Raw genomic sequence first — 53,600 nt, 5'->3', positions numbered from 1 at the left:
AAAAGCGAAGGCGCTGGAATACATGAGCGCGGTTTTGCAGGCGTTTACGCCCGCGCTGACGAAAAAGCAAAGCCAGCAAAAGCTGCAAAAGCTGCTGGCCGCCGGTAAAAACAAGCGATACTACGCCACGACAGAAGGCGCAATTCGCTATGTGGTCGCGGATAACGGCGAAAAAGGGCTGACCTTCGCTGTTGAACCGATTAAGCTGGCACTCTCTGACACCCTCGGCGGGGCGAATTAATGACGAAAAGCAAAGCCTTTCGAGGGAAAATCTCTATACTGATTCACAGACCATGCTGCCCGACAGGGCGGCCATATTCCTTAATTCGCTTATTGAGCGTGGAGAATTGAAATGCGACATCCTTTAGTGATGGGTAACTGGAAACTGAACGGCAGCCGCCACATGGTAAACGAACTGGTTGCGAACCTGCGTAAAGAGCTGGCTGGCGTGACGGGCTGCGCGGTTGCTATCGCTCCGCCGGATATGTATCTGGATCTGGCTAAACGTGCCGCTGACGGCAGCCACATCATTCTGGGCGCGCAGAACGTTGACGTTAACCTGTCTGGCGCATTCACCGGTGAAACCTCCGCTGAAATGCTGAAAGATATCGGCGCGAAATACATCATCATCGGCCACTCCGAGCGTCGCACCTACCACAAAGAATCCGACGAGTTCATCGCGAAGAAATTTGCCGTGCTGAAAGAGCAGGGTCTGGTACCGGTTCTGTGCATCGGTGAAACCGAAGCGGAAAACGAAGCGGGCAAAACCGAAGAAGTGTGCGCTCGTCAGATCGACGCGGTGCTGAAAACCCAGGGCGCGGCAGCGTTCGAAGGCGCGGTTATCGCTTACGAGCCAGTCTGGGCGATCGGTACCGGCAAATCAGCGACCCCTGCGCAGGCTCAGGCGGTTCACAAATTTATCCGTGACCACATTGCGAAAGCCGACGCGAAAGTCGCTGAGCAAGTGATTATCCAGTACGGCGGTTCCGTTAACGCCTCCAACGCTGCCGAGCTGTTCACCCAGCCAGACATCGATGGCGCGCTGGTTGGCGGTGCATCCCTGAAAGCGGACGCTTTCGCGGTGATCGTTAAAGCGGCAGAAGCGGCTAAACAGGCGTAATTGCCCTTATGTTTTGTGGCGGGTGGCGCTTCGCTAACCCGCCCTACGCCCTTCTCCTCCCTCTCCCTTTGGGAGAGGGTTGGGGTGAGGGGAAACCGCGCGCACCGAACTACACTTTCCCCAGCACGCTAAACCACAGATAATCCAGCGGCAGCAGCACCAGATAGGTTGCAATCGCCAGCGCCAGACAGAGCACCATCCCCGCCTTTGCAGGCACCTTTCCTAAGCCCATAGCCACCACAATCGGCGACGCCTGATACGGCAGCAGCGGCGTGGAATAGCCCAGCACCTGAATCATGATCACCGACAGCAGCGGGAAACCGGTCGCATCCGAAAAACTCTGCGCCAGGGTGGTGTATAGCGCCGGAACGCCGTTGGCGGTCATAATGAAGTTAAGCGCGGTGGTAATGCTGGTCAGCGCCAGGAAACTGGTGAAAGGTCTCTCTGCATCCAGCGGCATAATGCGCAGCAGCGCCTCGCCCACCGCCGTTCCGATGCCGGTTTGCGTCACGACGATTGCCAGCCCAAGAATGCCTGCCACATAGATACAGGTGCGCATGTTCACCCCCGCAGAAAACTCCTCTCCGGTGATAAAACCGATACGCGGCAGCATGACGATGACCGACGCCGCCAGCCCCGTCCATGCGGGCCCCACGCCGTGCCAGCTCTCCGTCACCCACATGCCCAGCACCACCGCCAGCAGCCAGGCGAGGCGCTTCTCGTCCCGCCCCATGGGCTCAGACGGCGCCACTTCCTTCGGCGGCTTCGGGCTGCCGGGAAACAGCCAGCAGATGAGGCCAATCAGGATCAGGCCTTTGAGAATGCCCAGCACCGGCGTATGCAGCAGCAGATACGGGACATAGTTGAGGTGGATGCCGTACGATCCTTCCGCCGCGCCGCTCATCACCAGGTTAGGGACGTTAGCGGGCAGAATCGTCGCCGAAAGCTGGAAGGTCCCGAACCCCACCGCCAGCGCCAGGCCAAACCAGGCGCGGGAGCCGTCGGCGATACCGGCGCGTTTCGCCATCGCCGCGACAATCGGCATCAGCAGCGCAATACGCCCCATGTTCGACGGCATCACAAACGCCAGCGCGTAGCTCAGCAGCACCACGCTCGCTACCATCAATACCCAGGAGTCGGTCAGCTTTGCCGACAGCGCCCGGGCGGCCCTGTCCGCCAGGCCGGTTTTGCGGATCGCCACGCCGAGCACGAATCCGCTGAAGACAAGCCAGAATGCCGACGAGGCAAAACCGCCAAAAATCACCTCCGGCGGGGCGATTCTGGCGGTCATCGCCGCCGTGAAGAACAGCAGCGCGGTGATAAATTCCGGTAATAGCGACGTCGCCCACAGCACGATGGTGACGCCAACGATCAGGGAGGGCAGCAGTAGAGGATGCGTTAACCAGAGCGACATACCTGTCTCCTGTAGAATTTTTCAGCAAGTCTACGGTGACAGGCAGGACGAGTAAACGCTATTTATGGTGGGTCACTTCAGGATAGCGCATTGATGATCCTGCAGTTCCTCAGCCGACGCGCGGTTAAGGGTGAGCAGGTTACGCTCGGTCGCCAGCAATACAAACGAACCATCCGACTGCTGCGCCATCGCCAGCGCGAAGCGGCCCATATGGTCGCGCGCTTCCGGCAGCTCTTCTGCCAGCATCATAAACGGGCTGCGCTGAACCAGTTCATTCTCCGTCACGCGGCGAGCAAGATACTCATGCCCTTCCAACCCTCCGGGAAGAGGCAGCCACTGGGTGCTGATTTCTCCCTGCGCCGCGTTGAGCTTCTCGCGTACGTCCGGGCGCAGACAGGAAATATGAATATGAAAATGGTTCTGCGTGCGCCCTGTCGGCGAGTTAATCGTCAGCGAAATGGCGCTGTCAGGCACCTCGGATCCCCGCTTCAGGGTCATAAAACTGCGCGACTGCCAGGCCAGCCAGAAAAAGTTCGGCGTATGCGCGTCGGTCAACAGCGGGCTTTCGGTGCCGTTGATGCGGTATGTTGGCATCAGCAGGTATTGCAGCGGCCCGTTGCGATCCTTAAATACCACATAGCCTGCATCCGTTTTCACCTGCGCACACGGCGCCGGGTTACGATTCTGGATCTGGTTCGGCACGCACTGGTCGAGAACGATATGACGCAACGCATTCGGATTACCCGCCTTCATCCAGTACACGCCGCCCGCGGCAAGGGCGATGACAATAAGGATCAATACGATAATTTTTTTCACAACGCGTTCCCTGTTTTCAATAGAGGCAAAAGAGTAACGCAAAATGATGACCAAATAAAAAACCCGGCGGATTTCTCACGCCGGGTCATCGTGTCGCAGGCTAAGGATTAGCGCTGGCTAATCTGGTCGAAGGTGCCGCCATTAGAGAAGTGCTCTTTCTGCGCTTTCGTCCAGCCGCCGAACACATCATCAATGGTGAAAAGCTTCAGTTTCGGGAATTCCCCTTCGTATTTCTTCGCGACAGCCGCATCGCGTGGGCGATAGAAGTTTTTCGCCGCAATTTCCTGGCCTTCTGGCGAGTAGAGATACTTCAGGTAAGCATCCGCTACCGCTTTGGTGTCTTTCTTCTCAACCACTTTGTCGACCACGGAAACGGTCGGCTCTGCGAGGATGGATTCGCTTGGGGTCACGATCTCGAATTTGTCTTTACCCAGCTCGTGGGTCGCCAGCAGGGCTTCGTTTTCCCAGGCGATCAGCACGTCGCCAATGCCGCGCTCGACGAAGGTGTTGGTTGCACCGCGCGCGCCGGAGTCCAGTACCTCAACGTTCTTATACAGCGCTTTCACGAATTCCTGTGCTTTGGCCTGGTCACCGTTGTTGTGGTGCAGCGCATAGCCCCACGCGCCCAGGTAGTTCCAGCGAGCGCCGCCGGAGCTTTTCGGGTTCGGGGTAATTACAGATACGCCCGGTTTGACCAGGTCGTTCCAGTCTTTAATCTGTTTCGGGTTCCCTTTACGCACCAGGAAGACGATGGTCGAGGTGTATGGCGCGGAGTTATCCGGCAGGCGTTTGATCCAGTTTTTGTCGATGCGGCCACGCTCGGCGATAGCGTCGACATCGTAGGCCAGCGCCAGGGTCACCACGTCGGCTTCAATACCGTTGATGACGGAGGTCGCCTGCTTGCCGGAGCCACCGTGAGACTGGCGAACCACCACGTTATCACCGGTTTCCTGCTTCCAGTGCGCCGCAAACGCCTTGTTGTATTGCTCGTACAGTTCACGCGTCGGGTCGTATGACACGTTCAGTAACTGGATATCCTTAGCCAGAACGCTGGTCGATGCCAGCAATAATGTAAAACCCACGCCCCATTTATTCATCGCCCAGCTCTCTTATGTAGTGTTTTGATGAATGCAGCGTGCCAGAAACAGAATCGATGATTAAAGAATAAAAAAAGATTGGCTATAACGTAGTGGAATAACCGAGTGAATGAGTGGCCTGATGCCCTCACCCCAACCCTCTCCCACGGGAGAGGGAGCAAACATAAAAAAACGGTAACCCAGGGGTTACCGTTTTGCATTTACCTTGCCACCGGGCAACACAGCCGATCAGTACAGTTTTTTCGCGCAGTCCAGCCAGTCACCCTTGAACGGACGCTTCATGTTTTCAATCGCGTCGATGATGTCATGGTGAACCAGTTTTTCGTTCTGAATACCGACGCAGCGACCGCCGTGGCCCTGTAGCAGCAGATCGATAGCGTACGCGCCCATGCGGGACGCCAGTATACGGTCGTAAGGGCCAGGGGAACCGCCACGCTGGATGTGACCCAGTACGGTCGCGCGGGTTTCGCGTTTGGTTTCGGCTTCAATGTACTTCGCCAGCTCGTCAACGTCACAGATGTGCTCGGTAATCGCCACGATCGCGTGTTTTTTACCTTTTGCGATGCCCGCTTTGATTTCAGCCACCAGATCTTCACGGCTAAATTCGACTTCAGGCACGACGATAAATTCGCAACCGCCCGCAATGGCTGCCGCCAGCGTCAGGTCACCGCAGTAACGGCCCATCACTTCAACGATAGAGATACGCTGGTGAGAAGACGAGGTGTCACGCAGACGGTCAATCGCTTCAACAACGGTCCCCAGCGCAGTAAAGAAACCGATAGTGTAATCAGTACCTTTGATGTCGTTGTCGATGGTGCCTGGCAGACCGATGCACGGGAAGCCCATTTCGGTCAGACGTTTTGCACCCATATAAGAACCGTCACCGCCGATAACCACCAGGGCATCCAGGCCACGTTTCTTCATGTTCTCGATAGCCACTTCACGAACGTGTTCATCACGGAATTCCGGGAAGCGCGCAGACCCAAGGAAGGTGCCGCCACGGTTGATCATGTCAGACACGCTGTAACGGTCGAGCTGAACCATACGGTCTTCATACAGACCCAGGTAACCATCATAGATACCAAAAACTTCCAGACCTTCCGTCAGCGCTGCGCGGACAACACCGCGAATTGCCGCGTTCATGCCCGGCGCATCACCGCCGCTTGTCAACACACCGATTTTCTTAATCATGACTACCTCTGAACTTAGGAATGCAAAATTGAAATCTGTTGCCGGAAGAAACTTATCGACCAACGAATACTGCAAATAGTATATCAATCCCTTCCAGCTGAATTGATTCAGGTCAGACCAAATGGCGGTAATTTATACACAAAATGCTGGCCTGGCTCACTTTTTTACAACCAATTACGAAAGTCCAACATGTCCGGGTACAACCGAGCAGGGATCCTGGTGAATGATGACGTCTGAACCAGGAAAACGCTGCAAAATCGCCTGCTCGACCTGCTCAGCAATAACGTGAGCCTGGACCAGCGGCAGGTTGTCTTCCATTTCAATATGAATCTGAATAAAGCGGGTCGGCCCTGACTGCCGCGTTCGAAGATCGTGCGCACCGCTGACGCCGGGCCAGGCGGTCACAATAGAAAAAATTTCATTACGTTCTGAGTCCGGGAGGGCACGGTCAAGCAGTGATTGCACCGCTTCATACCCCATCCGCAGGGCGCTATATAAAATATAGATACCAATCCCTAACGCAAATAACGCATCGGCCCGATGCCAGCCATACCAGGCCAGACCGAGCGCAATAAGAATAGCCCCATTCATCATAACATCAGATTGATAATGAAGCATATCCGCCCGTACGGCCTGGCTTTGCGTTTTGCGAACGACCCAGCGCTGGAACGTTACCAGAACAAGTGTGCATATAAGCGCGACGACAGTCACCACGACGCCAACGCCGGGATCGTTCATTGGGGTCGGCGAAACGAGATGCTGAATGCCGGTGAGGAACAGGAAAAGCGCAGAACCGGAAATGAACATACTTTGCGCCAGCGCGGCCAAAGACTCCGCTTTGCCGTGCCCAAACGTGTGCTCTTCATCCGCTGGCTGCAGCGAGTAACGTACCACCAGCAGGTTGGTTAACGAGGCGGCAATGTCCATCAGCGAATCCACCAGCGCCGCCAGAATACTGACCGAGCCGGTATACCACCAGGCAAAAATTTTAATCAGTAACAGGCTGGAGGCCATGGCGGTCGCCGCAATGGCGGCCCGGCTTACCAGTCTTCCATAGGATTGATTCATAAACGCTCCTGTCATGTCATGCCGCTATTATAACGGAAGCATGGGGAGTCGAAGGATGAATAAACGGTTAGCAAATCAGAATGGCAGGCAAAAAAAACCCCCACATCATGTGGGGGAAGACAGGGATGGTGTCAGAAAACACCACCTAACACAATGATATAAATGGATTTATATCATACGCTGTCCACATAGCGTCCACATTGACTAAAAAGCCCCTGCCCGTCAGGGGCTTTGTTTTTTCATCCAGCAGGAGTTATAAACAACTTTTAACCCAATGTTTAATAAGGATGTTCCATGTTTAACCTCAAATCGGTAGTTGCGGCCGTCGCCATTCTTCTGTCTATCACCGCCCACGCCCAAACGAATAACGTAAAAACCTTGCAAAAGCAGCTAAAATTATGGCAACCGATTGAAATAGAAGAAAGTAATAACATTATCACTGTCGTTTTGGACGCAAACCAAGTTACACCTGAAATTTATGATGCGGTCATAAGCTCAGGAATTTGCATGGATGTTTGGACAAAAGATGTACCGAATTCCTACATGAAAACAACTAAAGAATTGCACGTACTGAATAAACATAAAGCATTTGGTTATGTGCTCGAACAGCCTCTCGCAACTTGTAACGAGATGGGTAAAGAGCCAGATGACAGAGCTAAAGTTGTGATGCTCTCAAAAACGCATATGTTTGGAATGCCAAAGTCAAAATAAACAAAACCCCGCAATCGCGGGGCTTTTTGTTTGTGGTTACATCCACATAGTTTGCTGACCCGATGGCAGCGGATGAGGCCTAACGGCATTAATTTCACCGGGCTTAACAATGTAACGCTGCACCGACTCAAATGTAATGAACGTGGCGCTACAATTCACGTTCTGACACTGGTGATAACGCTCCTTTGTTGTATCGGTCATGTAACGGCTTGTACGTGCATGGGCTGCATGCTGGCATAATGGGCAATGAAACATATTAAGCACCTCAACGATTTGGCTGATGTGTTAATTTTACTCAATAAACCCTTATATAACAAACAGATAAATTAAAATCACCCCTCATCATCTTCCGCTTTATACTCTACGTCAGAGAGCTTAACCTCAAGCTCTAAGCCCGTCGTGAAGCCACTATTATTAAGGCTGTGGGTCACTTTACTGATTAACCATGCCTGCTCGTCTATGACGCGCTTAAAGCCCGACACGCGCACCGGTGTCTCAGGGAATAAATCAGCCCTACCAAGCGCCAGCGTAATTGAAAACTCCGCAACGCCTCGCTGCAGCTTATCCCACTTAGCCTGAGCGGCGCGCATCGCCTGCGCCTTGGAAGCGTAAACCGTCGTCAGCGCCAGCACGTTATCGGCCTCACCGGCCATGTACTCACCCTCACGCGCTTCTGGTTCTTTTTTGGCTTTTGTCTTTTTGCTGACCGGCTTTGCTTTCGGGTGCTCCAGTGCGCGCAGGTGCTTCTCTTTTGGCTTACGTTTCAGCGTTACTTTCTGCTTTTGCGGCTTCGGGTCTTTGGTGTGCAACCATTTTGCCGTTACGCCGGTATAAGCCCCACGGTCAGCAATGGCAAACTGATGACGGTCGCCATCGCTGCGGGTCAGGGTCATTTGCGGGACGGGCTTGCCGCTGACCGTCATTGCACTACCGGCTTTCAGAAACAGGAGTTCCCCCGCTTTCACTGACACCGCCGCCCCGTTGCGGTCAGCCAGGCGGGTCAGAAATACGGCGTCCGACTCCTGCGACTGGTCGATGTGCGGTACCGGGATTTTTTTCAGTGAATCCGCGACACTGGCCGTCAGTTTATTGCGCTTTGCAATGGTGCTGACCAGTTCACCGAGGGTGGTGTCGTGCCATGACTCTTCACGCCGTGAATTGAGCGTTCCGCGAAAGTCTGCACTACGCGCCCGAATGGTCAGGGTATCAGGCGCCCCCCGGTGCTCAATCTCATCGACCGTGAAATCACCCTTATTCAGCAGCGCCGAACCCTGCCAGCCAAGCCACAGCGTCAGCACCGCCCCGCGCAGGGGTAACTCGACTTTGCCGTCGGTGTCGTCGAGCTCAATGTCGAGCTGGTCAGCCTCGAAACCCCGGTTGTCAGTCATGGTGAGGGAAATCAGCCGGTCACTAAAATTGCTGGTAATGTCCTGGCTGTTCAGCGTCAGCATAAATGCTGGTGCAAGGCTGGCACCGGCGTCAATGGTCATGCCCGTAATCATGCGGTCAGCCCTCCGAGCACACCCTGCAGTTTATCCGTCAGATTACCGGCAGAGCCGAGAAGCTCGCTGGCCTGCTTATTCAGGTCGCCAAACATGGCCGTCAGTGATTCGTCGACCCGTTTCAGCGAAAGGGTGAAATCAATCTTTCTGGCCGCGCCGTCGCTGAAAAACTCGGTATGCGTGGTCGACACCGTCTCGACGATATACATCCCGAAGATATTGCCGGTTCCCTCAATCAGCGGCCAAGCTCTACCCTCGTCGGCCATCAGCTCGACAGCCAGCAGAGATATACGACCGCCAGTAATGGCAGGATAAAGCGTGCCGGCAAGCTGGATCGCGTTTTCCCCCTCGCCGAGAAACTGATACGCAGGCGGTTTACCGACCCGGTCATTAGACGCCCAGCGGTAATTCTTCGAGTGCTGCATCGACTGATAAGGCAGGGTGCGACGTTCAAACACAAACATTCCAAGAGCAAGCATCATCATCAGTCTCCTTAATCGTGCATCATGCTAGCGCGGGCTTTGGCTCGCTTGTCGCGTTCATATTTTTCTAACGCATCCTGCAACTGGTTACCCAATTGACCACCCGGCGCGCCACCACCCGGCAGGTTGATTTGATAGGTTGGACTGCTCTGGTCAATGTAGGTACGACCGGCGGGAGCTGTGACAGGCTGATAAGCCTGATACCCACCAAGCGAGCTTGTTGTCGGAATGTAACCTCCACCCTGACCAACCGGCGGCGCTTTTGCTGTCTCCGCATCAATACCGCTCGATTCCTTTTTAACGAGGCCGAGCTTTTCGAGAATTACATCAAGACCACCACGCAGCTTATTGAAAATATTCAGAGGCAACATCAGCGCATCGGCCAGTGCCTGACCAAATATGACGCCGACATTTTTGCAGCTATCGAGCGTCTCCTGCGTGGCCTTGACCGGTGCAATCAGGTCTTTAAACCATTGCCAGACGCCGCGCAGCTTCTCACCAAGTCCGTCAAAAATTGGTGCTAATGGAGCGAACATTTCCCCGACCGGTGCAAAGGCACTCATGATGCCCTCAATCACCCCCGAGAAAAATGCGCTGATGGGCTCCCAATATTTGCGGATGAGTAGCGCCCCGGCCACAATCGCCGCACCGACGGCCACAATCGGCCAGGTAATCGCACCCAGTGCGGTCACAATGGCACCACCGGCAACAGTAAAGACCGTACCCAGCACGCCAGCAGCGGCAATAATGGCGTTTATCCCCATGACAACCGGCCACGCAACGAGACCAATGCCGCCGATGATACCAATCAGAGCAAGTGCGCCACCGGTAATGATGCCGATAGTTTCCGCGAGCCCCTTATTTTTCTGGATCCAGCCGTCGAGCTTTAACACATACTGCGTGGCCGTTTGGGTAAGCTTGCGCAGTGAGCCCTCTTGCTGGTCATAGAGGTCAGTACCGACCGCCTCGTAAGCCGACTGAAACTCTTTAAAATCGCCACCGAGGTTATCCTGCATAACCTTGACCAGTTCCTCGGTTTTTCCGTCGGATGCCTTTATCGTAGCGGTGAGTTTATCGAGCTTTCCGCTTGCCGCTGCGGCCATCAGCACACTTGCAGACTTCATGGCCTCCTCACCGAATATGGTTTTCACATATTCAGCTTTCTGACCAGTTCCGAGCTTGTTGCGCTCAAAACTGGCCTGCATTTCTTTCAGGATGGTAAATAACGGGCGCGTATTGCCTTTGCTGTCCGAGGTTTTAACACCCAACTCTTTTAGGGCATCATATGCTTTGCCTGTTGGTGCCTGTAGCCTTGTTATAACAGCCGCGCCGCCCGTCCCAGCCATTGACCCCCTGATGTTATTATCGTGAAGTGTGCCGGTAATCGCCGCCGCTTGTTCAAGACTCACCCCGGCATTTTTCGCAACAGGGGCAAGGTAACTTAATGAGTCACTTAGCCCCTGAAAATCAGCGGTGGTTTTGTTCATCGTTGTTGAAAGAACATCACCGATATGTGCAGCAGCGTCATTAGAAAGCTGAAAGGCGGCTTTTGTCCCCATCAATAGTTGCGCGTTTTCCTCCATTGTTTTCCTGTTCGCAAGTGACAGGTTGAGAGTCACAGGCGTCATGGCCGCTATAGCTTCAGCATCACCACCACCTTTTGCGATAATAATCTGCGCACTGGCTGCATCATCGGCAGAGGCGGCGGTATTGTCGCCGAGCTGGCGCGCCTGTTTGCGAAGTGCCTGCATTTCTGGCGACTGCTTATCGACCCCGAGCACAGCCTGCAGCTCGGAATTTTTCTGCGCAAAGTCATAACCGGGCATCAGTAATTTTACCCCGGCCATCGTTCCCGCAGCTGCAATGCCAACACCTGCAGCACCAGCCGCCGCCGCATTACCGGCAAGCTCTTTACCTGACTGGTATCGGGCTTTCACCCGGCTTAACTTTGCCTGCTGCGCACTTACGCGCGCCAGCGCCTCACGCTGTCGGTTAAGCTGCGCCGTCGTTTCGCTGATGGAGGTTTTGAGCCGACGTTCATCGGTAGACAGGGTGCGGGTATTAATACCGGCCTGCATCAGCTCGGAGCGCTGACGCTGTACCGACGTTCTCAGGCTGTTGTATTTCGTCTGCAGCTCAGAGGCGGCACGCTTTGCCGCTTCGAGTGCCTGCGCCTGCGCGCGGGTCGGACTGGTGGTGTTTTTAAACTGCACGGCCAGCTCACCGGCCTCGCGTTTCGCCTTATCGAGCGCCTGACTGGTTACGGCCAGTTGCGCGCTTGCCTTACGAAAGCCGTCGATTTTTGACGCCTGACCGTTCAGGTCACGCAGCCCTTTTTGTGTGTTGCGAATATCGCCCGACAGGCTTTTACTCGCGGTCTGGATGGATTTAAGCGGTCGGGTCGCCTGGTCGACCGCTTTCAGCAATACCTCAAGCCTCAGGTTATTACTCATTGTGGTTTCCGCTACGCTGTAGCGCCTTTTCGCGCCATGTGATGAGCTCGGTCAGGCTCAGGGAATAGAGCTCTGATGGCGACCAGTGGAAAATCACTGCGATATCCGCCATCAGGTCATCGGTCGACAGGTCGGGCGGGAAATCTATTCCGCCGAAGCCGGTGACAAAAAACCAATCACCTTAGCGGCCAGCGACAGCATATCGGGCAGGTTCATCGCGGTTAGCTCCTGCGTGGTGAGCGCTGGATAGGTCATGCGGGGCAGCACTTTAATCAGCGCATCGACCTCGGACTGTGCCACCGCCGCCAGACTGACACCGCGCAGGGTACCGGCGTTCGGCTCAATCAGGGTGACCTTATCAATCGTCTGACCGGCGCGCTTAATCGGCTTGTCGAGGGTCACGACATTCGGGTTTACGGTGTCGATTTCGTTGCCAGCCGTATCAACAAATTCAGCGGTTTTACGTGGTGCTTTTGCCATGATGTTTTTCTCTGCTCTGAAAGGGGGTTAATAACCGGCCAGCAGTGCTGACCGGTCAGGGAATTACAGCCCGATTGCGCGGCGGTGCTGTTCCAGACGGTCGACGCCGTTCACCTTCTCGACCATGTTGACGGTGTCGATTTCGATGACGTCGCTACCATCAATCGTGAGGCGGTAGTAGGTGCAGACGGTCGACAGTTTGGTCGAGGTGTTTTCACCCTGCTTATTCTCACCGCCGTCGATTTCTTTATGACGGCCACGCATGACCACCTCGACCGCGATAATTTCGCCGGTGTCGTCGCGCTGGTAAGAGCCAGCAAAACGCAGCGGCACGGCGTCAGCACCCGGCGCGGCGTACTGCGCCCACAGCGCCACATCGGGCAGGCCACCAACAGACCATTCGACGGTGAGCGCATCGTCGTCGAGGCCGAGGTCAATCGCCGCCGCGCCATTCATACCGCCGCCGCGATAGTTTTCGAGCTTGCGGGTCAGCTTTGGCAGCGTCACGGATTCAACGACGCCCATGTAGCTCAGGCCGTCGTTGAACATGTTCAGATATTTGAGTTTGCGGGGTAGTGCCATGTTGTTTCAGGCTCCTTAGCTGTTGACTGATTCAGCCAGATTCACCAGATATTTATCGGTGATACGCTGGCGCAGGGTCAGGCTTTCCAGTGGTGGAACCGGCGTATAGTCGTAGTCGATATACAGTTTCCCGGCCTTGAGGGTTTCCTTGTCGTTCGATTCCTCGTCGAACCAGCACTCACCGTCCACGATGTAGCCATTTGATTTCAGCTCGCGGAATTTGGCGTTAATACCGTCGACAATGTCACGGATAAGCGATGCGGTGATGGGCTTGTCGACCGCCCACATGTGCGCCTCGGCCATCGTGTCGGCCAGCACCTGCGCGGTGCGGGTGTAGTTCTCAAACAGGAAAAGCGGGTCATCAGAGCAGGTGCGGTTACCCCAAAAGCGGAAACCATCCTTGCGCACCAGCGTCGTGACCCCTGCCTCGTTGAGCAGGTCAGCATCGGTGCCGGATGCCTGTAAATCCCAAAACACTGAGGCACTGATGCCGGTGACACCCTGCACGCCGACGTTAGACAGGGTTTTATGCCAGCCGACAGTCTGGTCGATGTAGGCGCGCAGGCCGAGCGCGCGAGCGGTGGCGTAGGCTGTTGCGGTGGCGTTAGTGGTGGTGTCCCATGCGAGGAAGTCAGGCCAGATGACCATCAGCTCGCGCTGACTGAAATTCTCGCGATAGGCCATCGCTTCGGAAATGGTCTTACAGCCCCATGCGCTGACATAGCCAAAGGCGCGCAGGCTGATACAGACCGACGCGAGTGCGGTTGCGACTTCCTGCGTATCGAGACCCGGCACGCCGAGAATACGCGGCTTAACACCAGTGACCGCTTCGGCAGTCAACAGCGCCTTGATACCGGTGTATTTACCGTTCTCATCCGTGCCGCCGATGATGTTAGAAATGGTCTGCGCCTGAGCTGCATCCGGGTCATCGTCGACACCTTCGGCAACGCGCACGACAACGGTGACGGGTTTTGACTGGTCGGCGATAGCCTGCAGGGATGCGGCCAGCGTGCCTTTTTTACCGGCTTTCGCAATGGCGCTCTGCACATTGGTAATCAGTACCGGCTCATTGAGGGGGAATGTTTCGGCATCCGCATCGCTGGCCGTGCAGACCATGCCGACGATTGCGGTTGCTACAGTGGAAATGACGCGGGTGCCGTCGTTAATCTCAAGCACCTGTACGCCGTGGTGAAAATCACTCATCCGGTTAACTCCGTGGTTAGTGGGCGAGTGTTATTGTCCTGGCTGGTCTGGTGAGGAGCTATTTGTCGGCGATGGGTAGCGGATGACACATAAACAAATCATAAAAAAGACGGGCATCAGCCCGCCTTGCGTTATTCCGGTTTAACCGGCCACTCGATATCCGGTGCCGTTGAGGTGTCGACCGCGTTCAGCGCCTGAATGTATTTCATCCACGCAATCAGGCTGGCCTTGTCATCGTCACTGATAATGCCGAGCTGCAGCTCAGTCTGCCACAGGCTGATAGTGCTTTGCGCTTCGGCCAGAAATGCGGATTTTTGCTGCTCCGCTTCCAGCATCTGACCGCTTTTCTGCGCATCCGCATCCGTAACCCATTCGCTACCGTTCCAGCGGTCATAAGGCGTCAGCGGTTCGATGGTGGTCACATTATTAGGGTAATCACCGAGCCCGGTTATCTCGACAGGCTGGCCGGTTTCCGTGTCATACACGGTCTCGCCCCGGTGGTCGATAACATAATCCCACCCGTCAAAGCTGACCGTGCGGCAAATAGCAAACCCTGCCTTTTCATCGACCGGCGCGTCGGTGCAGGAGTTCGCAGGAATCCCCACACCAATCGCCAGAAATTCGACAGAGGACGTAAGATATTCGCGAGTCTTATCATCGTAGTTGTAAACCGTCACATCACCCGCTTTAGTAGCTATGTCGTTTTTATTCAGTGTTGCTTTTGCCATTATGCCGCCCTCACGATGTAGTTAAATGTAACGTTACGAGGTCGGTTTTCACTCGCCGTGGGTACCGTGGTCGATGCGTCAAATTTAACGCCAGTAGGAATATTATTTTGAGTTTCATAAGTCATTGAAGCAGTATTAATAATATTGCGGTTTGGATTCATAAATGCTGCAAAGGCTCCAGCCTGATTTGTTACGCGAAACACTGCAGCTGACGACGTACCAAGCACTTCATTAAATGAACCAACGATGTTACGGATAGCATCCCCTTGCGCACTTAATAAAGCCCTCCCTGCATCAACACCGCGCCCGTCATCCCAGCCACGCAGGAACTCACCGCGTAAATCAGGCAGGCTACCGGACGGATAAGCGACGGCCAGCTTTGGATATTTCGCCTTGTCAAAAGCAGCACCATTGCATTTCAACCAGCCATCGGGCGGCGTTGCCTGCGGCCACGGCAGCGGAAATCCGACGGGAATGTATTTATCAATATCCGCCGTTTTTAGGTATTGCGGGTGCGGGTCAGCAGCGGCGAGGTGCGCAGCCAGCAGGCTATCGGCATAGGCTTTCACCTCGATAACCTTATCGTCGACATACTGGCGCGTTGCCAGCACGACCGACGGGTCGATTTTCAGGGTAATAGCCGACGTACTCGACACGATAAGAATCATGCGAATGGTCTGCGTGCGGCCGCTTCCCTCCTGCAGTTGTGGTTTGTAGGTTTCCGGGCAGTTCGCCACGGCAATAAGCACACCGGCATCATCATAGAGACCAATCTCGCGGATCCAGAAACCACCCTCATTCTCGGGAATAATCTGTTCTGCGATAATCTGGCTGGTATTGGCCGGGTCAACGGTCAGCAGGTTCAGCGGCGCGATGCGCTTCTGGTTGATGAGCTTCGTCTGTGCCGGGTCAGGGGTCGGCAGCGTACCATTCGCATCACCGACGGCCATCTGCGTCAGGTTGAGTTTGGTACCGAGTGCCGCCGCGTTCGCCAGCCGCGCCGCGCCCTGATTGGTCAGAATGGCAAAATATTTTGCGGTCATGCGTTCACTCTCAGGTTATCAATCAAATGGATGGCCGAGGCCGGGTAATATTCACCGCCGACGACAATTTCCTCGGGGGTGTAGGGGTAAACGGTCAGCGCGTCACCGTCGTAACATCCCGCACCGACATACAGCTCACCGGTCGCACTCAGGCTGATAGCCAGCCCCGTCAAATGACGGCTTGCCGGTTTGGCGTCTTCAATCAGGCGCTCAAGCTCCTGATACATTTCGTCAGTAATGCCACTATCGAGCACGCCGACAACGAGGCGGAATGTGCCGGGCTCCTCGTCGAGCTGCCACCACTCGCGCACCTCAATCAGAAAACCGAGCGGCTCAACCACCCGACGCAATGCGCTGATGGTGCCTTTGTGCTGATGGACGAAAAACGAGGAGGCACAGACGCTGCGCTTTGTCGCCTCCGGCCACTTCTCATCCCACCTGTCGACCGACAGCGCCCACGCCAGATACGGCAGCAGCTTTACCGGGCAGGTGCGCCAGTTCCACAGAGTGCGCAGCGGTACCGGCACGCGCTGAATCTCAGAGAGCGCGGCAGCGGCGGCAACTTCCAGCGGCGACGAGCCAACGGGTAACAGCCGGTCACTCATCCGAGCCCCCGATAGTTATCTGGTACTCGGTGCAGTTCGACGCCTGCGACTTACTCAGCACAATGTCGGCCTGCGGTGATGCCAGCTCGACACGCTGCACCCCCTCAACATGCAGCGCCGCGTAAATGGCCGACAGACGGATATCACGCCCGAGGCGGTGCTGCGCGCTGATGTAGCTCTGCAGCTTTTGCTCTGACGCCTGCCTGATGGGTTCAGATTCTGGACCGGGGTAAACGTAGAGCGTCGCGTCAATCTGGTACGGCACAATCTCGGCTGACTGGACGGTCACCCGGTCGGCCACCGGGCGCACATCTTCGGCATTCAGCGCTTTATCAACAATCGCCAGTAAATCAGGGCTGGCGGTGCCGTCACCCTCGCGCGATAGCACGGTAATCGTCACGCAGGCTGGCGACGGACTGGCGACCGAAACGTCAGCGACCCGCCCGTCGGCACTGCGACCGTGATACTCATATGCGCCGACCGGACCCGCCACGCTCAAGCCCTCAAACGCCTGTTGCGTGCGCAGACGCAGGTCGGTATCGGATTCCATAACGGCAGGTGTCGGCGGAATGGTGGTGTCATCCGCCGGGGTGATGGTCAGGCGTTCGGTATTGTTGTTCCCTGCCACGACGTCGAGGTCGTTACCGGCGGAATAGGCCAGCGTCACCGCCTGCGCGGCTTCGTTCACCCGCTGGCGCCAGATAACTTCACGGTAGGCGTTTTCCTGCAGCAGCTTAACAATCGGCTCTGACTCAAGTGTGAGCGTCCGGGCAATGGCCTCCTGCTGGTCTTCGGGATAAAGCGAAATCAGTATCGCTTTGCGCTCCGCAAGGATGGTTTCATAGTCCAGTTCCTCAACCACATCGGGAACGGGTAACTGACTCAGGTCAACGGTTGCCATAGTGATTTAACTCAGTGAAACAGTGGTTGAAACTGACGCACCGGTATCGGTACGCATCCCGGTAATATCGACATACATTTCGCCAGCGTCGCCGGTCTCAAAGTTGATGGCGGTAAGCCTGATGCGCGGCTCCCACTTCTGGATAGCCGAATAGCACGCCACCATAATTTGCAGTCTGAGCGCCGGGTTTTGCGGCATATCAATCAGCGCCGACAGAAGCGAGCCATATTCACGGCGCATCACCCGCGAGCCGACCGGCGTCAGCAGTACGTCGCGCATGCTCTGGCTGATGTGCTCAGTGTCGCTGATGCCGAGGCCGGTATTTCGGTTCATACCCTGATAGCGAGCCGTCATAACGGTGCCCCCGTTTGCCCACCGCTGTCGCCCGGGTGTTTATGGGTGTGGAGTACCTTGCCATTAGACGACAGTGACCCGCCGGTATGTTCGATATTGCCGCTCATCTTGCCGCCTTTCTGCACCTCAAGCGTCGCCGTCGTTAGCTTATTGGTGCAAATCACCTCCGGGGTGTCGAGGGTGATACTGGTCGAGGCTTTCACCAGTACCAGCGGTACGGTTGCGGTGATGGACTCCGATGCCGTCACGTCGGCCGTTTTTATGCCGCTGACCGTCAGCGCGCCGGTTTCGGGCTCATACTCAATGACCGCACCATCAGGGAAAGCCACATGCCACGCATCCGCCGAGGCAGACGGGGCGGGGTTATCGTCGGAGAAAATACCCGGCAGCACGAAAGCGGTATCAAGCTCGCCACCGATTGCCAGCAGCAGAACCTGCTCACCGACCGAGGGAGCCCACCACGTCCGCGAACGACCGGCGCGGGTGGTCAGCCAGTTCAGCCATGTAGTCTGGATCCCGCCGCTTTGTACGCGGCACAGCCCCTGCACGGTATCAACCTCAGTCACCACACCTGAGCGGATGAGGTTGCGAATCGCACGCGCGAGCTCCTGTATCGTGGATAACGTATTCATAGTGCAAGGATGCCTCTGGTCTGGAACCGCGCCAATTCGCGCGCCTCCGGTGGTGGTTCACACAATATTTATTTGCCGAGGTGCCTGATAATGACGTCTTCAATCATCTGCTTATCGTCACGGGTGAAACCGAGCAGCGGGCGTGCCTCGTACTGCACATCCCGGCTATTGCGGTTTGGCCGGTCTTTGAGGCCGTACTGATGCACCCGCGCCATGCGCTGCACCTTGCCGGTAAACTCCACCACCGCCGCACTGTCGCTGCCTTTGGCTTTCATAAAGCGACTGGTGCGCAGTCTGGCGAACATTTCACGTTTAATCCGACCTTTCTTGCTCCGCACCGGCTGGCGCTTTCGTGCCGCATACGTGGTGCCGTCGGGTGCCTGTTGGCGCTTAATGCGCTGTTGCTGACTGGTACGCAGCTTTTTCGCAATCTCAGCCGCCATTTGCCGACGCGCCGCCGGTGACAAGCTGGCAATCAGACCGGCAAGACGTTCCTGCAGCGCGGTTAACTCACTCATCCCACTTACTCACCAGTTCGCCGTTAACGTACAGCTCGACCGGGCGCGCCACCGGCTCAGGCAGTGGCGGCTCAGGGGCATAGCTGACGTGCAGCGCGCCGTCGACCTCTTTGACGAGCGTGCGCTCGGTAAGCCTCAGGCTGATACTGATATCGAGCGAATCGTCGTTATTGATATCAATAATCCAAGTGAATCCTTTTTCCCGCCCGTCGTCGGTGGTCATAATGTCCGGCTGATGTTCACGCAGCCACGCCTGCACCGGCACAAATATCAAATCAAGGTCACCGGTGAAGTCGGTCACCACCACGTTAAGCACGTACACCTTTTCAAACGACAGCGAGCTCGCCAGTCGGGAATCGGTATGGCCGTTGTCGGCAAAAAGTCGCAGCATATCGGGGTTGTTTCGGAGCTGCGGCACGGCGTTAATCAGCGCTTTGCGCAGGCTTTTGTGCTTCTGCATCGAGTTCATCCTGACAGTGTTTGACGGTTTTAACCTGCAGCGCGCAGGCGGTCAGCGCGCCCTCAAGACGGCGGATATCTGCGCTCAGGTCACCATTGGTTTTCGGGTCACTTCCCGGCATCGGGCAAAGGCTCACCCTCGGGCATCCGCTGACCACAATCACCGGCGCTGGCGCAGGCGGTACGGGTGTGCAGCCGACGCACAACATCAGGCAAAGCAGCGTTATACCAGCGGCGAAAGACTTCATTTTCATTAAGTAACCTCGTTATCGTCTGCTCGCGGCGGCTGGCTTCCTCGCTAGCCTTTTCGAGCTGTTCACGCAGTGCCACCTGCGCAGATTCATTACGTCTGGCAAGCTGACCGGCAACACTGAGCTGATTTTTCAGCATGCCAATCGTCGTCTTTTGTTCGCTCGCGACGCGGTTTGCTGTCTCAAAGGAGCGGGATAAATTGCCGTTCTCATGGCGCAACCACAGCAGCCCAAGCACAGCCAGCACCAGCGCAGAGGCCAGAAACATCACAATGACTCTGGACACAGACCAGCCCCCTCAATGCGCTGGCGGTAGGTCTCGCGAACGGCCTTAAAGGTCAGCATACAAATCAGATAAATCAGAGCCGTAAGGATCCAGCCAGCCCCAAGCAGACAGCCCGTGGTAACAGAGAAAATAATGAGAGACCATGCCCGACGGCCCTGAGAGGGCTTACGGCAAAAGACGGCGCGAAATACCTTCATCAGGTCTGGATTGACGGGAATACTTTTGCCCGTATTTCGCAGCCAGTGCTCATAAGCGACCACACCGGCGACGCTCGCCGTAATGCAGATGAAACTGCCAAACAGCGCCCACGCGGCAACAAAGTTGACGGCGGCGCTTTGCGGCGATGCCAGCCCCCAAAGCAGCACCAGTGCCAGCAGGGCATCGAACATCAGGGAACGTAAATATTTTTTCATTGGGTTACTCCTTTCATGCAATACGCCAGTTCCCGCGCGCGGCGGTTTTCCAGCCCTTTGTTTTTAGTGCCATTGACGTACACCCAGCGGGTAAGCTGGTCGCATGCCTGCCACCACTGATGACGCTTGATGTAAGAGACCAGCGTCGAGCGACAGGCCGCACCGGTGCCGACGTTGAAAGAGAAACTGACCAGCGCGTCGTAAACCGGCTGCGGCATGGTGACCGGCACGCAGACCGCGAGACGGCGCTCGGTGTTCAGCACGTCGGCGACCAGATTTGCCGCCGCTTCGCGCTCGGTGATATCGCGTTTCGGTACCACCCCGGCAGTGTGGCCGATACCTGACGTCCACACGCCCGCGCTGCACTGGTAAGGTGTCAGGCGACACCCTTCGAGGTCGGCAATCAGTGCCAGACCATCAGGCGAGGTATTCAGCAGACGAAAATCAGGCATCAGTGCCGCCAGCGCCAGCACTGCGGCCACACTGCAACGTTTAACGATTGAGCTCACGGGTCACCCCCTTGTCGATTCCCATTTCGGTCAGGTAACGAAAGGTTTTGCGCCGGTACCAGAAATTCACCGCCGCCGTAAAAATGGCGCACAGACTCCCCACATACAGCGCCAGTTTTTCGGGCGACATTGCCCCGAAATACGCCAGCCCCACGGCCAGCCAGTAGGCGATAAACGTGGTGATTTTTTCCATACTCAGTCCCATAGGTTCAGGGTCTCCGCCGTGGGTGATGTTTCAACGTCTGGCAGGTTAATCGCCGTGCCATGCGGCAGAATGACGCCCAGCTCAGACAGACCGGGATTAGCCCGCAGCACCGTCTCGACCACGCCCTCAGTACGCCCGTAATACCGGGCGCAAAGTGCGTCGAGGGTGTCGCCCTGCATCGCGTAGACTTTCATCAGAGCTGACCCACGATGCAGCGCGGCTTATCCTGCAGGCGCGAGACCGACCAGCGCATATCCCGCCACAGGTCATCAATGGTGGTTTCGACGCTGTCGGCTTTTTTGTCACCCTTGCCGGTGGCCTCAACCCCGCGATAACGCTCATACAGGGTGGCGGTCGCCATCGCCGTCACGGCGCTGAGGTAGTGGAAAATGCGCACATTCTCGCCGTCGATTTCCTCTGCGTCAGGCACGTCGGCCAGCTGCTTAAACCCGGCGGCAATCTGGCGCAGCCGGTAGTCGTAAAGCTCCGCATTGGTTTCCGCCATGCCAGTCTTGATGGCGTTGCGCAGGCGCGCATCGGAAACCGTCTGCTCAAGGCGCATCAGCTCGCGCACCCGCTTCGGATCCACGTCAGGGAAAAAGAACGTGTTTTTAATCACTGCGTCACCCGTCTCCGGTGCGGGAATCACCACGCCCGGTACGTCCTGCGGTTCGTCGGGCTGATTCAGTATTACTGTCGTCATGACAACCTCATTAGGTTGGGCGGTGGACGCCGGTCGCCGTCAGGGTCAAAACCCGCTTTGACCGGCGTGCCGCCCGGCTCGGGGAGCGTTCAGTTAACCGGCGGTTTTTACCGCCTTTGGTGGACGCCCGCGCTTTGCCGCCGGTTTGGTGGCAGGTTTGCGCGTGCGCGGTTTAGTCGTTTTACGGGGCGCGGCCTCGGGCTTAGGCTTCAATGCCCGCTCCAGTCGCTCAATCTCTTTGCGCACACCGGCATTGCGGTCGAGCTGCATCGCGCGCTGAAACTGCGCCAGCGCGTCGGCGTTCTTACCGGCATCACGCAGGGTCAGGCCAGTCACCTTATGCAGACGGGCGCGCACCATATCGGGAACGTCAGCGCCGTCGGTCAGGCTGAGGGTGGTCAGCAGGAATGCAAGGTCGACAGGCTCACCGGCATCGCGCAGGCGCAGTGCGGCCAGCGCCACCTCCTCAACCAGCATGTAAGGCGTGGTGCGACGATGGTCTGAGGTGAGGCCGTATTTCAGCGCGTAGGGCGCAATCTCCAGCGCGCCAGCGATATCACCGGCATCGAGACGCCACAGCATGACGGTCATCAGAATGTCATCCTGCGCACCACGGCCATCAGCCAGCACACCGGCGACCCACGGCGCATAGAACGGCAGCAGCTCGCGCTTTTTCGCGGCTTTGAGTTCGTTTGAACGGATGTTTTTTAACGTGCGGCGGTCTTCGGCCAGCTTTACCAGCATCTGCTCGTAGGCGGTTGCATGGCGCAGCGGGGCTTGTTCCCGCTGCGCGGCTTGAGAGGCCGAGACCCGCATCATGTGACGCTGTGCGGGGCTCGTCATGGGCTTACTCTCCGCCTTCCGGTACTTCTGGTGCGGTGAAATCGCCCAGGGTGATATTTTCCAGCAGGCACCCGGCGGCATACGCCTCGACCACATAGTCGATGTTCATCGACTCGTAGTTTTCCACGCGGTCTTTTTTCGGGTTCTCATCAATGCTGCGGCGGTGGCTCTCATCCATGAAGTAGATAGAGAGGTTTTCCAGCGTGGTGACGAAAACAGCATTCGCCGGGAAGTACGGCACGCGCACGGCGGGCAGGTTACCGATGCGCTTCTGGCTGATGATGATATCCGCCGCGAGCGACTCGGTGTTTTCCTGCTGCTTGTTGACCAGCGGGAAATATTTGTCGGCCAGCAGCTTACGGCCAACGATGGCAACGAGTTTCGGGTCATCCTGATAAATCTCATCAATCAGGTTATTGGTACCGTCCATCACCAGCGCGTCGAGGTTTTCATAGTCGCCATTTTTACCAACACGAATGACAGCAGAAACGACGTTGCCGTCAGCATCGGTGATTTTGCTCATCACGCGCGCCGGTGCTTCGTTGCGGTACTTCTGCAGCCAGCCGACGGCCACATCCTGCAGCATCGGGTTTTTACTACGGTCTGAGGTATCAGCGCGGGTGATACCGTTGAACCCGGCCATGATGAAATCCAGCGCCTGACGCTGGACAATGGCGTCGCGGATGCGGCGCTGGAAGTCCTGAAAACGCGCCCACAGGTCGAGGCGTTTATAGGTCAGGTGGAAGTCAAAGTTAATCTGATTGCACTCGTACTTGTTGGACTCAAGCGCGGTGAAATCGGCGGTCTGACGCTCTTTGTCGCCCGAGGTGTCGGTCGTGCTGGCGATGGTGCCGGTCACACCGACGCCGATTTTCTCACCCTTCATTTCTGCGACCGGCAGAATGTTAATCGTCTGCAAAAATGCGGATGACGCCTGCACGGTGTTCATCAGCGTTTGCGTGACGGACGGCTCAACGGTGAATTTTTTGCTGACGTCATCAACGCTGATGCCGTTCAGTTTGGCGAGCTGGGTCAGATAGGCATTGAACTTAAAACGGGTTTCCTGACGCATAGTATTTCCTGTTTGAATTAATCGGTTAGTCACAGCATGGGGCGGGGTTACCGCCCTGTTTCGGTCTGCGGTTTATCAGCAGTCGGTCAGCAGCTCATCGCCGCCACCGCCGCTGGCTTTTGTGCGTCGCGGCTGGCTGAAACTCTCGGTTTTGTCGAGGGTGGTTTTCAGGGCGGAAAATGCCTGGCTGGTTTCGTCAACCTTGCCGGTCAGTTCCTGTTTGAAAGTGGCAAACGCGGTTTCCATAGCGGAAAGGCGCTCGTCCTGCTTGGTCAGGTTGGTCTGCACATGCTCGCTGACGGTGGTCACCGCTTCATGCACATCACTCAGACGCGCATCGTCGCTGACCTGCTTACGGCTGAAAATGGCTTTCACCTTATCGGCCAGGCTGTTTAGCACCGTGTCGGGAACGTCTTCAAATTCCAGTTCGGCCAGCGTGGCAGCGGAAAAGACGTTTTCAGGGTTGGCCTTAAAGCGCTGCAGAGGGTTGTGCTTCGCGTTGCGGCAGAATTCGAGGTATTCAGTGCCGAGGCTCGCCGGGTCATCGGTGACCGCAAGGCCGACGAGGTAGCATTTGCCGGTATTGGCAAAATTCGGCTGGATTTCCATTGAGGTGTAGACCTTCTGCGCGGCTTTATTCATCGCAATAAGGTCATCGGTCGGGGTGATTTTAGCGAACAACGCCCATTTGCCGTTAAGCGCAGAATCGTCGTCAATCTTCTCGGCTTTCAGCTCGACCACATCGCCATAACGCTTGAATATGCCATCGGGCAGCAGGCCGCGCAGGTGTTCAAGGTTGATACGGCAACCGTAGACGCGCGGGTCGTAGGTTTCGGCCATTTCCTGAATATCGCTGGCGCTGATAATGCGCCCGTCGCAGGTATCACCCTCTACGCCGATGCGAAAGAACTTTGAGACTTTTTTTGCCATTGTCAGGAGTCCTGAGGTTGGGGTTACTGGTCACCGCCAGTTTCCAGACTCAGGACACGCCAGACCACCAATGACGACTGGACAACCGCCCACACAACAGCACCTTAGCGAATCACTGACGGCCATTAAGTAGCCTTGCCCTGAATCCACTACGGCGAGGCATCAATGACCATTTCCACCGATACAACCTTGTTGCATGACCCGCGACGGCAGGCATCGCTGCTTTACTGGCAGGGTTTTTCCGTGCCACAGATTGCCGAAATGCTGCAGGTCAAGCGCCCGACCGTGCAGAGCTGGAAGCAGCGCGACGGCTGGGACGGCATCGCACCGATTTCCCGCGTCGAAAGCAGCCTTGAGGCCAGGCTGATTCAGCTCATCGCCAAGCCGCAAAAATCAGGCGGCGACTTCAAAGAGATTGACCTGCTCGGGCGGCAGATTGAGCGACTGGCGCGCGTTAACCGCTACAGCCAGACCGGCAACGAGGTCGACCTTAACCCCAATGTCGCTAACCGCAACAAGGGCGAGCGTAAGAAGCCGAAAAAGAACTTTTTCAGCGACGAGGCTATCGAGAAACTGGAGGAACTATTTTTCGACCAGTCTTTCGAGTATCAGTTGCAGTGGTACCGCGCAGGGCTGGCGCACCGTATTCGCGATATTCTCAAATCCCGCCAGATTGGCGCGACGTTCTATTTCTCCCGCGAGGCGCTGCTGCGCGCGCTCAAGACCGGCCATAACCAAATATTTCTGTCGGCCAGTAAAACGCAAGCTTACGTGTTCCGCGAATACATCATTCAGTTTGCGCGACTGGTCGACGTTGACCTGACCGGCGACCCGATTGTCATTGGCAACAACGGCGCAAAGCTGATTTTTCTCGGTACCAATTCCAACACCGCGCAGAGCCATAACGGCGACCTGTATGTCGATGAAATATTCTGGATCCCGAATTTTCAGAAGCTGCGCAAGGTCGCCTCGGGCATGGCCTCGCAGAAGCACCTGCGCTCGACCTACTTTTCGACACCATCAACGCTGGCGCACGGCGCTTACCCCTTCTGGTCTGGCGAGCTGTTCAACAAGGGGCGCAACCGGATTGCCGACCGCATCGAAATCGACATCAGTCACAGTGCGCTCGCCGGTGGTCAGCTCTGCGACGATGGCCAGTGGCGGCAGATTGTCACTATTGAGGACGCGCTTGCCGGTGGCTGTACTCTGTTCGACCTCGACCAGCTCAAACGCGAAAACAGTGACGAGGACTTTAAGAACCTGTTTATGTGCGAGTTTGTCGACGATAAAGCGTCGGTATTCCCGTTCGAGGAGCTGCAGCGCTGCATGGTCGACGTGATGGAAGAATGGGAGGACTTCACCCCGTTCGCCGACCACCCGTTCGGCTCGCGCCCTGTCTGGATTGGCTACGACCCGTCGCACACTGGCGACAGCGCCGGGTGCGTCGTGCTCGCGCCACCGGTGGTCTCGGGTGGCAAGTTCCGCATGTTGGAGCGCCACCAGTGGAAAGGCATGGACTTTGCCGCGCAGGCAGAGGGCATCCGCAAACTGACCGAGAAATACAACGTCGAATACATCGGCATTGACGCAACCGGCCTCGGTCTCGGCGTGTTCCAGTTGGTGCGCTCATTCTACCCGGCGGCACGCGGCATCCGTTACACGCCTGAGATGAAAACCGCGATGGTGCTTAAGGCAAAAGACACCATTCGCCGCGGCTGTCTGGAGTACGACGCCGGGGCGACCGACGTCACGCAGTCGTTTATGTCCATCCGCAAAACCATGACCAGCAGCGGGCGCAGCGCCACCTACGAGGCCAGCCGCACCGAGGAAGCCAGTCACGCAGATATCGCATGGGCGACCATGCACGCCCTGTTAAACGAACCGCTTTCCGCCGGTAGCGGCATGCAGCCTAAATCTATTCTGGAGTTTAATTAATGAAAAATAACGTTTTCTCACAAAGCCAGATTCAGGCAATGGCCGATATTCTGCACAATGACAGCTTTGACTATCAGGCAACATGGTTGCGGGTCGGGAAGCTCAATATCGACCGCAGCATCACCAAATCGCGCCAGATTGGCGCAACGCAAGTCTTTAGCCGTGAGGCGCTGCTCGATGCGCTGACAACAGGCGATAATCAGGTCTGGTTTGCTCACACCATTGAGCATGCGCGCGTGGCGCTGATGTACATGAATAACCTTTCGGCGCGCGTCGGCGTCCGTCTGACGAGCAACGGCCACAGCCTGCAGCTCGACGGCGGTGCGATTATCAGCTTTGTCGGCGAGGAATCTCATTGCGCCGCGCTGGCCGGTAACGTCTACCTTGATGAGTTCGCATGGTTCAATAACCCGTTAAAGGCGGCAAAAGTCGCGGCGGGTATCGCCTGTCATAAACGCCACAGCCTGACGATGTTCACCTCGCCCTCTGATAATCATGACGCTTTCCGGGTATGGAACGGCACAACCCGCTGGCATCGACCGTCACCACTCATCAATACCGGCGACAGCGTATTTTGCACAGATGGTGTCTGGCGTCAGTCGGTCACTCTGGATGCAGCATGCCAGCGCGGGTGCAATCTCTTTGCGCCCGAGGAAATTAAACGCGAATACAGCGACGATGATTATCGGCTGCTGTTTGGCTGCGACTGGTCTTTCGTTGTTGCAGCGGGTGAGGTGGCAGCATGAGCAAGCGCAAGCCACGCAAACAAGTTGCCATGACCGCCAGCGCCCCGCAAAAAATGGAGGCGTTCACCTTTGGCGAGCCGGTGCCGGTACTCGATAAGCGCGACATTCTGGATTACGTCGAGTGCATCAGTAACGGCAAATGGTACGAGCCGCCGGTCAGTTTCTCCGGGCTGGCAAAGAGCCTGCGCTCTGCTGTACATCACAGCTCACCGATTTACGTTAAGCGCAACGTGCTCGCGAGCACCTACATTCCGCACCCGCTGCTGTCCCGTCAGGATTTCAGCCGCTTTGCGCTCGACTATCTGGTATTCGGCAACGCCTTTCTTGAGCAGCGCCACAGCGTCACCGGCCAGTTAATCAAGCTGCTGGCCTCACCAGCCAAATACACCCGGCGCGGGGTCGACGATTCGATTTTCTGGTTTGTGGAAAATTTCACTCTACCGCATGAGTTCGCACCTGACACCGTGTTTCACCTGCTGGAGCCCGATATAAATCAGGAGATTTACGGCCTGCCTGAATATCTCAGCGCGCTTAATTCCGCCTGGCTGAATGAATCCGCAACGCTGTTCCGCCGCAAGTATTACCAGAACGGCGCGCACGCAGGTTACATAATGTATGTGACCGACCCGGCGCAGAGCGCGACCGACGTCGAATCGCTGCGCGAGGCGATGCGTAACTCGAAAGGGCTCGGCAACTTTAAGAACCTGTTTTTCTACGCCCCCGGCGGAAAACCGGACGGCATCAAAATCGTGCCACTGAGCGAGGTCGCCACAAAGGATGACTTTTTCAACATCAAGAAAGCCAGCGCCGCCGACCTGATGGACGCGCACCGCGTGCCGTTCCAGCTTATGGGCGGCAAGCCCGAGAATATCGGCTCACTCGGTGACGTTGAGAAGGTGGCAAAGGTGTTCGTGCGTAATGAGCTATCGCCCCTGCAGGACAGGTTCAGAGAGGTAAACGACTGGCTCGGCATGGAGGTCATCAGGTTCAAAGAGTACACCCTCGACAACCCGGAATAATCCCCCCTCAAGCCGCCAGCATGGCGGCTTTTTCACACCCCGCCACCATCACTCCTCAGACGCACCACACGCGCACAGCCGCACCAGACCACCAACGAGCCGACAGCAACCACGACCGCGCCATCACGACGCGCTCAGACGATAATTTTTATCATTACGCACCACCGCTGGCGCGCAATGCTTTCCCCGCCACGCCTGCCCGCTTCATGGGTCGGTTTTAATGCAGTTGCATGACCACTCTGTATCCGCGCCAGCACTGGCGGCACACGGCCAAGACGGGCAAACCTGACGCATGCAAAACAATGCACCTGTTGCATGCATGGCTAAAAAACGGGAAATTCGCGGAAAAATGGCATAAAAAAGCCGGCTTTAATGGTGCCGGTCTAGGGCGGATACTCAGGGGCAGGCTAACGCCTCGCGGGGCTCGTTGTTCAACCCCGCCAGCACTGAAAGCGAGTTTCAGCACCGGCGGCGTTTGCTCGGGTCAGATAGGTCACCTCCCGTCAAAGCGGCCATACCCCTTCACCATGCACTTATTGTTTATAAAAACAGCCGTGGTTTTCAGCTCTGTTGCTATCCGTTCCTCACAGTCTTTACGGTCTTGCTCACCCGCCCAACCAAGAAGCAGAAAGAAAAGCGACAGCCCAGCAATCCACCCAACAATCACACAGATTTTTCTCACAATTACCCCCATTCAGATATACCAGTAAACCCCGGCCACTCATCAGCGACCGGATATGTGAATTTCTGCCCGTGGTATGTCACGGTCGCACCACGCGCCAGCGCCTCAAGCTCCCAGCGCTTCGGAGTGATGCCTTGCTGCGCAAGGTCAAAGCGGATGCGCGGTATTTGCGCGCGTTCGGATTTAGTCAGCCTGCCTGATGGGGCAACGTCATGCTGTTTTAATGGCTCTCCACTTCTTTGCTGACGATTTTGCTGCGGCGCGTCGTGTTTTAGTGCGCCCTTGAGCGCCGTCACGACTTCGGGGTCATCCCATGCGATAACCCCGTCATCAACAAGATTTAACACCGCTGCGGCATACTCAGACGGTGTAGGGGTCATAACCGAAACGTCACCGCCGGTGAGCTTTCCACAGTTATTGACAGGACTCCGAGGCGCGGCAATGCCGCTTTTTAAGGTCAAAGGCTCAACGGCCAAAACCTTTGGAACGATGCGCCATTCTGATGACCGGGTAATGTGAACGTGACGCGCGCCGAGGTGAGGCGCGTAAATACCGACCACCCTCTCGATATCTTCTTCGTAGTCGTTAACCTCATCACTGACGCTACGGGCGACCCTGACGGTCTGGCCGTCGCGCGGGACATTTGCGCCGCCCTGAGCAGTGATATACAGGTCGAAATCACCGCCATCAGCCGCGGCGCGTGCTGCTTCGACTCGCTCGTCAAACTCATCAGCAATACTGACCCCGCGAGGCAGCTTGCGCAGCTCACGGTAAGCGCCCATCGTCGGCAGGCCAATCGGCTTAAACTGAGGGATTCGCCACGTTGACGCCCACGCAGTAACAGCGGCGGCGGTATCTTTGAGCGGTTTGCCGGTATCTTTATCGAGCTCACCATCTAGCGCGTAACCGTCGATATTTTTGGCGATGTATTTCGCGATGTACCCGGCCGCACCGCCTTTGTTCAGGTGCTTAGCCTGAAAGCGGTTGCGAGCAGCACCGCGCTCGTCGCCATCCTCTTTGAGAGCATAACGACGCATAATTTCGGTGATTTCTTTGCGCTGCCGGGGCTGGCAAAACAGCATCATGTGCCAGTGCGGCGTCCCGTCGTGGTGCGGTTCGACGACGCGCATACCATAAACCTGCAAATCATTATCTTTGAAAGCGGTACGCATCAGGCTCCAGATACGGCAAAGGTAACGCTGCGCATCCTTCGGGGTGTAAGCCTCACCATTCCAGCCATGATTAAGCTGTACAGTCTTATCTTTACCCTTCCCGACCTGACGAGTCGGGTGATACTTCGACGGTGCAGTCAGCGTGATAAACATACCGACATCACCCTCAGCAGCGGCATAACGCTCAATCCCCGCAATGGTGTTCATCAGCTCCATGCGGCGAATTTCAGGATTGGAAATACTCCCCATCACTTTGCTGATAAGGTCGATACGTTCGCCGGTAACTTTGTTTTCCAGCTCGCAGGATTTCAGGTATTCAAGATTTGCCAGGCGGCGTGCATGCACATCACGGATAGCGTTTTTACTGGCATACGGCGAGCGGTCTTTATTCACCTCGCCTGCAGCAATCAGCAGTGCTTCATGCCAGCGCATGCGCTGCGCCTTAAGCTGGTTAGTCCACCATTCATCGTTAATCAGGCGAGCGACGGCGGAAAATGCCTGTCGGATTGTCATCTGGCCTTTGCGGTATTTCTTCCAGAAAAGCGGGGCAACATTAAAAGCACGAGCTGCGCCAGCAACATGACCGTACAGGTGCGCCTGAGCCTCATCGGTAAAAAGCGACTCTTTGCCACCGTGCGCCTCAGCCCATGCGTCGCTTAACTCCTCGTACATGATGAAAAGCTGCGAGGCGATACGAGACGCAAATTTTTTCAGCGCTTTATCGTTCATCCCCGGCAGGCGCGCGTAATTCTCACTTTCAGCAAGAAACAGCAGCGACGCCTCTGTATTCATTTCGTTACGCTGATTAACCCGCTCAATGCGCGGCCACAACCGGCGCAGAAATGTCGACTTGAGGAAATACAGCCCATGCACAGGGCTTTTGTTGCGCCTGATATATTCATAGCGCGAAGTAAACAGAGAACTTAAAAAGTAAGGCAGGCGGTCAATTTTAGATAAAACACCTTGCACCTGACGCAGCTCGTCACGTGTAAGGGGTCTCTCACGCCCAATAGCCTCACGCGGCGCGTTCCATGAGTAAACACCGGCAAACTCTTTGCCGGTGCCTTTTGCAAATGGTGGTGGCGGTGTAGGGGCAGAACGCCCCCGAATTTCAACGGCCATTTGTGTCAAAAGCCCGTAAACACTGCTGACCGAGTAGCTCAACCTGAGCGCTCAATTCCTCAAAAGAGACAGCGCTACCGCTCAAAATATCGTGATGAATCAGACCGGAAACGAGCTGGTTTAATTTGGGGTAATAGCCGACAACATCCAGCCACTCTTTACCGGCATTCTTCCCTGTTTCAGCGGTCTTTTTCTCCTGCAAAATGAACTGAAAACGGTCACTTGTGACGACATAGCGCTCGCCAATCTCGATACGAATGCTCATGCCTGCCCCCGAAAGTGTTTAGCTTTTGATTCAAGCGCTGACTGACAGTAGACACAGCGTGTCGCCGACGGATATGCCGCACGGCGGTCGGCAGGGATTGGTGCGTCACATTCTTCGCAAACCAATGCAGCAGCGCCGCACGGCTTCACCCGAGCGGCGTTAATCTGGCGAGTCAGTGATTCCGTCTGTCGCTCCTGAATGTGATCCATATAATCCGGCATTGATTTAGCTCCTCTCTCTGTTCAGTTTTTTAAACTCACCGGCGCAGTAACCGGTTAGCTCGATAGTTAATTTCGATAATTCATCTACGCTGGTGATTTGCTTATGAAAAACGGCGCGTTTCACAAGCAAATTGACCACATCCGTCAGGAGATTTAATTCACTCGAATAAATAGCGATGGTTGATTCAGTCATCGCTCCGGTTTCTTTATCGCGCTTAATGTCAGCAAGCGATAATTCACCGTTTTTCATAACCGCAATCTTTAGCCAGTTATTAAGTAATACGGAGTGCATCAGAGACATTAAAGAGACTCCCCGCGAGAAAGGCCGATATTATGAAACTTGATGGATTCCTGACTGAGTAACTCGACAATCTCCACGCGCGACAAATCTGCGCCAGCTATATGACGGATTAAACCGTCCAGATGAGAGGAAAAGCGCGTCGCCGCATCGGCCTGCGCTTCGGCTCGCGCCTGTTGCAGCATTAATGAGAAGTTACTGCGCTGCTTTCCTGTTACTGTATGCATGACTTTCTCCAGACAAAAAGAAGCCCCGCACAATTAAGTGCGTAAAAAACTACGGTTGTTTATTTAATGCAGATATTGCTCAGGCTTTACCGAGGTTAATATTGTTGGTGCATATTCAAATAAATTAAAAAGCTCTCGCAATGCACGAAATAAGGCATCACGCCAATAACAGGAATCTTCATTAATACGCCAGTAAGGCTGATTAAATTCTTTTTCAGTTAATCCGGCATGCATAAACAAAGTGCGGCGTTGGCTGACCGTCAAAAAACTAATATACGCATACTCACTCGCGCCAACCTGTCGACGTCTGGAAAATGCAGCACGCAGCTCATCAATAGCGCAAACTAATCGCTCACGGTCTACATCGTTCATTTCTTCAAAACGCATCGTCGCGTGACGCTGCTTTAACTGGGCATGAAAACAAACGGTCAGGCGCTCACGTTCCATCATCTGATTGTAAAAATCGCAACTATCCTGCCAGCGAGGCGCGGCCAGATATTTACCAATCAGACCGCGCAGAGCTGCTGGCTGTTTCTCCACGATACCGAGTGTCATTACAGGCATTTCCAGAACCTCCGGGATTTCAGAAAAGCAAAAACAGCGCTAATAGCGCTCGGTTTTTGGGTGCGGATGATGATGCCCTTGCGCCCCCTGCCGTGGGTGATAGTGAAATCCATCGCCTTCGGGCTCTCGTTACGCAATAACTGAGCAATGCAACGAGGCTCATTCATAATCAAAGCCCCATCCAAAGCAGCCACGCGTCACGCTGTTCTACCGGTCGGTTGTAGAACGCCTCACGAACTGCGCGATTAAATTCCGGGATGAAAACCCACTTTTCACCGGCGCGAGCATTCGGCTTACTTGGATCCCGAAGCTCGATAACTGGCAACTTATTCTCTTTGACCATCTTGGTAACTGCCGATTCTGGCTTACCAAGCAACTCGGCAAACTTCACCGTATGCACCGCGTCAAGCGGGTACTGAATCACATAATCATTGGCTTCCATTAGTTAGACCCTCTTTGCTTTCGTGCTACTCTTGACCGATCCAGTCCTTTCTAAGTCGCCCCTGTCCTTTTAGGGGACTGGTTTTAGCGCCTCAAATGGTTATCAATTGATAACCTTTGAGGGAATATAAGTCACCAATAGGTTACTGTCAAATGCAGACATTTGAAAAATTGAAAGCCATCAGAAAAGCCGAGGGTTTAACGCAGTCAAAATTCAGTGAAATTAGCGGGATAGCGCTTGGTACAGTTAAAAACTATGAAAGCGGGCATAAGGAACCCGGCCTAAGCATCATAATGCGAGTCACCAACACCCCGCAGTTTAAAAAATACACGCTATGGCTGATGACTGGTGAGACAGCCCCGCAAGCTGGTCAGATAGCACCGGCTTTCGCACACATTGGGCGAGAACCAACAGAATCAGACCACTCCGAGAAACAGACTGGTTAACACTATACAAACATTACATTTTCACCATTTGTTACCAAGATGGTGAGTACAGCGCCGGAGGGCTTTCTTATGCCAATTAAGAAGCTCGATGATGGTCGCTATGAAGTGGACATTAGACCTCGCGGCCGCGACGGAAAACGCATCCGCAGGAAGTTTGAAAGAAAAGCTGAGGCTGTAGCATTTGAGCGGTACACAATCGCCAACGCCAGCCAGAAAGAATGGGCAGGTCAGCGAACAGACCGCCGCACCCTGTCAGAGCTGTTAGAGGCGTGGTGGAAGTATCACGGCCAGAATCACGAACACGGAGAAAAAGAGCGAGGGCATTTGCGCAAAACTATCAGCGGATTGGGTGACATTCCGGTCAGCAGATTGAATAAAAAATGCCTTATGGATTACCGCTCTGTTCGTCTACGCGATGGCATCAGCGCAGCGACGATAAATCGTGACATGTACCGTTTATCGGGCATGTTCACCAAGCTAATCCAGTTGGATGAGTATTCCGGGCAACATCCGATTCATGGTCTGCCGCCGCTGGCGGAGGCCAACCCGGAAATGACATTTCTGGATAAGTCAGAAATTGAGAAGCTGTTAAGCGTTTTGGTTGGTGATGACTTGCTGGTCGCGCTTTTGTGCCTGAGCACTGGCGGAAGATGGACGGAAGTTGCCACGCTGAAACCAGCGCAGATAACAAGCTGCAGGGTTACCTTTTTGAAAACCAAAAACGGCAAAAAGCGAACCGTGCCGATTTCCGAGGAACTGGAGAAGAAAGTTAAAGAGGAGGCCAGCGCTAAATTGTTCAAGGTTGACTATGAGAAGTTTTGCGGGATTTTACGCAGAGTGAAACCTGATATTCCACCAAATCAGGCAACACATATCCTGCGCCATACCTTCGCAAGCCATTTCATGATGAACGGGGGCAATATTATTGCGCTGCAGCAGATTCTCGGGCACGCGAGCATTCAGCAGACGATGGCCTATGCGCACCTTGCGCCTGATTACCTGCAAAACGCAGTAGCGTTAAACCCACTAAAGGGAGGTTTAACGGTTTGATAATTAATCAGGCAGCATAGTTCGTTTGCTATCGACCAGGACGATAAGCGCATCTTGCGATGTAACGTCGTCCTGATAGACGTCAAAGCTTAATCCGTCGGCCTGCGCTTTCCCGACAGGCCTGAACTTAAGCGACCAGTTGTAACCACAGAGGATGGTCATAACACCTTTAAAAAGTGGGATGACCAGTTTAATGCGTTTACGCAAAGGGAGTTTTGAAGAAATGACGAACAGTTCCATAAACAAGATCCATTGCAGAGCCAGCGGCAGAAATATTGCCTATTTAGCCAAAGAGCTTGACACCGTAGCCGTTCCTTATCAACGAGGGCCAATGTGTTTCGGTGCTGGCACAACGGAATATATCAACATCCTGCTACCGTTCGGCACTGCTGCCATTGGCGCAGTTGCCGGTGTGTTAGCTGCTTATCTTAAAAAAGATAAAAAGTTGCGGCTTGTTCTCGATGATGGAAAGTTGAAAGAAATTGATGCTTCCAATTACAAGCCAGATGAGCTAATTGCAGCCGTACAAAAAATCAGAGAACTCGACATACTCGATTAGGGAATTAGACCGCCCGAGTGTCCACATAGTGTCCACACCCGGAGAACTTTGTAGCCCTTCCAGTCCCTTGCAGGTTTTTTTAAGTTGCTGTTTTTTATGAAAACTGATGTAAGTGATTGATAAAAAAAACCCCCACATCATGTGGGGGAAGACAGGGATGGTGTCTATGGCAAGGAAAACAGGGTTTACTGGGAACGCTGGGTACTGCTATTGCTACTGAAAAACGTTGTTTCTGAGCTTCGCTGCATCCGTGCAACCTCACGCAGCTGGTCCATTCGCTGCTGATGTCTGGCATTCAAAACCGCTTGCTGCTCCGGCGTTAGCAGGTGGAACATCTGGTTGCGGACCTTCGCCATCTCTACCTGGCGGGCAACCTGTTCCTGTGCCATTTTTTCGGCCTGAGCGCGTACAGCGCTTTCGTCAAAATTTTCTGCGGTGACAAGGCGATGCATTGTCTCCATTTCGCTAACATTAACAGGGGGCTGGTCGTGTCGTGCCCTCTGCATCAGATCTCGCATCTGTTGACGCTGATGTTCGGTTAAACTTATGCCGTCAAACATATGGCTTTGGCTACTGAGCTGCGTTGCGCCCTCTGGTGAGGGACCGTTATCGCCGTTGATAGCTACAGCAGCCTGGCTAAACGCACTGAACGCCAGCGTTGAGGCCATGACGGCAGCGGTAACTTTGCGCATCACTTGCTCCCAAAATCTTTCGTGTCGCGATTCAACGAGAGACAGTCTACGATTCAGGCTGCAAACATGCGTCAGGGGGTGTAAAACAACGTAAAGTCATGGATTAGACAGCCTTGATGTCGTAATTTCTGCCTCGGAGGTATTTAAACAATGAATAAAATCCTGTTAGTTGATGATGACCGAGAGCTCACATCCCTTTTAAAGGAGTTGCTCGACATGGAAGGTTTCAACGTCCTGGTTGCCCACGATGGCGAGCAGGCGCTGAGTCTCCTTGACGACAGCATCGATCTACTTTTGCTCGACGTGATGATGCCGAAGAAAAACGGCATTGATACGTTGAAAGAGCTTCGCCAGACACACCAGACCCCCGTTATCATGCTGACCGCGCGCGGCAGCGAGCTCGACCGCGTACTTGGCCTTGAGCTGGGCGCGGATGACTATTTACCGAAGCCGTTTAACGACCGTGAATTGGTTGCCCGTATTCGCGCGATCCTGCGTCGTTCCCACTGGAGCGAGCAGCAGCAAAATACCGACAACAGCTCACCTACCCTTGAAGTCGACTCCCTGAGCCTGAACCCGGGCCGTCAGGAGGCGAGCTTTGATGGCCAGACGCTCGAACTCACCGGCACGGAGTTCACCCTGCTGTATCTGCTGGCACAGCATCTGGGCCAGGTGGTTTCACGTGAACATCTGAGCCAGGAAGTGCTGGGCAAACGTCTGACCCCGTTTGACCGCGCCATCGACATGCACATCTCTAACCTGCGCCGTAAGCTGCCGGAGCGTAAAGACGGTCACCCATGGTTTAAAACCCTGCGTGGTCGCGGTTATCTGATGGTTTCCGCTTCATGATAGGAAGCTTAACCGCCCGCATCTTCGCCATCTTCTGGCTGACGCTGGCATTAGTTTTAATGCTCGTACTGATGTTGCCAAAACTCGACTCACGCCAGATGACGGAGCTTCTCGACAGCGAGCAACGTCAGGGCGTGATGATCGAGCAGCACGTGGAAGCCGAGCTGGCAAACGATCCGCCGAACGATTTAATGTGGTGGCGCAGGCTGTTTCGCGCTATCGACAAGTGGGCGCCTCCCGGACAACGCCTGCTGCTGGTGACCAGCGAAGGCCGCGTCATTGGGGCCGATCGCAATGAAATGCAGATTATCCGCAACTTCATTGGTCAGGCAGATAACGCCGATCATCCCCAGAAGAAGAAATATGGCCGCGTAGAGATGGTCGGGCCTTTTTCCGTCAGGGACGGCGAGGATAATTATCAGCTCTACCTGATCCGTCCGGCGAGCAGCTCCCAGTCCGATTTTATCAACCTGCTGTTTGACCGCCCTCTCCTGCTGCTGATTGTCACCATGCTGGTCAGCTCGCCGCTGCTGTTATGGCTGGCGTGGAGCCTGGCAAAACCGGCACGCAAGCTGAAGAATGCCGCCGATGAAGTGGCGCAGGGTAACCTGCGACAGCACCCTGAACTGGAAGCCGGACCGCAGGAGTTCCTTGCCGCCGGGACCAGTTTTAACCAGATGGTCAGCGCTCTCGATCGCATGATGACCGCACAGCAGCGTCTGCTGTCGGATATCTCGCACGAGCTGCGTACGCCGCTTACGCGCCTGCAGCTCGGCACCGCCCTGCTGCGCCGCCGCAGCGGTGAGAGCAAAGAGCTGGAGCGTATTGAAACGGAAGCTCAGCGTCTGGACAGCATGATCAACGACCTGCTGGTCATGTCGCGCAATCAGCAGAAAAACGCGCTGGTCAGCGAAACGGTGAAAGCCAATCACCTGTGGCATGAAGTGCTGGATAACGCGGCGTTCGAAGCGGAGCAGATGGGCAAATCCTTCACCGTCAACTTCCCGCCGGGCCCGTGGCCGCTGTACGGTAACCCCAACACGCTGGAAAGCGCGCTGGAGAACATCGTGCGTAACGCCCTGCGCTACTCGCACACGAAGATTGAGGTGGCGTTCTCGGTAGATAAAGACGGGATCACCGTTATTGTCGATGACGACGGCCCTGGCGTCAGCCCGGAAGACCGCGAGCAGATTTTCCGTCCGTTTTACCGTACCGACGAGGCGCGCGACCGCGAATCCGGCGGCACGGGGCTGGGTCTGGCGATTGTTGAAACCGCCATGCAGCAGCACCGCGGCTGGGTGAAGGCCGACGACAGCCCGCTGGGTGGGCTTCGCTTGACGCTGTGGCTGCCGTTGTATAAGCGTTCGTAGTTTTCCCCTCACCCTAACCCTCTCCCCATAGGGGAGAGGGGATTGCTCAGTGCAGTCTTTTCACCCTCGCCCCATAGGGGAGAGGGGACTGCTCAGTGCAGTCTTTTCACCCTCGCCCCTTTGGGGAGAGGGCCGGGGTGAGGGGCAGTTATTTCCCCCATAATCTCCGCGAATTATCCTCGATCTTGCCGCTTAAGCGCCGCTTCTGCATCGTTCTGGTCCAGCTTGTCGAGAGCCCCGCCGCCGACAGCAGGCGGTGATACTGCTCGTCATCAAACGGCATATGCCAGGCAATGGCGCAGGCGTCATAAACCGACACGTCGCTCAGGCGTGAAGCCAGCTCAAGCGGCGCATCCGCCGAAACCTGTCCGGCCAGCACCACGCGATACAGCCAGCCGGTTTTACCCGCGCTTTGCAGCTGGGACGACATGTCATGAATACCGAAGTGGAAGTTGAGCTTGAAGCACGGCGAGCGCGGCTGCGTCACCTGAATCAGGGCATCGCCCCAGCGGTAGATATCGCCGATAAATACGTTCTTTTCGGTGAGCCCTTCAGTGGAGAGATTCTCACCAAACGCGGGGGCTACGAAGAGATCCGCCTGCTCGGGGAATTCGGTTTTCCAGTGCTGATAGTGCTCGCGCGGATAATGGCACAGCGCGCGCTCCGGCCCGCCGTGGATTTTCTTTTCGGCCTGCTCGTCGCCCGCCAGCCCAAGCTCGGTTAACGTCAGTTCGCCGTCGACCTGAATTTTGGCGATGGCGCTCGGGCGGCTGCCGTCGTACTCCCTTACCTTGCCTGTAAACACGTTGACCGGATAGTGGTGCATATCTACTCCTTCAGATACAAAAAAAGCGAGTCATCAGACTCGCTTCTCACAGGCGTCAATGCAACCTTATTTTTTAGCGGCGAAACGCGCTGCTGCTTCGTCCCAGTTCACCACGTCCCAGAAGGCTTTGATGTAGTCCGGGCGACGGTTCTGGAATTTCAGGTAGTAAGCGTGTTCCCACACGTCCAGACCCAGGATTGGGAAACCGGATGCGCCAGAAATCGCTTCACCCATCAGCGGGGAGTCCTGGTTAGCGGTAGACACCACCGCCAGCTTGTCACCCTTCAGTACCAGCCACGCCCAGCCGGAGCCGAAACGGGTAGCAGCGGCTTTTTCAAATTCCGCTTTGAAGTTGTCAACGGAGCCGAAGTCGCGCTCGATAGCCGCTTTCAGGTCGCCCTGCAGGGTGGTACCGGTTTTCAGGCCTTTCCAGAACAGGCTGTGGTTAGCGTGGCCGCCCGCGTTGTTGCGCAGCACGGTTTTCTTATCCGCTGGCAGCTGGTCCAGCTTGGTGATCAGCTCTTCAGCAGACAGATTAGCGAACTCTGGCAGGCTTTCCAGCGCGGCGTTCGCGTTGTTCACGTAGGTCTGGTGGTGTTTAGTGTGATGGATTTCCATCGTCTGCTTGTCGAAATGCGGTTCCAGTGCGTCGTAGGCATACGGCAGGGATGGCAGTGTATAACTCATAATCCTCTCCATTATTGTCGGGCGGCACAGCTGTTAATGCCGCGTAAGCAGTTGGTTCATTATAGTTAATTAAATGATATTGAAAATGATTATCAATGCCGTAGTTTTTCTAAGGTTATTCGTTTTTCAATGAATAGCAGAAATGTGAGTCTGCTCACGTGGTTAACGTGCTGATTGCCATCAAGAACAGAAGGGCGGCAACCTTCTGAAGGTTCCCAAACTGCCTAATTTTTACACTCATCAAGTCGACGGGAAGCCGCCGACGCTAAAAACGACGAGGATGTAAAAATGAATCATGCGATTACGATGGGTATCTTCTGGCATCTGATAGGCGCCGCCAGTGCTGCCTGTTTCTATGCCCCGTTTAAAAAAGTGAAAGGCTGGTCATGGGAAACCATGTGGTCCGTTGGCGGTACCGTGTCATGGCTGATTTTGCCGTGGACCATCAGCGCCATGCTGCTGCCCGATTTCTGGGGCTACTTTGCCTCCTTCAACGCGTCTACCCTGCTGCCGGTGTTCCTGTTTGGCGCGATGTGGGGCATCGGTAATATCAACTACGGCCTCACCATGCGCTATCTCGGTATGTCGATGGGCATCGGCATCGCGATTGGCATTACGCTGATCGTCGGCACCCTAATGACGCCAATACTCAACGGTAATGTCGACGTGCTGATTAACACGCAGGGTGGACGAATGACGCTGCTGGGCGTCCTGGTCGCGGTGATCGGCGTCGGTATTGTCACCCGCGCGGGCCAGCTGAAAGAGCGCAAAATGGGCATCAGGGCCGAAGAGTTCAACCTGAAAAAAGGGCTGCTGCTGGCGGTAATGTGCGGCATCTTCTCGGCGGGGATGTCGTTCGCCATGAATGCCGCCAAGCCGATGCACGAAGCTGCCGCGGCGCTGGGCGTCGACCCGCTGTACGTTGCCCTACCCAGCTACGTGGTGATCATGGGCGGCGGCGCGCTGGTTAACCTCGGCTTCTGCATTGTTCGTCTGGCAAAAGTGAAGGATCTATCGATAAAAAACGACTTCTCGCTGGCAAAACCGCTTATCATCACCAACGTGTTGCTCTCCGCCCTCGGCGGCCTGATGTGGTACCTGCAGTTCTTCTTTTATGCCTGGGGCCACGCCAGCATTCCGGCGCAGTACGACTACATGAGCTGGATGCTGCACATGAGCTTCTACGTGCTGTGCGGTGGACTGGTGGGTCTGGTGCTTAAAGAGTGGAACAACGCCGGACGCCGTCCGGTGGGCGTGCTGAGCCTGGGCTGCGTGGTGATTATTATCGCCGCCAACATCGTCGGCCTCGGCATGGCGAACTGATTACGCTGCCTTTCGACTGCGATGACGCCACTGAACCGGCGTCATCCCCACCTCGCGGTTAAACACCACCGAAAAGTAGTTACTGTCCTCAAAACCGCAGCGCATTGCCACTTCACTCACCAGCAGCTCCGTGTGCTGCAGCAGATACTGGGCGTGGCAGATGCGCAGCTGGCGCAGGTAATGGTTTACCGTCATCCCCGTCTGGGTGCGAAACTGCTGGCGCAGCGCGCGCTCGCTGCACTGTTCCTGCTCGCAGAATTTCTCCAGCCCGAAGCTTTTGTTCAGGCTGCCCGCAAGCGTGGTAATGAGCTTATCCAGCAGCGCTTCCTGCGCCGTGGCGGAAGGATTATCGGTAGCGTAACGATGGCGTTTCAGCGTCATCACCAGCTGGGCAAAAAGCAGCTCCGCCATCTGGTTTGCGACGGGGTCGTTCTTCTGGCTTTCCTGCTCAAGGTGGGAAATGACCTGCCGCACCTGCGCCATGCCGCTGCCGCTCAAGCGCCAGTGCGCTTCGCCTCGGGCATCAAGAAAACCGGGGATGCAGGCCGCCCAGTCCACGTTGAGCCTCAGCCTGTCCGGACAGTAAATGACGTTTTGCAGCACCAGATCGTTAACGGAGGCGTAGGCGTGTTTATCTTCAGCGCGAATGTAAAAAAGATCGCCTCGCGTGATGCGGTAGGGTCGATCGTTGAGGACGTGCAGGCCGTTGCCGCGCCACACCAGCACCAGTTCGCAAAACTCGTGCGTATGCTCGGCAAAGACGTTTTGCGGGTAGCGGTCTGCCACCGCGACGGCCTGACTCGCAGAGGCGAAAAAAACATCTTTGCGAAGAACTAAATGAGCAGCCACAGCACAACCTCTACCGCCAATAACCGAACATTATTAGTCTTTTTACGCCCTGAAAACGGTGATTGCCCTCGCGTTACTGAAGCAACGCGTCTTTCCCCTGTCGAATTTCACGCGGCGACCAGCAAAACTCGCGGCGAAAAAGCGTTGAAAAGTGATTACTGTCGCCGAAACCGCAGCAATAGGCGATATCCGTAACGCTTTCATCCGTATGGCGCAAAAGGTGACGCGCCTTGATTAACCGCAGGCGGTTAAGATAGCGCTGCGGCGTCAGTCCGGTCTGCTGCTTGAGCTGGCGATGCAGCGTGCGCAACGAGAGCGAGAAATCGTCCGCCAGCGTTTCCCAGCAGACATCTTCGGCAAAATGATCTTCCAGCCAGGCCATTAGCTGGTTCAGGCGCGCGTCGTTATTGTCCAGCCCTTCCACCAGGCTGCTGCGGCGCAGCAGCACCAGCAGCTGCATAAACAGCAGCTCACGCGTGGCAATGGCGTGCGTCTCCTGCCCGTCCCCGCTCTGCTCCATCTGACCTACCAGCTGGCGCACCTGCTGCAATATGGACTGATTTACCCGCCAGTGGGACGGATAGTGCCCGTCCTGCTCCTGCGGCAACAGCTGGTCTAAGCCAGAAAGAAACTGGAACGCGTCCGGGGAACGATAGAGCACGTTGGTCAGACATAAATTGTCGGTATGTTCATACAGGTGCCGATCGTGGTCCCGCACAAAGCACACCGTACCGCCGCTGATGGTGTACGGCTGGCCGTTAAATACGTGAATACCCGTTCCATGCTCAACGATCACAATCTCATGAAAATCATGATGATGTTCCGGGAACGCGGCCTGAGGGAGCCGCGGCTCAATCGCGACCGGAGCCGCTCCCGATGGAAAGAAATCGACGCTGTGCAGTACGGTCATAACGGCCCCCACTAATGAGAAATGTTCTCAAAATAGTAATTAAGGCCTTTCATGCTCACCTTAAATTTCCGGCAGCAAACCGCGCAAAAGCGGTTCGATTTTCAAGAAATCAGCGGAAAGATCGGGAAATGCGGTCAGCGTCACACTGCCTGAAAACCCCGCCACGGCTGGAAACTGTGAACTCCCTCACGTTCACCTTTGCTTTCTTGCCAGCGCAGGATTTGACCTGTCAGTGGCGAGAAGGCAGCTTTTTCTTCCCTTTCTTACACTCACCGCTAATGACTTAAGAAAGGACCCGACCATGACTTTTCGCCATTGTGTGGCCGTCGATTTAGGCGCATCAAGCGGCCGCGTAATGCTCGCCACCTGGGATGGCGACGTGCGCACGCTTTCGCTTCGCGAAATGCACCGTTTCGCCAATTGCCTGCAAAAGCAGGACGGTTTTGATACCTGGGATATTGATGCCCTGGAAGCAGAGATCCGCACCGGGCTGAACAACGTCTGCAACGACGGCATTCGCATCGACAGCATTGGCATTGACACCTGGGGCGTGGACTACGTGCTGCTCGATAGCCACGGCGAGCGCGTCGGCCTGCCGATTTCCTATCGCGACAGCCGCACCGACGGCCTGATGGCTCACGCTATCGCCCAGCTTGGCAAAGACAACATCTACGGGCGCAGCGGCATTCAGTTCCTGCCGTTTAACACGCTTTATCAGCTGCGCGCTTTGGTCGAGCAACAGCCGGAGTGGGTCGCGGACGTGGCCCATGCGCTGCTGATCCCGGACTACCTGAGCTACCGCCTGACCGGCAACATGAACTGGGAATACACCAACGCCACCACCACGCAGCTGGTCAACATCAACTCGGATAGCTGGGATGAACGCCTGCTGGCCTGGACGGGGGCATCACCTTCCTGGTTCGGCACGCCGACCCATCCGGGGAATGTGATCGGTCAGTGGATGTGCCCGCAGGGGAACGCAATCCCCGTTGTTGCCGTCGCGAGTCACGACACCGCCAGCGCGGTCATTGCATCCCCGCTGGCGAGCAAAGACGCGGCCTACCTCTCTTCCGGCACCTGGTCACTGATGGGTTTTGAGAGCAAAACGCCGTACACCAGCGACGCCGCTCTCGCAGCAAACATCACCAACGAAGGCGGTGCCGAAGGGCGCTACCGCGTGCTGAAAAATATCATGGGCCTGTGGCTGCTCCAGCGCGTGTTGAAAGAACAGAACATAACCGACCTGACTGCGCTTATCGCACAAACCGACGCGCTGAAGGCCTGCACCTTCCTGATCAACCCTAACGACGACCGCTTTATTAATCCCGTCCACATGAGCGCCGAAATCCAGGCCGCCTGTTTTGAAGCCGGCCAGCCGGTGCCGTCCACGCCTGCCGAGCTGGCGCGCTGCATTTTTGACAGCCTCGCCCTGCTCTATGCCGACATCCTGAGCGAGCTGGCTGAGCTGCGTGGAAAACCCTTCAGCCAGCTGCACATCGTGGGCGGCGGCAGCCAGAACCGGTTGCTTAACCAGCTTTGTGCCGACGCCTGCGGCATCACCGTGATAGCGGGACCCGTTGAGGCCTCCACGCTCGGCAATATTGGCATTCAGCTGATGGCCCTGGACGAACTTTCCAGCGTTGACGATTTCCGTTCGGTGGTGGCCGCGAATACCCGTCTGACCACCTTCGCACCCGATCCCCGACATGAAATTGCCCGCTACCGGGCGCAGTTTCAGCAAAACCGACTGACTAAGGAGCTTTGCGCATGACCACTCAACTTGAACAAGCCTGGGACCTGGCTAAACAGCGTTTCGCCGCCGTCGGCGTGGATGTCGAAGAGGCGCTGCGCCAGCTCGACCGTCTGCCCGTCTCTATGCACTGCTGGCAGGGCGATGACGTCGCCGGCTTCGAAAACCCAGGCGGTTCTCTGACGGGTGGCATTCAGGCAACCGGTAACTATCCGGGTAAAGCGCGTAACGCGAGCGAACTGCGCGCCGATCTGGAGCAGGCGCTGAGCCTGATCCCAGGACCCAAGCGCCTGAACCTGCACGCGATTTATCTCGAATCCGACGAGCCGGTCGCGCGTAACGAAATCAAACCGGAACATTTTAAGCACTGGGTTGAATGGGCGAAAGCCCACCGGCTGGGACTGGATTTTAACCCCTCCTGCTTCTCGCATCCGTTGAGCGCCGACGGGTTTACCCTTGCCCACGCCAACGATGAAATCCGTCAGTTCTGGATCGACCACGTCAAGGCCAGCCGCCGCGTTTCCGCCTGGTTCGGCGAACAGCTCGGCACGCCGTCAGTGATGAACATCTGGATCCCGGACGGCATGAAGGACGTTACCGTTGACCGTCTGGCCCCGCGCCAGCGCCTGCTGGCCGCGCTGGATGACGCCATCAGCGAGAAGCTGGACCCGGCGCATCACATCGACGCCGTGGAGAGCAAGCTGTTCGGCATTGGTGCCGAGAGCTACACCGTCGGTTCGAACGAGTTCTACATGGGGTACGCCACCAGCCGCCAGACCGCCCTGTGTCTGGATGCCGGGCACTTCCACCCGACGGAGGTGATCTCCGACAAAATTTCCGCCGCCATGCTCTACGTGCCGCGCCTGCTGCTGCACGTTAGCCGTCCGGTGCGCTGGGACAGCGACCACGTAGTGCTGCTGGACGACGAAACCCAGGCAATTGCCAGCGAAATCATCCGTCACGACCTGTTTGACCGCGTACACATTGGCCTCGATTTCTTCGATGCCTCCATCAACCGCATCGCGGCGTGGGTCATCGGTACCCGCAACATGAAGAAAGCCCTGCTGCGCGCCCTGCTGGAGCCTGTCGCCGCGCTGAAACAGCTGGAGGCTAACGGCGACTACACCGCGCGTCTGGCGCTGCTGGAAGAGCAGAAATCCCTGCCGTGGCAGGCGGTGTGGGAAATGTACTGCCTGCGCAACGACGTGCCTGCGGGCAGCCAGTGGCTGGACAACGTTCGGGCGTATGAGAGAGACGTGTTGAGTAAGCGCGGGTAACTGCCCCCTCAGCCCTGCCCTCTCCCCAAAGGGGAGAGGGAGCAAACCATCCCCTCTCCCCTCTGGGGAGAGGGTTAGGGTGAGGGGTTCAACCTCACCGCGATAACTGGAAAAATAACTATGCAGACCATCACCACCTCCTGGTTCGTCCAGGGCATGATCAAAGCCACCTCCGACGCCTGGCTGAAGGGCTGGGACGAGCGCAACGGCGGCAACCTGACGCTGCGCCTGGACGATGCGGACATCGAGCCGTTCGCCGCCGACTTCTACCAGCAGCCGCGCTATATTGCGCTGAGCCAGCCGATGCCGCTGCTCGCCAACACGCCGTTTATCGTCACTGGTTCCGGCAAGTTCTTCCGTAACGTCCAGCTTAATCCTCAGGCCAACCTCGGCGTGGTAAAAGTAGACAGCGACGGCGCGGGCTACCACATTCTGTGGGGTCTGACCGATGACGCGGTGCCCACCTCTGAACTGCCGGCGCACTTCCTCTCGCACTGCCAGCGCATCAAGGCAACCCATGGCAAAGACCGCGTGATTATGCACTGCCACGCCACCAACCTGATTGCCCTGACCTATATTCTGGAAAACAACGCCGATCTCATCACCCGCAAGCTGTGGGAAGGCAGCACCGAATGTCTGGTGGTGTTCCCGGACGGCGTCGGCATTCTGCCGTGGATGGTGCCCGGTACCGACGAGATCGGCCAGGCAACCGCCAAAGAGATGCAAAAGCATTCTCTGGTGCTGTGGCCGTTCCACGGCGTCTTCGGCAGCGGCCCAACGCTGGATGAAACTTTCGGCCTGATCGATACCGCTGAAAAATCAGCTGAAGTGCTGGTGAAGGTCTATTCCATGGGCGGCATGAAGCAGACCATCACCCGCGAAGAGCTGATTGCCCTGGGCAAACGCTTTGGCGTCACCCCGATGCAGTCGGCTTTGGATTTAGTCGTGTAACGCCATAGACGATAGTTAAGGAGAATTATCATGAGCTTTATGTTGGCACTTCCCAAAATCAGCCTGCACGGCGCGGGCGCAATCGGCGATATGGTCAACCTGGTCGCGAGCAAGCAGTGGGGAAAAGCGCTGATTGTCACCGACGGCCAGCTGGTGAAGCTGGGCCTGCTCGACAGCCTGTTTACCGCGCTGGACGCCCATCAGATGTCGTATCAGCTGTTCGATGAGGTCTTCCCGAACCCGACGGAAGCCCTGGTGCAGAAAGGATTTGCCGCTTACCGGGACGCGGAGTGTGATTACGTCATCGCCTTTGGCGGCGGCAGCCCGATTGATACCGCCAAGGCGATAAAAATCCTCACCGCCAACCCCGGCCCGTCCACCGATTATTCCGGCGTCGGGAAGGTCAAAAACGCGGGCGTGCCGCTGGTGGCGATCAACACCACCGCAGGCACGGCGGCGGAGATGACCAGCAACGCGGTGATCATCGACTCCGCGCGTCAGGTGAAAGAAGTCATCATTGACCCGAACATCATCCCGGATATCGCCGTTGACGATGCCAGCGTCATGCTTGAGATCCCAGCCTCCGTGACCGCCGCAACAGGTATGGATGCCCTGACCCACGCCATTGAAGCCTACGTGTCCGTCGGCGCGCACCCGCTCACCGACGCCAACGCGCTGGAAGCTATTCGCCTGATCGCTCTGTGGCTCCCGAAAGCGGTCGACGACGGTCATAACCTGGAGGCCCGCGAGCAGATGGCCTTTGGACAGTATCTGGCTGGCATGGCCTTTAACAGTGCGGGACTCGGGCTGGTGCATGCGCTGGCGCACCAGCCGGGCGCGACGCACAACCTGCCGCACGGCGTGTGCAACGCCATCCTGCTGCCGATCGTCGAAAACTTTAACCGGCCGAACGCGGTGGCTCGCTTCGCCCGCGTGGCGCAGGCGATGGGCGTCGACACCCGCGGCATGAGCGATGAGGCCGCAAGCCAGTCGGCTATACAGGCGATTCGCGACCTGAGCGCCCGCGTCGGCATTCCATCAGGCTTCAGCCAGCTCGGCGTAACCCAAGCGGATATTGAAGGCTGGCTGGATAAAGCGCTCGCCGATCCGTGCGCGCCGTGTAACCCGCGTTCCGCCAGCCGGGATGAGGTCCGCGAGCTGTACCTGGAGGGATTATGATCCGCAAAGCGTTTGTGATGCAGGTCAATCCGGACGCGCACGAGGAGTATGCGCGTCGCCACAATCCGATTTGGCCCGAGCTTGAAGCGGTGCTGAAAGACCACGGCGCGCACCATTACGCCATCTATCTCGACAAAGCGCGCCACCTGCTGTTTGCGACCGTTGAGATTGAATCGGAGGAGCGCTGGAACGCGGTGGCAAACACCGATGTCTGCCAGCGCTGGTGGAAACATATGGCCGACGTTATGCCGTCAAACCCGGACAACAGCCCGGTGAGTGCGGAGCTTGCCGACGTGTTTTACCTGGACTGATGCGTTAACGCTGCTGCCCCCGAGGCGGCAGCAATCTCCTGCCTGCTGCTCAACGTAAACGCCGACACCACCGTAATTGCCAGCACGAAGCAGCCCAGCATCAGGTACGTCTCCTGGAAGCCGATCCGGTCATACATATTCCCGGCAAAGGCAGAAAGGAAAATCGCCGCCGACTGTTTCGCGAACTGGAAGCCGATCAAATAGATAGTCGCCGACAGACGGGTATCAAATACCCCGGTGATGTACTTAAAGGCGCCCACCAGCAGGAACGGGACCTCCAGCGCGTGCAGCATCTTCAGGGCAATCACCTCCACGGCGGTAGTGGCAAACGACGAGCCGATAATGCGCGTCGCCATAATCACCCCGGCGATCAGCAGCGTATTTTTCGCGCCGATGCGGTTAATGATCCACGGCGAGCAGAACATGATGATGGCGTTACAGATTTCACCCGCCGTCGTCGCGAAACCAAAGGCGCGAGTGCCTTCCTGCGGCGTGGCGAAGAACGTTTTGAAGAAGGTGGCAAACTGCTGGTCGAAAACGTCATACACGCAGGCTACGCCAATCACGTACAGAATGAACATCCACATTCTGCGCTGGCGGAACAGGTTAACGACGGTTCTGGCGGTGATCTGCGGCTGGTTGGCCCCCAGGGCGTTCATCACCTGCGCCGTCTGGTTGGGCTTCGGCTTCGCGACCACCAGCAGCAGCATCAGCAGCAGTGCCGCTCCCGACCCCATCCAGAAAACATACGACGGATCGATGCCGAACAGGATGCCGCCCGTCGACGCGCAGAGACCCCAGCCGAGACAGCCAAACATGCGCGCCTTGCCGTATTCGAAGAAGCTGTTGCGGCTCACGCGTTCGATGTAGGCCTCGATTGCTCCCGATCCTGCCGAGAAGACAAAGCCAATATATAACCCGCCGCTCAGCGCCCCCAGCCAGATACTGGTCTTCAGCAGCGGCGCGAAGACGTACAGGAAGAACGGTGCGAACAGGAACAGCAGCACCGAGATTATCCACAGCAGGTGTTTTTTCAGCCCCAGCTTGTCCGAAATCACGCCCAGCACCGGCTGAAACGCAATGGCCGACAGCGAGATGCAGGAGAAAACAATCCCGGTGTGGGTTTTATTCAGCCCGATGATGTCCGAGAGCCAGATCGGCAGGAACGGAAAGCAGGTGGCCATGATGAAGAAGTAGAGAAAGAAGAACAGCCCGAAGATCCAGAAATTGGGGTTGTCTTTGTGGGTACAGGTTGTTGTGTTCATTATTTTTATCCTCAACGGAGGGCCAGTTTCCCGGCCCATCACCTTTACACGCGTTCCACGCCAATCAAAATGGCGGTTTCAGGGTCCAGAATCGGCAGCGCAAGGCCCGCCTCCATCAGCCACTCACCGCTCACCGTTTGCGGTGTTTCCATCCACGCCGGCAGCTTGCGCATGGTGTGCCCGCCTTCGCCCGTCACCTGAATATTCGGGTGATCGAGCAGCGCGACGCGGTACTGCGCGCTGGCCTCCAGCCCCGCCATGCGCAGCGGCATCATCAGGCTGTAGTCCGGCATCGCAAGCTGGCTGACCAGAAACAGCCCCTGCGCCTTATCTTCGCTCACTATCCCCTGCGCCAGCGTGGTGGCGTCCGGCATATCAATCCGCCACTGGGTGCCGCGGTGGATCACCTCTCGCCACCGCTTGTGCAGCGCGGCGTAATGCCGATACCCCTCTCGCTCCTTCTCATCAACGGTGAGCGGATCCAGCTCCAGCCCCATATGGCCAAACAGCGCCGTCAGGCCGCGGAATTCAATGCTGTGCTGGCGGAAGGTGGCGTGGCATTTATGATGACCGATATGCGCCCCCATCACCTCCGGCGGGAAGAAATAGCTCATGCCGCGCTGGATGGTGCTGCGCTCCAGCGCGTCGTTGTTGTCGGACGCCCAGAAGCGGTGGCTGCGGGTCAGCACTTCGTAATCAATGCGCCCGCCGCCGGAAGAGCAGGATTCGAATTCAACGTGCGGGAAGCGCTCGCCCAGCACGTCCAGCAGCCGGTAAAACTGACGGGTCTGGGCGTCCGCGGCGGCTTTACCGTTGTGTCCCGGCTGCACCAGCTCGCGGTTCATGTCCCACTTCACGTAGTCGACCGCATGTTCGCCCAGCAGCCAGCTCATGCGTTCTACCAGATAATCAAAGGCCTGCGGGATGTTGAGGTTGAGCACCAGCTGATGACGCCCGGTCGCCTGGGCGTAGCCCGGCAGCGCCAGCACCCAGTCGGGATGGGCGCGATACAGATCGGAGTCCGGGTTGATCATCTCCGGCTCAACCCAGATGCCAAACTCCATGCCGAGCCGTTTGACGCGATCAATCACCGGCGTCAGGCCGTCCGGGTATTTTTTCTCATCCAGATACCAGTCGCCCAGCGCGGCGTGGTCGTCATTGCGGCCTTTGAACCAGCCGTCGTCAATAATAAAGCGCTCCACGCCCAGCGCGGCGGCCTCGTCGGCCATGCGCATGATGTAATTCGGATCGTGGTTGAAGTAGATCCCCTCCCAGGTATTGAGGTGCACCGGACGCGGTTTATTTTCCGGGAAGCGGATGACGTTGTCGCGCAGGTAGCGGTGGAACGGCTGGCTCATGCCGTTCAGGCCGCGCGCGGAGTAGCTGGCGTACAGGCGCGGCGTCCAGAGCGTATCGCCCTCTTCAATCGCCATTTCCCCCGGCAGGTAGAGCGCTTCGGCCTGAATATAACGGCGGCCGTCGGTTTTCGCTTCCGCGCGCAGGCGGTGGTTCCCGCTCCAGCCCAGATGCACGCCCCAGACGTCACCCTGCATTTCGCTGAACGACGGCGTACCGGCTATCAGGGCAGGGAAATGTTCGTGGGAGGTTTTACCCCGGCGGTTTTCAATCACAAAGCTGTCGTGTTCGAGATTAACGCGGTGCGGCTGAAACTCTCTGATCCAGCGTCCGTGGAAGGCCATTACCTCCCGGGCGCGCTCGGCCACCGGCAGCGTAACGGCGAAGCGGTCAACCTGCCAGGGACGTGCTTTCAGGTTCGTTAAACCGTGACGCACCACCAGCACGCCGCTGGCGTCCAGCGCCAGCTCGCTGGTCAGGCGAAGGCCCGCGCAATCATCTTCAGCGGTAATCGTCAGGGCGTTGAGGTCCTGCTGCACCCGCGTCGTGTTGAATACCGGGGAGCCGTCCAGCCCCTGTCGGTGCCCCTCAATGCCCGGCGAGCCAAACAGGCCGTGTCCGAGCTCAGCCATCAGCGTAACCGGGGAGTCAACGTCCAGCCTGCCGTTAGCTACGGGCCGGGAAAGGGTTTCAGCATTCTGCGGCGAAAAGTGCTGAAGATGTGGCCCCCAGTAAATAATTTCGGCGAACGGGCGCGTTTTTATCACCACATCCACCGTCGCGCTTTCAAGTCGTAATATAGAATCTTGCATCAGACATCTCCTGTCATGGGATGCCTTGAGTTTTGATCCGAAACGTTTCGGATACAAACCAAAACGTTTCGGATTTGTGATCGGGTTTAGAAAATGGAGATATTCAGGCCGTCTGCCCGGGGGAGAATTCCGGCTGCCAGAGCACCTGAAGCTGCGCAATATCATCGCCGTTAATCAGCCGGCGGACCATGTCGGCAATCTGTTTTCCGACGCCCTGACGGGTGGACTGGATCACCGACGCCACGTCGATATCGACGATACTGTCCTGCGGCAGTCCGTCGTAGACCACCAGCGAGACGGCGTTGTCGCCGGATAAACGCCCCAGCTGTGCGAGCGCCATCGCCGCCCCGTCGCCGTGGGTGTTGCAGTCGGTGACGATCGCCGTAGGCGGCTGCGGCAGGGCCAGCAGCTCTTTCGTGGTGGCATACCCCACGCGGCGCGACGGCGGCATGGCGCGTAGCCATTCGCTGGAAAGCCCGGCTTCCCGCAGGGCGTCCAGATAGCCCTGACGGCGCTGGGTGATAAATGCCTGATTATTGCTTTCGCCGAGCAGCGCGATACGCTGATGGCCTTTCTCAATCAGCCAGCGGGTAGCATTGTACGTACCGGCATAGTTATCGAAATCAAACCACGCGTAAGGCTGCGGCAGCTGGCTACGCCCGAGCGCCAGGAAAGGGAACCCGGCGGCCTGCAGCTGCTCAAGACGCGGATCGCGATCCAGCGTATGCGCCACAATCAGCGCGTCGACGCGCCGGCTTTGCACCATGCGCATATAGCTGTGCTTATCCGCCAGATCGTCGTCGGCGATGAGCAGCAGGTCAATTTCATGTCGCGCCAGCTCGTGGCTAATTTCGCCGACCATGTCCATAAATACGCTGTTATTGAGCGGAACAGGATGGACGGGAAACACCAGCCCGACGGCGTCTATTTTGCCCATCTTCAGGCGGCGGGCGAAGGTGTTCGGTCGGTAACCACGGCGCTGAGCCTCGGCTTCCACGCGGGCGCGCGTCTCAGCAGAGACGTCGTCATAGCCGTTGAGGGCGCGGCTGACGGTGGTAATGGAGAGTCCCAGCTCTTTGGCAATGGCTTTAAGCGACATGATTTTCCGTATCTACGTTAATTTTGTTCCGCCACCAGCAGCGCGTGCGTGTCTGGCTCCAGCGCCTTAAAGATATGCAGCCGATCGGCGGGATAACAGATGTAATCTCCCGGCCCCAGCTCTTCCGCTGCGTCGGTCAAACCGACCATCGCACGTCCCTGCGTCACAATGATGTGTTCAACTGACCCCGGAGGATGCGGCTGGGAGATACGGTCTGCCCCCGGCTGGGTGAGCAGCAGATAGATGTCGCGCCGGGCGCCGGGTGGACACGCCGCCAGCAATATGGCTTCATAGTTTGCCTGTCCGGCGACCACTTTCGTCCCTTCACCACGGCGGATCACCTGGGTGGTTGGCAGCTGCGGCTCAAGCAAGCGGGCGAAAGGAATATCCAGCGCCACGCAGAGCGACCACAGCGTTTCCAGGCTAGGGTTACCGTTGCCGGACTCCAGCTGTGAAAGCGTCGATTTCGCGATCCCGGCACGGCGGGCAATTTCCGCCAGTGAAAGCCCGGTTCGCAGGCGTTCGCGCACAAGGCTTTTGGCGATCACGCTGATTGGCTGCGTCATATAACGGCCCTTTTGTTCTATAAATCGAACGAATCGTTCGTCTTGAAAAACAGCTCTGTTGCGTTCATTATAATGGATACACGTTCGATATGGCTAAAATTGTATGAAGCATCATCTCTCCTGCCTGAAAGGCGACACCATAAAAGCAATCATTCTTGTCTGCCTCGCGGTCGGCGTGGTCGGCATGTCCTACGGCTCCCTGGCGATGG

General features: G+C 56.4%; 66 protein-coding genes (2 of these 66 cut by a window edge). 18 read left to right on the top strand and 48 right to left on the bottom strand.

From position 1 onward, the window contains the following. Positions 1-241: the 3' end of a DUF1454 family protein gene (locus tag L6R44_RS14380; protein ID WP_237424578.1), read on the top strand. Its footprint begins 356 nt before the window's first position; 241 of the gene's 597 nt are visible here — the last part of the coding sequence; the start codon falls outside the window, past its left edge; its stop codon occupies positions 239-241. Positions 242-352: 111 nt separating this feature from the next. Then, entirely contained in the window at positions 353-1,120 is a 768-nt protein-coding gene (gene tpiA, locus L6R44_RS14375) for a triose-phosphate isomerase (RefSeq protein ID WP_237424577.1), read from the top strand. Between the two features lie 109 nt (positions 1,121-1,229). Here the strand turns inward: tpiA and L6R44_RS14370 are convergent, their stop codons facing one another. The 5 genes from L6R44_RS14370 to fieF all read right to left on the bottom strand — a co-directional run bounded on the left by L6R44_RS14370 (position 1,230) and on the right by fieF (position 6,706). Further along, positions 1,230-2,534 carry an SLC13 family permease gene (locus tag L6R44_RS14370; protein ID WP_237424576.1) on the bottom strand — a complete coding sequence of 435 codons (1,305 nt, stop codon included), beginning with the start codon at positions 2,532-2,534 and terminating at the stop codon, positions 1,230-1,232. A 72-nt stretch (positions 2,535-2,606) separates the two neighbouring features. After that, positions 2,607-3,350 (bottom strand): CDP-diacylglycerol diphosphatase, encoded by a 744-nt coding sequence (locus tag L6R44_RS14365; RefSeq protein WP_237424575.1) that lies wholly within the window; start codon positions 3,348-3,350, stop codon positions 2,607-2,609. Between the two features lie 107 nt (positions 3,351-3,457). Next, on the bottom strand, positions 3,458-4,447 hold the full coding sequence (locus L6R44_RS14360; protein ID WP_045329513.1) for a sulfate ABC transporter substrate-binding protein: 990 nt from the start codon (positions 4,445-4,447) through the stop codon (positions 3,458-3,460). A gap of 228 nt (positions 4,448-4,675) precedes the next feature. Further along, entirely contained in the window at positions 4,676-5,638 is a 963-nt protein-coding gene (gene pfkA / locus L6R44_RS14355; protein ID WP_032644353.1) for a 6-phosphofructokinase, read from the bottom strand. A gap of 174 nt (positions 5,639-5,812) precedes the next feature. Beyond that, the gene (gene fieF / locus L6R44_RS14350) at positions 5,813-6,706 is read right to left on the bottom strand and encodes a CDF family cation-efflux transporter FieF (RefSeq protein WP_237424574.1); all 894 of its coding nucleotides are present in this window, start codon (positions 6,704-6,706) and stop codon (positions 5,813-5,815) included. Between the two features lie 294 nt (positions 6,707-7,000). On the opposite strand from fieF, the gene L6R44_RS14345 reads away from it, so the two are divergent. Further along, positions 7,001-7,417 (top strand): hypothetical protein, encoded by a 417-nt coding sequence (locus L6R44_RS14345; RefSeq protein WP_237424573.1) that lies wholly within the window; start codon positions 7,001-7,003, stop codon positions 7,415-7,417. Between the two features lie 36 nt (positions 7,418-7,453). Here the strand turns inward: L6R44_RS14345 and L6R44_RS14340 are convergent, their stop codons facing one another. The 26 genes from L6R44_RS14340 to L6R44_RS14215 all read right to left on the bottom strand — a co-directional run bounded on the left by L6R44_RS14340 (position 7,454) and on the right by L6R44_RS14215 (position 24,571). Continuing rightward, positions 7,454-7,672 (bottom strand): DNA-binding transcriptional regulator, encoded by a 219-nt coding sequence (locus L6R44_RS14340; RefSeq protein ID WP_200053013.1) that lies wholly within the window; start codon positions 7,670-7,672, stop codon positions 7,454-7,456. 77 nt (positions 7,673-7,749) lie between these two features. Next, entirely contained in the window at positions 7,750-8,919 is a 1,170-nt protein-coding gene (locus L6R44_RS14335; RefSeq protein ID WP_237424572.1) for a phage late control D family protein, read from the bottom strand. Then, positions 8,916-9,401: a phage tail protein gene (locus L6R44_RS14330; RefSeq protein ID WP_237424600.1), complete on the bottom strand. Its 486-nt coding sequence runs from the start codon at positions 9,399-9,401 to the stop codon at positions 8,916-8,918. The genes L6R44_RS14335 and L6R44_RS14330 overlap by 4 nt, the downstream gene beginning before the upstream one ends. Positions 9,402-9,412: 11 nt before the next feature. After that, positions 9,413-11,854 carry a phage tail tape measure protein gene (locus tag L6R44_RS14325; protein ID WP_237424571.1) on the bottom strand — a complete coding sequence of 814 codons (2,442 nt, stop codon included), beginning with the start codon at positions 11,852-11,854 and terminating at the stop codon, positions 9,413-9,415. Continuing rightward, positions 11,847-11,966, bottom strand: coding sequence for a GpE family phage tail protein (locus tag L6R44_RS14320; RefSeq protein ID WP_001630833.1), 120 nt, complete (start codon positions 11,964-11,966; stop codon positions 11,847-11,849). Before L6R44_RS14320 ends, L6R44_RS14325 begins: the two co-directional genes overlap by 8 nt. 32 nt (positions 11,967-11,998) lie before the next feature. Beyond that, positions 11,999-12,334 carry a phage tail assembly protein gene (locus L6R44_RS14315; protein ID WP_001029731.1) on the bottom strand — a complete coding sequence of 112 codons (336 nt, stop codon included), beginning with the start codon at positions 12,332-12,334 and terminating at the stop codon, positions 11,999-12,001. Between the two features lie 63 nt (positions 12,335-12,397). Further along, the gene (locus tag L6R44_RS14310; protein WP_001207674.1) at positions 12,398-12,916 is read right to left on the bottom strand and encodes a phage major tail tube protein; all 519 of its coding nucleotides are present in this window, start codon (positions 12,914-12,916) and stop codon (positions 12,398-12,400) included. A gap of 15 nt (positions 12,917-12,931) precedes the next feature. After that, the gene (locus tag L6R44_RS14305) at positions 12,932-14,119 is read right to left on the bottom strand and encodes a phage tail sheath protein (RefSeq protein WP_016243406.1); all 1,188 of its coding nucleotides are present in this window, start codon (positions 14,117-14,119) and stop codon (positions 12,932-12,934) included. A 131-nt stretch (positions 14,120-14,250) separates the two neighbouring features. Then, complete coding sequence (locus tag L6R44_RS14300) at positions 14,251-14,847, bottom strand: tail fiber assembly protein (protein ID WP_225855613.1); 597 nt, start codon at positions 14,845-14,847, stop codon at positions 14,251-14,253. After that, entirely contained in the window at positions 14,847-15,890 is a 1,044-nt protein-coding gene (locus L6R44_RS14295) for a phage tail-collar fiber domain-containing protein (protein WP_225855612.1), read from the bottom strand. The genes L6R44_RS14300 and L6R44_RS14295 overlap by 1 nt, the downstream gene beginning before the upstream one ends. Continuing rightward, a complete protein-coding gene (locus L6R44_RS14290) occupies positions 15,887-16,495 on the bottom strand; it encodes a phage tail protein I (protein ID WP_105597109.1) in 609 nt (202 codons plus the stop codon). Before L6R44_RS14290 ends, L6R44_RS14295 begins: the two co-directional genes overlap by 4 nt. Further along, positions 16,488-17,396 (bottom strand): baseplate assembly protein, encoded by a 909-nt coding sequence (locus L6R44_RS14285; RefSeq protein WP_225855611.1) that lies wholly within the window; start codon positions 17,394-17,396, stop codon positions 16,488-16,490. Before L6R44_RS14285 ends, L6R44_RS14290 begins: the two co-directional genes overlap by 8 nt. A 6-nt stretch (positions 17,397-17,402) precedes the next feature. Further along, positions 17,403-17,750: a GPW/gp25 family protein gene (locus L6R44_RS14280; protein WP_225855610.1), complete on the bottom strand. Its 348-nt coding sequence runs from the start codon at positions 17,748-17,750 to the stop codon at positions 17,403-17,405. Continuing rightward, positions 17,747-18,382 carry a phage baseplate assembly protein V gene (locus tag L6R44_RS14275; RefSeq protein ID WP_024166915.1) on the bottom strand — a complete coding sequence of 212 codons (636 nt, stop codon included), beginning with the start codon at positions 18,380-18,382 and terminating at the stop codon, positions 17,747-17,749. Before L6R44_RS14275 ends, L6R44_RS14280 begins: the two co-directional genes overlap by 4 nt. 68 nt (positions 18,383-18,450) lie before the next feature. Beyond that, a complete protein-coding gene (locus L6R44_RS14270) occupies positions 18,451-18,900 on the bottom strand; it encodes a phage virion morphogenesis protein (protein ID WP_237424570.1) in 450 nt (149 codons plus the stop codon). Next, positions 18,893-19,360, bottom strand: coding sequence for a phage tail protein (locus L6R44_RS14265; protein WP_225855607.1), 468 nt, complete (start codon positions 19,358-19,360; stop codon positions 18,893-18,895). The genes L6R44_RS14270 and L6R44_RS14265 overlap by 8 nt, the downstream gene beginning before the upstream one ends. Beyond that, on the bottom strand, positions 19,323-19,568 hold the full coding sequence (lysC, locus tag L6R44_RS14260; protein WP_237424569.1) for an Rz1-like lysis system protein LysC: 246 nt from the start codon (positions 19,566-19,568) through the stop codon (positions 19,323-19,325). Before lysC ends, L6R44_RS14265 begins: the two co-directional genes overlap by 38 nt. Continuing rightward, positions 19,468-19,878, bottom strand: coding sequence for an Rz-like lysis system protein LysB (lysB, locus tag L6R44_RS14255; protein WP_225855620.1), 411 nt, complete (start codon positions 19,876-19,878; stop codon positions 19,468-19,470). The genes lysC and lysB overlap by 101 nt, the downstream gene beginning before the upstream one ends. Continuing rightward, complete coding sequence (locus L6R44_RS14250) at positions 19,878-20,309, bottom strand: DNZ54_00345 family protein (protein WP_225855606.1); 432 nt, start codon at positions 20,307-20,309, stop codon at positions 19,878-19,880. Before L6R44_RS14250 ends, lysB begins: the two co-directional genes overlap by 1 nt. After that, complete coding sequence (locus tag L6R44_RS14245; protein ID WP_063408324.1) at positions 20,306-20,818, bottom strand: lysozyme; 513 nt, start codon at positions 20,816-20,818, stop codon at positions 20,306-20,308. Before L6R44_RS14245 ends, L6R44_RS14250 begins: the two co-directional genes overlap by 4 nt. Then, positions 20,802-21,023 carry an HP1 family phage holin gene (locus L6R44_RS14240; RefSeq protein ID WP_001437784.1) on the bottom strand — a complete coding sequence of 74 codons (222 nt, stop codon included), beginning with the start codon at positions 21,021-21,023 and terminating at the stop codon, positions 20,802-20,804. Before L6R44_RS14240 ends, L6R44_RS14245 begins: the two co-directional genes overlap by 17 nt. Next, complete coding sequence (locus L6R44_RS14235; protein ID WP_225855604.1) at positions 21,014-21,217, bottom strand: tail protein X; 204 nt, start codon at positions 21,215-21,217, stop codon at positions 21,014-21,016. The genes L6R44_RS14240 and L6R44_RS14235 overlap by 10 nt, the downstream gene beginning before the upstream one ends. Then, positions 21,217-21,726 (bottom strand): head completion/stabilization protein, encoded by a 510-nt coding sequence (locus L6R44_RS14230; protein WP_016243393.1) that lies wholly within the window; start codon positions 21,724-21,726, stop codon positions 21,217-21,219. The genes L6R44_RS14235 and L6R44_RS14230 overlap by 1 nt, the downstream gene beginning before the upstream one ends. 93 nt (positions 21,727-21,819) lie before the next feature. Continuing rightward, positions 21,820-22,569, bottom strand: coding sequence for a phage terminase small subunit (locus tag L6R44_RS14225; protein ID WP_225855603.1), 750 nt, complete (start codon positions 22,567-22,569; stop codon positions 21,820-21,822). Positions 22,570-22,573: 4 nt separating this feature from the next. Then, positions 22,574-23,641, bottom strand: a complete 1,068-nt coding sequence (locus tag L6R44_RS14220; protein ID WP_225855602.1) for a phage major capsid protein, P2 family — start codon at positions 23,639-23,641, stop codon at positions 22,574-22,576. 75 nt (positions 23,642-23,716) lie between these two features. Next, positions 23,717-24,571 carry a GPO family capsid scaffolding protein gene (locus L6R44_RS14215; protein ID WP_225855601.1) on the bottom strand — a complete coding sequence of 285 codons (855 nt, stop codon included), beginning with the start codon at positions 24,569-24,571 and terminating at the stop codon, positions 23,717-23,719. A gap of 165 nt (positions 24,572-24,736) precedes the next feature. On the opposite strand from L6R44_RS14215, the gene L6R44_RS14210 reads away from it, so the two are divergent. Genes L6R44_RS14210 through L6R44_RS14200 form a run of 3 tightly spaced genes read left to right on the top strand, consistent with a single transcriptional unit; the run spans position 24,737 to position 28,271 of the window. Next, positions 24,737-26,506, top strand: coding sequence for a terminase ATPase subunit family protein (locus L6R44_RS14210; RefSeq protein ID WP_237424568.1), 1,770 nt, complete (start codon positions 24,737-24,739; stop codon positions 26,504-26,506). Continuing rightward, a complete protein-coding gene (locus L6R44_RS14205) occupies positions 26,506-27,252 on the top strand; it encodes a terminase large subunit domain-containing protein (RefSeq protein ID WP_237424567.1) in 747 nt (248 codons plus the stop codon). Before L6R44_RS14210 ends, L6R44_RS14205 begins: the two co-directional genes overlap by 1 nt. Then, positions 27,249-28,271, top strand: a complete 1,023-nt coding sequence (locus L6R44_RS14200) for a phage portal protein (RefSeq protein ID WP_193168440.1) — start codon at positions 27,249-27,251, stop codon at positions 28,269-28,271. The genes L6R44_RS14205 and L6R44_RS14200 overlap by 4 nt, the downstream gene beginning before the upstream one ends. A 684-nt stretch (positions 28,272-28,955) precedes the next feature. On the opposite strand, the gene L6R44_RS14195 is transcribed toward L6R44_RS14200, so the two are convergent. The 7 genes from L6R44_RS14195 to L6R44_RS14165 all read right to left on the bottom strand — a co-directional run bounded on the left by L6R44_RS14195 (position 28,956) and on the right by L6R44_RS14165 (position 33,264). Next, entirely contained in the window at positions 28,956-31,247 is a 2,292-nt protein-coding gene (locus L6R44_RS14195; protein ID WP_237424566.1) for a replication endonuclease, read from the bottom strand. Continuing rightward, positions 31,237-31,512 carry a DUF5405 family protein gene (locus tag L6R44_RS14190; RefSeq protein ID WP_097295575.1) on the bottom strand — a complete coding sequence of 92 codons (276 nt, stop codon included), beginning with the start codon at positions 31,510-31,512 and terminating at the stop codon, positions 31,237-31,239. The genes L6R44_RS14195 and L6R44_RS14190 overlap by 11 nt, the downstream gene beginning before the upstream one ends. Continuing rightward, a complete protein-coding gene (locus tag L6R44_RS14185; protein WP_016243384.1) occupies positions 31,509-31,733 on the bottom strand; it encodes a TraR/DksA C4-type zinc finger protein in 225 nt (74 codons plus the stop codon). Before L6R44_RS14185 ends, L6R44_RS14190 begins: the two co-directional genes overlap by 4 nt. 4 nt (positions 31,734-31,737) lie before the next feature. Next, positions 31,738-32,034 carry a DUF5405 family protein gene (locus tag L6R44_RS14180; RefSeq protein WP_237424565.1) on the bottom strand — a complete coding sequence of 99 codons (297 nt, stop codon included), beginning with the start codon at positions 32,032-32,034 and terminating at the stop codon, positions 31,738-31,740. Then, a complete protein-coding gene (locus L6R44_RS14175) occupies positions 32,034-32,258 on the bottom strand; it encodes a DUF2732 family protein (RefSeq protein ID WP_032237106.1) in 225 nt (74 codons plus the stop codon). Before L6R44_RS14175 ends, L6R44_RS14180 begins: the two co-directional genes overlap by 1 nt. A 63-nt stretch (positions 32,259-32,321) precedes the next feature. Beyond that, positions 32,322-32,822 (bottom strand): hypothetical protein, encoded by a 501-nt coding sequence (locus tag L6R44_RS14170; RefSeq protein ID WP_001670778.1) that lies wholly within the window; start codon positions 32,820-32,822, stop codon positions 32,322-32,324. Between the two features lie 169 nt (positions 32,823-32,991). Next, the gene (locus tag L6R44_RS14165; RefSeq protein ID WP_016243380.1) at positions 32,992-33,264 is read right to left on the bottom strand and encodes a Cox family DNA-binding protein; all 273 of its coding nucleotides are present in this window, start codon (positions 33,262-33,264) and stop codon (positions 32,992-32,994) included. 152 nt (positions 33,265-33,416) lie between these two features. On the opposite strand from L6R44_RS14165, the gene L6R44_RS14160 reads away from it, so the two are divergent. Both L6R44_RS14160 and L6R44_RS14155 read left to right on the top strand, forming a co-directional pair. After that, positions 33,417-33,710, top strand: coding sequence for a helix-turn-helix domain-containing protein (locus L6R44_RS14160; protein WP_237424564.1), 294 nt, complete (start codon positions 33,417-33,419; stop codon positions 33,708-33,710). A 69-nt stretch (positions 33,711-33,779) separates the two neighbouring features. Further along, the gene (locus L6R44_RS14155; RefSeq protein WP_237424563.1) at positions 33,780-34,760 is read left to right on the top strand and encodes a phage integrase; all 981 of its coding nucleotides are present in this window, start codon (positions 33,780-33,782) and stop codon (positions 34,758-34,760) included. Between the two features lie 3 nt (positions 34,761-34,763). Here the strand turns inward: L6R44_RS14155 and L6R44_RS14150 are convergent, their stop codons facing one another. Then, a complete protein-coding gene (locus tag L6R44_RS14150; RefSeq protein WP_016243377.1) occupies positions 34,764-35,000 on the bottom strand; it encodes a hypothetical protein in 237 nt (78 codons plus the stop codon). On the opposite strand from L6R44_RS14150, the gene L6R44_RS14145 reads away from it, so the two are divergent. Beyond that, positions 34,984-35,319, top strand: a complete 336-nt coding sequence (locus L6R44_RS14145; RefSeq protein ID WP_059225171.1) for a hypothetical protein — start codon at positions 34,984-34,986, stop codon at positions 35,317-35,319. The two genes, L6R44_RS14150 and L6R44_RS14145, sit on opposite strands and share 17 nt — an antisense overlap. Before the next feature lie 185 nt (positions 35,320-35,504). Here L6R44_RS14145 and cpxP read toward each other — a convergent pair whose 3' ends face one another. Continuing rightward, entirely contained in the window at positions 35,505-36,011 is a 507-nt protein-coding gene (gene cpxP / locus L6R44_RS14140; protein WP_237424562.1) for a cell-envelope stress modulator CpxP, read from the bottom strand. A 150-nt stretch (positions 36,012-36,161) separates the two neighbouring features. Between cpxP and cpxR the strand changes: the two genes are divergently transcribed. Continuing rightward, positions 36,162-36,860 (top strand): envelope stress response regulator transcription factor CpxR, encoded by a 699-nt coding sequence (cpxR, locus tag L6R44_RS14135; protein WP_006179159.1) that lies wholly within the window; start codon positions 36,162-36,164, stop codon positions 36,858-36,860. Further along, positions 36,857-38,230, top strand: coding sequence for an envelope stress sensor histidine kinase CpxA (gene cpxA, locus L6R44_RS14130; RefSeq protein ID WP_148387406.1), 1,374 nt, complete (start codon positions 36,857-36,859; stop codon positions 38,228-38,230). The genes cpxR and cpxA overlap by 4 nt, the downstream gene beginning before the upstream one ends. A gap of 148 nt (positions 38,231-38,378) precedes the next feature. Here cpxA and yiiM read toward each other — a convergent pair whose 3' ends face one another. Both yiiM and sodA read right to left on the bottom strand, forming a co-directional pair. Continuing rightward, positions 38,379-39,056 (bottom strand): 6-hydroxyaminopurine reductase, encoded by a 678-nt coding sequence (yiiM, locus tag L6R44_RS14125; RefSeq protein WP_032644350.1) that lies wholly within the window; start codon positions 39,054-39,056, stop codon positions 38,379-38,381. Positions 39,057-39,122: 66 nt separating this feature from the next. Continuing rightward, entirely contained in the window at positions 39,123-39,743 is a 621-nt protein-coding gene (gene sodA, locus L6R44_RS14120) for a superoxide dismutase [Mn] (RefSeq protein ID WP_004203668.1), read from the bottom strand. 288 nt (positions 39,744-40,031) lie between these two features. Between sodA and rhaT the strand changes: the two genes are divergently transcribed. Then, entirely contained in the window at positions 40,032-41,066 is a 1,035-nt protein-coding gene (gene rhaT / locus L6R44_RS14115) for an L-rhamnose/proton symporter RhaT (protein WP_032644349.1), read from the top strand. Here rhaT and rhaR read toward each other — a convergent pair whose 3' ends face one another. Together rhaR and rhaS are read right to left on the bottom strand one after the other, a co-directional pair. Then, positions 41,067-41,915 (bottom strand): HTH-type transcriptional activator RhaR, encoded by an 849-nt coding sequence (gene rhaR / locus L6R44_RS14110; protein ID WP_032644348.1) that lies wholly within the window; start codon positions 41,913-41,915, stop codon positions 41,067-41,069. 73 nt (positions 41,916-41,988) lie between these two features. Beyond that, a complete protein-coding gene (gene rhaS / locus L6R44_RS14105; RefSeq protein ID WP_077064420.1) occupies positions 41,989-42,825 on the bottom strand; it encodes an HTH-type transcriptional activator RhaS in 837 nt (278 codons plus the stop codon). Between the two features lie 301 nt (positions 42,826-43,126). Here rhaS and rhaB point away from each other — a divergent pair, with 301 nt between their 5' ends. The 5 genes from rhaB to rhaM all read left to right on the top strand — a co-directional run bounded on the left by rhaB (position 43,127) and on the right by rhaM (position 48,293). Then, positions 43,127-44,596 (top strand): rhamnulokinase, encoded by a 1,470-nt coding sequence (rhaB, locus tag L6R44_RS14100; RefSeq protein ID WP_237424561.1) that lies wholly within the window; start codon positions 43,127-43,129, stop codon positions 44,594-44,596. Continuing rightward, positions 44,593-45,852, top strand: coding sequence for an L-rhamnose isomerase (rhaA, locus tag L6R44_RS14095; protein ID WP_237424560.1), 1,260 nt, complete (start codon positions 44,593-44,595; stop codon positions 45,850-45,852). The genes rhaB and rhaA overlap by 4 nt, the downstream gene beginning before the upstream one ends. A gap of 120 nt (positions 45,853-45,972) precedes the next feature. Further along, positions 45,973-46,803, top strand: a complete 831-nt coding sequence (gene rhaD, locus L6R44_RS14090) for a rhamnulose-1-phosphate aldolase (protein WP_237424559.1) — start codon at positions 45,973-45,975, stop codon at positions 46,801-46,803. A 30-nt stretch (positions 46,804-46,833) separates the two neighbouring features. Then, entirely contained in the window at positions 46,834-47,982 is a 1,149-nt protein-coding gene (gene fucO, locus L6R44_RS14085; protein ID WP_237424558.1) for a lactaldehyde reductase, read from the top strand. Beyond that, a complete protein-coding gene (gene rhaM, locus L6R44_RS14080) occupies positions 47,979-48,293 on the top strand; it encodes an L-rhamnose mutarotase (protein ID WP_032644342.1) in 315 nt (104 codons plus the stop codon). The genes fucO and rhaM overlap by 4 nt, the downstream gene beginning before the upstream one ends. Here rhaM and L6R44_RS14075 read toward each other — a convergent pair. The 4 genes from L6R44_RS14075 to L6R44_RS14060 form a co-directional block, all read right to left on the bottom strand. After that, positions 48,281-49,558: an MFS transporter gene (locus L6R44_RS14075; RefSeq protein ID WP_237424557.1), complete on the bottom strand. Its 1,278-nt coding sequence runs from the start codon at positions 49,556-49,558 to the stop codon at positions 48,281-48,283. The genes rhaM and L6R44_RS14075 overlap by 13 nt on opposite strands. A gap of 44 nt (positions 49,559-49,602) precedes the next feature. Beyond that, positions 49,603-51,726: an alpha-galactosidase gene (locus L6R44_RS14070; protein ID WP_237424556.1), complete on the bottom strand. Its 2,124-nt coding sequence runs from the start codon at positions 51,724-51,726 to the stop codon at positions 49,603-49,605. Between the two features lie 103 nt (positions 51,727-51,829). After that, the gene (locus L6R44_RS14065) at positions 51,830-52,825 is read right to left on the bottom strand and encodes a LacI family DNA-binding transcriptional regulator (protein WP_032644339.1); all 996 of its coding nucleotides are present in this window, start codon (positions 52,823-52,825) and stop codon (positions 51,830-51,832) included. Between the two features lie 17 nt (positions 52,826-52,842). After that, positions 52,843-53,391, bottom strand: a complete 549-nt coding sequence (locus L6R44_RS14060) for a helix-turn-helix domain-containing protein (protein ID WP_237424555.1) — start codon at positions 53,389-53,391, stop codon at positions 52,843-52,845. Positions 53,392-53,494: 103 nt separating this feature from the next. Here L6R44_RS14060 and L6R44_RS14055 point away from each other — a divergent pair, with 103 nt between their 5' ends. Continuing rightward, positions 53,495-53,600 carry the 5' portion of an AzlC family ABC transporter permease gene (locus L6R44_RS14055; RefSeq protein ID WP_032644337.1) on the top strand. Its footprint extends 554 nt past the window's final position, so the window shows 106 of its 660 coding nt (coding positions 1-106); the start codon lies at positions 53,495-53,497; the stop codon falls past the right edge of the window.

The sequence above is a fragment of the Enterobacter cloacae complex sp. ECC445 genome, from assembly GCF_021892025.1.
Classification (GTDB): domain Bacteria; phylum Pseudomonadota; class Gammaproteobacteria; order Enterobacterales; family Enterobacteriaceae; genus Enterobacter; species Enterobacter chengduensis.
This window is presented reverse-complemented; position numbering and strand designations above follow the sequence as displayed.

What these genes read in the sequence shown, in the direction of transcription:
- tpiA (WP_237424577.1), top strand. Translation starts at nt 353, where the DNA reads ATGCGACATCCTTTAGTGATGGGTAACTGGAAACTGAACGGCAGCCGC.
- L6R44_RS14370 (WP_237424576.1), bottom strand. Translation starts at nt 2,534, where the DNA reads ATGTCGCTCTGGTTAACGCATCCTCTACTGCTGCCCTCCCTGATCGTT.
- L6R44_RS14360 (WP_045329513.1), bottom strand. Translation starts at nt 4,447, where the DNA reads ATGAATAAATGGGGCGTGGGTTTTACATTATTGCTGGCATCGACCAGC.
- pfkA (WP_032644353.1), bottom strand. Translation starts at nt 5,638, where the DNA reads ATGATTAAGAAAATCGGTGTGTTGACAAGCGGCGGTGATGCGCCGGGC.
- fieF (WP_237424574.1), bottom strand. Translation starts at nt 6,706, where the DNA reads ATGAATCAATCCTATGGAAGACTGGTAAGCCGGGCCGCCATTGCGGCG.
- L6R44_RS14345 (WP_237424573.1), top strand. Translation starts at nt 7,001, where the DNA reads ATGTTTAACCTCAAATCGGTAGTTGCGGCCGTCGCCATTCTTCTGTCT.
- L6R44_RS14340 (WP_200053013.1), bottom strand. Translation starts at nt 7,672, where the DNA reads ATGTTTCATTGCCCATTATGCCAGCATGCAGCCCATGCACGTACAAGC.
- L6R44_RS14335 (WP_237424572.1), bottom strand. Translation starts at nt 8,919, where the DNA reads ATGATTACGGGCATGACCATTGACGCCGGTGCCAGCCTTGCACCAGCA.
- L6R44_RS14330 (WP_237424600.1), bottom strand. Translation starts at nt 9,401, where the DNA reads ATGATGCTTGCTCTTGGAATGTTTGTGTTTGAACGTCGCACCCTGCCT.
- L6R44_RS14325 (WP_237424571.1), bottom strand. Translation starts at nt 11,854, where the DNA reads ATGAGTAATAACCTGAGGCTTGAGGTATTGCTGAAAGCGGTCGACCAG.
- L6R44_RS14320 (WP_001630833.1), bottom strand. Translation starts at nt 11,966, where the DNA reads ATGGCGGATATCGCAGTGATTTTCCACTGGTCGCCATCAGAGCTCTAT.
- L6R44_RS14315 (WP_001029731.1), bottom strand. Translation starts at nt 12,334, where the DNA reads ATGGCAAAAGCACCACGTAAAACCGCTGAATTTGTTGATACGGCTGGC.
- L6R44_RS14310 (WP_001207674.1), bottom strand. Translation starts at nt 12,916, where the DNA reads ATGGCACTACCCCGCAAACTCAAATATCTGAACATGTTCAACGACGGC.
- L6R44_RS14305 (WP_016243406.1), bottom strand. Translation starts at nt 14,119, where the DNA reads ATGAGTGATTTTCACCACGGCGTACAGGTGCTTGAGATTAACGACGGC.
- L6R44_RS14300 (WP_225855613.1), bottom strand. Translation starts at nt 14,847, where the DNA reads ATGGCAAAAGCAACACTGAATAAAAACGACATAGCTACTAAAGCGGGT.
- L6R44_RS14295 (WP_225855612.1), bottom strand. Translation starts at nt 15,890, where the DNA reads ATGACCGCAAAATATTTTGCCATTCTGACCAATCAGGGCGCGGCGCGG.
- L6R44_RS14290 (WP_105597109.1), bottom strand. Translation starts at nt 16,495, where the DNA reads ATGAGTGACCGGCTGTTACCCGTTGGCTCGTCGCCGCTGGAAGTTGCC.
- L6R44_RS14285 (WP_225855611.1), bottom strand. Translation starts at nt 17,396, where the DNA reads ATGGCAACCGTTGACCTGAGTCAGTTACCCGTTCCCGATGTGGTTGAG.
- L6R44_RS14280 (WP_225855610.1), bottom strand. Translation starts at nt 17,750, where the DNA reads ATGACGGCTCGCTATCAGGGTATGAACCGAAATACCGGCCTCGGCATC.
- L6R44_RS14275 (WP_024166915.1), bottom strand. Translation starts at nt 18,382, where the DNA reads ATGAATACGTTATCCACGATACAGGAGCTCGCGCGTGCGATTCGCAAC.
- L6R44_RS14270 (WP_237424570.1), bottom strand. Translation starts at nt 18,900, where the DNA reads ATGAGTGAGTTAACCGCGCTGCAGGAACGTCTTGCCGGTCTGATTGCC.
- L6R44_RS14265 (WP_225855607.1), bottom strand. Translation starts at nt 19,360, where the DNA reads ATGCAGAAGCACAAAAGCCTGCGCAAAGCGCTGATTAACGCCGTGCCG.
- lysC (WP_237424569.1), bottom strand. Translation starts at nt 19,568, where the DNA reads ATGTTGTGCGTCGGCTGCACACCCGTACCGCCTGCGCCAGCGCCGGTG.
- lysB (WP_225855620.1), bottom strand. Translation starts at nt 19,878, where the DNA reads ATGTTTCTGGCCTCTGCGCTGGTGCTGGCTGTGCTTGGGCTGCTGTGG.
- L6R44_RS14250 (WP_225855606.1), bottom strand. Translation starts at nt 20,309, where the DNA reads ATGAAAAAATATTTACGTTCCCTGATGTTCGATGCCCTGCTGGCACTG.
- L6R44_RS14240 (WP_001437784.1), bottom strand. Translation starts at nt 21,023, where the DNA reads ATGGGACTGAGTATGGAAAAAATCACCACGTTTATCGCCTACTGGCTG.
- L6R44_RS14235 (WP_225855604.1), bottom strand. Translation starts at nt 21,217, where the DNA reads ATGAAAGTCTACGCGATGCAGGGCGACACCCTCGACGCACTTTGCGCC.
- L6R44_RS14230 (WP_016243393.1), bottom strand. Translation starts at nt 21,726, where the DNA reads ATGACGACAGTAATACTGAATCAGCCCGACGAACCGCAGGACGTACCG.
- L6R44_RS14225 (WP_225855603.1), bottom strand. Translation starts at nt 22,569, where the DNA reads ATGACGAGCCCCGCACAGCGTCACATGATGCGGGTCTCGGCCTCTCAA.
- L6R44_RS14220 (WP_225855602.1), bottom strand. Translation starts at nt 23,641, where the DNA reads ATGCGTCAGGAAACCCGTTTTAAGTTCAATGCCTATCTGACCCAGCTC.
- L6R44_RS14215 (WP_225855601.1), bottom strand. Translation starts at nt 24,571, where the DNA reads ATGGCAAAAAAAGTCTCAAAGTTCTTTCGCATCGGCGTAGAGGGTGAT.
- L6R44_RS14210 (WP_237424568.1), top strand. Translation starts at nt 24,737, where the DNA reads ATGACCATTTCCACCGATACAACCTTGTTGCATGACCCGCGACGGCAG.
- L6R44_RS14205 (WP_237424567.1), top strand. Translation starts at nt 26,506, where the DNA reads ATGAAAAATAACGTTTTCTCACAAAGCCAGATTCAGGCAATGGCCGAT.
- L6R44_RS14200 (WP_193168440.1), top strand. Translation starts at nt 27,249, where the DNA reads ATGAGCAAGCGCAAGCCACGCAAACAAGTTGCCATGACCGCCAGCGCC.
- L6R44_RS14195 (WP_237424566.1), bottom strand. Translation starts at nt 31,247, where the DNA reads ATGGCCGTTGAAATTCGGGGGCGTTCTGCCCCTACACCGCCACCACCA.
- L6R44_RS14190 (WP_097295575.1), bottom strand. Translation starts at nt 31,512, where the DNA reads ATGAGCATTCGTATCGAGATTGGCGAGCGCTATGTCGTCACAAGTGAC.
- L6R44_RS14185 (WP_016243384.1), bottom strand. Translation starts at nt 31,733, where the DNA reads ATGCCGGATTATATGGATCACATTCAGGAGCGACAGACGGAATCACTG.
- L6R44_RS14180 (WP_237424565.1), bottom strand. Translation starts at nt 32,034, where the DNA reads ATGTCTCTGATGCACTCCGTATTACTTAATAACTGGCTAAAGATTGCG.
- L6R44_RS14175 (WP_032237106.1), bottom strand. Translation starts at nt 32,258, where the DNA reads ATGCATACAGTAACAGGAAAGCAGCGCAGTAACTTCTCATTAATGCTG.
- L6R44_RS14170 (WP_001670778.1), bottom strand. Translation starts at nt 32,822, where the DNA reads ATGCCTGTAATGACACTCGGTATCGTGGAGAAACAGCCAGCAGCTCTG.
- L6R44_RS14165 (WP_016243380.1), bottom strand. Translation starts at nt 33,264, where the DNA reads ATGGAAGCCAATGATTATGTGATTCAGTACCCGCTTGACGCGGTGCAT.
- L6R44_RS14160 (WP_237424564.1), top strand. Translation starts at nt 33,417, where the DNA reads ATGCAGACATTTGAAAAATTGAAAGCCATCAGAAAAGCCGAGGGTTTA.
- L6R44_RS14155 (WP_237424563.1), top strand. Translation starts at nt 33,780, where the DNA reads ATGCCAATTAAGAAGCTCGATGATGGTCGCTATGAAGTGGACATTAGA.
- L6R44_RS14145 (WP_059225171.1), top strand. Translation starts at nt 34,984, where the DNA reads ATGACGAACAGTTCCATAAACAAGATCCATTGCAGAGCCAGCGGCAGA.
- L6R44_RS14150 (WP_016243377.1), bottom strand. Translation starts at nt 35,000, where the DNA reads ATGGAACTGTTCGTCATTTCTTCAAAACTCCCTTTGCGTAAACGCATT.
- cpxP (WP_237424562.1), bottom strand. Translation starts at nt 36,011, where the DNA reads ATGCGCAAAGTTACCGCTGCCGTCATGGCCTCAACGCTGGCGTTCAGT.
- cpxR (WP_006179159.1), top strand. Translation starts at nt 36,162, where the DNA reads ATGAATAAAATCCTGTTAGTTGATGATGACCGAGAGCTCACATCCCTT.
- cpxA (WP_148387406.1), top strand. Translation starts at nt 36,857, where the DNA reads ATGATAGGAAGCTTAACCGCCCGCATCTTCGCCATCTTCTGGCTGACG.
- yiiM (WP_032644350.1), bottom strand. Translation starts at nt 39,056, where the DNA reads ATGCACCACTATCCGGTCAACGTGTTTACAGGCAAGGTAAGGGAGTAC.
- sodA (WP_004203668.1), bottom strand. Translation starts at nt 39,743, where the DNA reads ATGAGTTATACACTGCCATCCCTGCCGTATGCCTACGACGCACTGGAA.
- rhaT (WP_032644349.1), top strand. Translation starts at nt 40,032, where the DNA reads ATGAATCATGCGATTACGATGGGTATCTTCTGGCATCTGATAGGCGCC.
- rhaS (WP_077064420.1), bottom strand. Translation starts at nt 42,825, where the DNA reads ATGACCGTACTGCACAGCGTCGATTTCTTTCCATCGGGAGCGGCTCCG.
- rhaB (WP_237424561.1), top strand. Translation starts at nt 43,127, where the DNA reads ATGACTTTTCGCCATTGTGTGGCCGTCGATTTAGGCGCATCAAGCGGC.
- rhaA (WP_237424560.1), top strand. Translation starts at nt 44,593, where the DNA reads ATGACCACTCAACTTGAACAAGCCTGGGACCTGGCTAAACAGCGTTTC.
- rhaD (WP_237424559.1), top strand. Translation starts at nt 45,973, where the DNA reads ATGCAGACCATCACCACCTCCTGGTTCGTCCAGGGCATGATCAAAGCC.
- fucO (WP_237424558.1), top strand. Translation starts at nt 46,834, where the DNA reads ATGAGCTTTATGTTGGCACTTCCCAAAATCAGCCTGCACGGCGCGGGC.
- rhaM (WP_032644342.1), top strand. Translation starts at nt 47,979, where the DNA reads ATGATCCGCAAAGCGTTTGTGATGCAGGTCAATCCGGACGCGCACGAG.
- L6R44_RS14075 (WP_237424557.1), bottom strand. Translation starts at nt 49,558, where the DNA reads ATGAACACAACAACCTGTACCCACAAAGACAACCCCAATTTCTGGATC.
- L6R44_RS14070 (WP_237424556.1), bottom strand. Translation starts at nt 51,726, where the DNA reads ATGCAAGATTCTATATTACGACTTGAAAGCGCGACGGTGGATGTGGTG.
- L6R44_RS14065 (WP_032644339.1), bottom strand. Translation starts at nt 52,825, where the DNA reads ATGTCGCTTAAAGCCATTGCCAAAGAGCTGGGACTCTCCATTACCACC.
- L6R44_RS14060 (WP_237424555.1), bottom strand. Translation starts at nt 53,391, where the DNA reads ATGACGCAGCCAATCAGCGTGATCGCCAAAAGCCTTGTGCGCGAACGC.